Genomic DNA, 57,671 nt, shown 5'->3' with positions numbered 1-57,671 from the left:
CGGTGCACAACCCCGAGCGCCTCACCCTGGACGTCCTGCAGGACGGCGAGAAGGCGGGCGGCCGGGCCAGCAACTACCTGTCCCTGGTGTCCATCAGCTCTAACGCAGACGGTTCCAGCACGGCGGCTCTCCGTGACGAGCTGACCGGTGAGGAGTTCGCCTTCACCGCAGAAATCATCGTCAACACCACCGGCGCGTGGGTGGACCTCACCAACCAGGCCATGGGTACGCCCACCACGTTCATGGGCGGGACCAAGGGCTCGCACATCGTCCTTGACCACCCCGGCCTGCTCGCAGCCTGCGGCGGACGCGAGATCTTCTTCGAACACACCGACGGCCGGATAGTCCTGATCTATCCCATGGGTGACCGCGTGCTGGTGGGCACCACCGACGTCGACGCCGACATGTCGGAAGACGCCGTCTGTTCAGACGAGGAGATTGACTACTTCTTCGATCTCATTGGCCACGTCTTCCCTGACATCGCCGTGGACCGGGGACAGATCGTCTACACGTTCTCGGGCGTGCGTCCGTTGCCGCGGCACGACGCCACCCAGCCCGGGTTCGTGTCGCGGGACTACCGCATCGAACGGCATATTTCGGAAACAGGCGGCCCGGAAGCGGGGCACGAGGAGGGCGGCGCCGCCGTGCTTAGCCTGGTGGGCGGCAAATGGACCACCTTCCGCGCCCTGGCCGAACACCTCGCCGACGACGTCCTCGCAGAACTGGGAACGGAACGGAAGATTTCGACGGCGAAGCTCGCCATCGGCGGCGGCGCAGGGTTCCCCGACAGCGAAGCCGGGATCCAGAAGTGGATCAAGGCCCACATGACTGCCGCGCACGACGCCGACCGGACGGCCGGTCTCCTCACCAGGTACGGCACCCGCGCCGGTGAAGTCATCAGCTATCTCGACGCCGGCCACGACCGCCTGCTGCGCTCCACCCGGGAGCTGAGCGTCCGGGAACTGCAGTTCATGGCCGCTCACGAACAGATCGGCCACCTCGTGGACGTGCTGATCCGCCGCACTTCGCTCGCTTTCCGCGGCCTGGTTACCGGGGAGCTGCTCAACGAAGTGGCCGAGGCCTTGGCCGAGCCGCTCGGCTGGGATACGGCAAGGGTTGCCGCGGAGATCATCCACGCGCAGGCGGTGCTGAAGCGATACCACGGCGTCGAGGTCCACAGCCTCGTCGCTTAGCGGGAAACCGTCCTTCAAACACGCGAAGGACTGACAACAGAAAATAGAGGAGTCAAAGATGTCTCTTGGATTGGTTTTTCTTTCCGAAGTTTTCGGAACCGCCATGCTGACCCTGCTGGGTTGTGGTGTGGTGGCCAACGTTGCGCTCAAAGGCACGAAGGGCAACAACGGAGGATTCCTGATGGTCACGTGGGGGTGGGGAATTGCCGTCTTCGCCGGCGTGTACGTCGCCGCCCGATCGGGATCGCACCTGAACCCGGCCGTCACGCTGGGCCTTCTTGTCAACGGCAAACCGGAGTATGCGGCGGGCGTTCCAGTGGACTTTGCCTCCACGCTCACTTACTTCGGCGGAGAGCTTACCGGCGCATTCCTTGGCGCCGTGGTCACCTGGCTGGCGCATAAGCAGCATTTCGATGCCGAACCCGAGCCCGCGAACAAGCTCGGCGTCTTCTCCACCGGCCCGGCGATCCGCTCCACCCCCTGGAATCTGATCACGGAAATCATCGGCACCTTTGTGCTGGTCTTCGTGATCCTGACCTTTGGTGGAACGCCGTCCGGTCTTGGCCCGCTGGCGGTGGCCCTGCTCGTCGTCGGCATCGGTGTGTCCCTGGGCGGGCCCACCGGCTACGCCATCAACCCTGCCCGCGACCTCGGACCGCGCATCGCGCACGCCGTCCTTCCCATCAAGGGCAAGGGGTCCAGCGACTGGAGCTACTCGTGGATCCCGGTGGTCGGCCCGCTGATCGGCGGCACGCTGGCCGGCCTGGTGGGGCTGCTTCCCATCGTATTCACGGCAGCCACCTGAGCCCCGGCATCTGCGTTCGAAGACTTTCAAAACCAAGTCCATAACCACATCAGTTAACACACAAGCACAACGACAAGGACGTCATCATGAGCCAATACGTAATCGCCGTCGACCAGGGCACTACCAGCACCCGCGCCATCGTCTTCGACCAGAGCGGCAACATCGTGTCCTCGGGCCAGATGGAACACCAACAGATCTTCCCGCAGGCCGGCTGGGTGGAACACAATCCCACGGAGATCTGGGACAACACCCGCGAGGTCATCGGCTCTGCCCTGTCCAAGGCGAACCTGACGCGGCACGACATTGCCGCCGTCGGCATCACCAACCAGCGCGAAACAGCGGTGGTCTGGGACAAGACCACCGGCAAGCCGATCTATAACGCGATCGTGTGGCAGGACACCCGGACCCAGCCCATCGTGGATGAACTGGCGCGGGACGGGGGAGCGGACCGGTTCAAGCAGAAGGTCGGGCTGCCGCTGGCAACGTATTTCTCCGGGACCAAGATCAAGTGGATCCTGGACAACGTCGACGGCGCCAGGGAGAAGGCCGAGGCCGGGGACCTGGTGTTCGGCAACACCGACTGCTGGGTGCTGTGGAACCTCACGGGCGGCGTGGACGGCGGAGTGCACGTCACTGATGTCACCAACGCTTCCAGGACCATGTTCATGGACCTCGACACGCTGCAGTGGGACGAGGAGATCCTGCGCATTTTCGGTGTTCCGGCGTCCATGATGCCCGCCATCAAATCCTCCTCCGAGGTGTACGGCACGGTGCACACCTCGCAGCTGCTGCGGGAAGTCCCGGTGGCGGGCATCCTCGGAGACCAGCAGGCGGCCACCTTCGGCCAGGCGGCCTTCGAGACCGGTGAGGCGAAGAACACCTACGGCACCGGGTGCTTCCTGATCTTCAACACCGGGGAGGAGATCGTCCACTCGAAGAACGGGCTGCTGACCACGGTCGGCTACAAGCTGGGCGACGCCGCCCCGCACTACGCGCTGGAAGGGTCAATCGCTGTCACCGGTTCGCTCATCCAGTGGCTGCGCGACAACCTCAACATGATCAGCAGCGCCCCCGAGGTCGAGTCCCTCGCCGCTTCGGTGAAGGACAACGGTGGCGTGTACATTGTGCCGGCGTTCTCCGGACTCTTCGCGCCCTACTGGCGCTCGGATGCGCGCGGCGCCATCGTGGGCCTGACCCGGTTCGTCAACAAGAGCCACATTGCCCGGGCCGCGCTTGAGGCCACCGCCTTCCAGACCCGCGAGGTTCTGGATGCGGTCAACGCCGACTCGGGCGTTCCGCTCACCGAACTGAAGGTCGACGGCGGCATGGTCGCCAACGATGCCCTCATGCAGTTCCAGGCGGACATCCTCGGCGTTCCGGTTATCCGCCCGAAGGTGGTGGAAACGACGGCGCTTGGCGCGGCCTACGCGGCGGGCCTCGCCGTCGGCTTCTGGAAGGACCTCGGCGAGCTGTCCGCGAACTGGTCCGAGGACAAGCGCTGGGAGCCGAACCTGGACACGGAGGAGCGGGAACGCCAGCTGCGCCTCTGGAAGAAGGCCGTCACCAAGTCCATGGACTGGGTCGACGAGGACGTTCGGTAGCTTTCGCGTTCCGCTTCAGAGAGGAGGTCGCACCCGCCCGCCCGCTTCGCGGTGCCCACCACACCATGGCGGGGTGCGGCCTCCCCTCTTCCGCTGGGTCGGGCTACTCAGCCCCTCGTTGGGACTGGTAACGAGGGCGGGAAGGGGGTAGGGGTGCGCTAAACTGGCATCATGCGTGCGATCCTTCTGCTTAGCTAGCCGCTTGGTATCCCGAACAAATACGGATTATCGAGCGGCCGCCCCTCCATGTCGAGGGGCTTTTGTGTGTCCGGGGAGACCTTCCCGGCGGGCGGCGGGGATCAGACCGTTGTGACAGGACAGAGGTCATGACAGAACAGAAGAGGGCAGCAGTGAGCGTTCAGCCGGAGACCGAAACCGGAACAGCAGCAGGTGGAGCCGAGACACCCGAAGAGGGCGCGTACAGCTTCGCGGCAATGGAGGCCCGGTGGCCGCAGGTGTGGGAAGACCTGAAGGTCTTCACCCCCGCCGACGACGGTTCCAAGGAGCGCCGCTACGTCCTGGACATGTTCCCCTACCCGTCCGGCGATCTTCACATGGGCCACGCCGAAGCGTTCGCCATGGGTGACGTGGTGGCGCGGTACCTGCGCCAGCAGGGATACGACGTGCTGCACCCGATCGGCTGGGACTCGTTCGGGCTGCCCGCGGAAAACGCGGCGATCAAGCGCAACGCCCACCCGAGCGAGTGGACCTACGCCAACATCGAGACCCAAGCCGCATCCTTTAAGCGCTACGCCATCTCCGCCGACTGGTCCCGCCGCGTGCATACGTCGGATCCGGAGTACTACCGCTGGACGCAGTGGCTGTTCAAGCGCTTCTACGAACGCGGCCTGGCCTACCGCAAGGACCACCCGGTCAACTGGTGCCCTAAGGACCAGACGGTGCTGGCCAACGAACAGGTTGTTAACGGCGCCTGCGAACGCTGCGGTACCGCGGTGACCAAGAAGTCGCTGAACCAGTGGTACTTCAAGATCACCGAGTACGCCGACCGGCTGCTGGAGGACATGGAGCAGCTCCGCGGCCACTGGCCCGAGCGCGTGCTGGCCATGCAGAAGAACTGGATCGGCCGCTCCGAGGGCGCCCACGTCAACTTCGTCATCGAAGCCGACGGCAGCAAGCCCGCCAAGGACGTCACCGTCTTCACCACGCGCCCGGACACGCTGTACGGCGCCACGTTCTTCGTCGTCGCCGCCGACGCGCCGCTGGCCCTGGAACTGGTCACCGAGGAGCACGCCGCCGCCCTGGACGCCTACCTGGACAAGGTCAAGGCGCTGTCGGAGATCGAACGCCAGTCCACCGAGCGCGAAAAGACCGGCGTCTTCACCGGCCGGTACGCGGTGAACCCGCTCAACGGCGAGAAGCTGCCCGTCTGGGCTGCCGACTACGTCCTGGCCGATTACGGCACGGGTGCCATCATGGCTGTCCCCGCACACGACCAGCGCGACCTCGACTTCGCCAAGGAGTTCGGCCTCCCTGTGCGCGCGGTCCTGGACACCGGCGAGGAGGACCCGGCCGTATCCGGCACGGCGACGGCCGGTGAGGGCACGCTCATCAACTCGGGTTCGCTGAACGGCCTGCCCAAGGCCGAGGCCATCCCGGAAGCCATTCGGATCCTCGAAGGGCAGGGCACGGGCGAAAAGTTCGTCAACTTCCGTCTGCGCGACTGGCTGCTGAGCCGCCAGCGCTTCTGGGGCACTCCCATCCCGATCATCCACTGCCCCGCCTGTGGCGAGGTTCCGGTTCCGGACGAGCAGCTGCCCGTCGAACTGCCGGCAGACCTGCGCGGCGAGGACCTGGCGCCGAAGGGCACCTCGCCGCTGGCCGCGGCCGAAGCCTGGGTCAACGTCGAATGCCCGACCTGCCACGGACCGGCGCGCCGGGACACGGACACCATGGACACCTTCGTGGATTCGTCCTGGTACTTCCTGCGCTTCGTCTCGCCCCACTACACCGAAGGCCCGTTCGATCCCGAAAAGATCAACGACTGGATGCCGGTGGGACAGTACGTGGGTGGTGTGGAGCATGCCATCCTGCACCTGCTGTACGCCCGGTTCTTCACGAAGGTCATCAATGACCTGGGCCTGATCGAGGCGAACGAACCGTTCAGTGCGCTGCTTAACCAGGGCCAGGTGCTGAACGGCGGCAAGGCCATGAGCAAGTCGCTGGGCAACGGTGTTGACCTGGGTGAACAGCTGGACAAGTTCGGCGTCGACGCCGTCCGGCTCACCATGATTTTCGCTTCCCCGCCCGAGGACGACGTCGACTGGGCGGACGTTTCGCCGTCGGGTTCCGCGAAGTTCCTGGCCCGTGCCTGGCGGCTCGGCCAGGATGTGTCCAGCGAACCCGGTGTTGACTTCAGCACCGGCGACCGCGCGCTGCGCTCGGTCACCCACAGGACCATCGCGGACGCGGCGGAGCTGCTGGACAACAACAAGTTCAACGTCGTCGTGGCCAAGCTGATGGAGCTGGTCAACGCCACCCGCAAGACCATCGACTCGGGTGCCGGCGGTGCCGATCCGGCCGTTCGTGAAGCCGCCGAGGCGGTGGCCGTCATCCTCAGCCTCTTCGCGCCTTACACGGCGGAGGACCTGTGGAACGTCCTGGGACACCCGGCGTCGGTTGCCAACGCCGGCTGGCCTTCACACGACGAGGCCCTCCTGGTGCAGGAGACCATCACCGCGGTGGTCCAGGTCCAGGGCAAGGTCAGGGACCGGCTGGAGGTGTCACCGGCCATCTCCGAGGATGACCTGCGCGAGCTTGCGCTGGCCTCCGAGAACGTCCAGCGTGCGCTCGATGGCCGCGGCATCCGGACCGTGATCGTGCGGGCACCTAAACTGGTGAACATCGTCCCGGCCTAGCAGCGCTATTTGAGTAGCCCGGGAGCGACTGACCGGGCTCCGGCCGCCGGCATTGCCGGCGGCCGGAAACAACTGCAGGAGGGTGTGCCGTGATAGACCGCGAGCCGGCAGCCTGGCTGTGGTTAAAGGAGCATCTGGTCCGTCTCCGTCAGGCCACCAGGCCGGGCCATATCCCGCTCACGGGCGAGCCCGCCGTCGTCGTCCGTACCGCAGTGGTGACGGATTCCGCTGCCGCGCTGCCCGCCGACTGGGTGCGGGCCTTCTCCATCAACGGCCGGTTGGCCGTCATTCCAATGCCCGTCATGGTGGGCGAGGAGATCTATGGCGAGGGCGAGGACGACATCACCGGGACCATCGCCGTGGCCATGGCCGCCGCGACGCCGGTCAAGACCTCCCGCCCGTCGCCCGGACAATTTGAGCAGGCTTATCTGGCCGCCGAACGGCTGGGCTTCGAGTCCGTCGTCTCCATCCACATCTCCGGTGGCCTCTCCGGCACCGCTGATGCCGCCCGTCTCGCGGCGGGCAGGGTCAGGATCCCTGTTGAGGTGCTGGACACCCGCACGGTCGGAATGGCGCAGGGACTGGCCGTGCAGAGTGCCGTGGTGGCGGCCGCGGACGGCCGCGGTGCCGGCGAGGTGCGCCGCCTCGCTGAGGAGCGTGCGGCAAGGACCAAGGTCTACTTCTATGTGCCCAGCCTGGAGCAGCTGCGGCGAGGCGGACGCATCGGCGCAGCAGCTTCGCTGGTCGGAGCCATGCTGTCCATCAAGCCGATTCTCGCGGTCGAGGGCGGCAAGATCGTTCCGCTGGAAAAGGTCCGGTCCGCGGCGAGAGCCATTGCCCGGCTTGAGGAGATCGTGGTGGCGGAGGCCTTGGGCCGGCCGCTGGGGGAGGCCCGGCTGGCCATCCACCATTTCGGCAACCGGCCCGAGGCCGAGCTGCTTGCGGCCCGGCTCGCGGCAAAGCTCCCGGTCATTCCGCCTGCCCAGATCAGCTCACTGCCTGCCGTGCTGGCGGCCCACGCCGGGCTCGGCGTCCTTGCAGTGATCGTGGGGGAGAGCAGCTCTTCCGTTGCCGGTTGCCTCGCTCCCGGTGCAAAGGTGGCCGGCACCAGCGGTACCGAGGCCGCCACTTAGGCCTCGCAGGCAGCATTTGATGCGAGCCTGCTCGGCACTATGCCGCGTTTCTTTGCCTCGGCGATGCTCCTGTAGTCGTCAAATGCACCTGGCGCTTCAGGGCGCCTGTGACGGCTGTATCCAGGCCTGTGCTGAACGGTACGCGTCTACTCCGCTTTGGGCAGGTCGGCGGTAAACCCGTACTTCTTGTGCACCTTGAGAAGCAGCGCGGTCAGGTCTTGGATGACGAGCTGGCGCATGTCGCGCTCATCTGTTTCCAAGATCCGGTCCAGGTTCGGGGTGATGGTTCCTCTCACGGTTAGTCCCACTTTCCTTATCCGGGTCGTGGTCGGCGGATCGCCGGTGTGCATAGCGGCGGCCCCCGGAAACCAGCTGTGGCTTTCGGAGATGCTGAACTCCAGCGACCGTAGCGGACCGGTCAACCACCACTGCCGCCACGATGCCGAGGCATTGAGGTCCATCGTGACTTCCCGTGCCGTGGCCCGGTAGAGCTGTACCCGGTACGGCGCGTGCTCGAGTTGTTCGCCGTATTCGAGGAATCTTGGTTCGTCTTCACGGGGGGCCAAGGGCCACAGCGTGTCGGTGCTGCGTTCGTAGGCTTCCCGAAAGTCTGCATGCATACCGTTGCCGATCATGCCCATGAAGAAGTCGAACATCGCCGGCCTGTCCGGGTGTTCCAGGAAGTGCCCCTCGGGTGTCGGTACGTTGCCGACGAGAACCTGGTAAAGGCACCAGCCCCGGAGCCATTGCTCATAGCTGTACGGCTCACGTTCCTCCGGTTGCCTGCCCAGGAACGGTGGTGCTGTCGGATCAAATTTCTGAGGGTCAAAGGGGGCGCTTTCCGCTGCCGCTATCCTTGACGCGAAGAGGGCTTTGGGCTCGGGCCGGGACTCCCACTCTAGGAACACTTGCGATGCGCTTCGCAGGGCCTGCTCATAGAGATCAATGATCGTTTCGCCCGTCTCGGCGCGTAGTCTCCTGATCAGGGCGTCAGATTGGGGTCCGGGATCCCTGTTCCACAGCCGTGCCTCTTGCACGAAGACTTCGAGGTCCATAGCGTTCCTTCGCGAGAGCGGCCGCCGGCGGGCGGGATTGAACCCCTTGGCCGGGAGTGCCGGGCAGGACCGGAACTCAAGACGACAGTACTAGGTCGGGGCGGATCGAGGCCCCCTTGCAAATGCAGCCTTTGTCGGTAGTTACTGGCGAGCGTGTCATTGCGGACGAGTCCCCGTTCCAGAAGGGAAATTTTCGAGGGCCATTGGCCATGATCGCGAGCTGCGGTTGGGATGTTGCAACCGTCAGTTCTTTGCTGGGCCACGCCGGCTCAAGGACATTTCCAGTATGACCGTTTTTGGCTGTGGCGTTTTTGTCGTAGCCCCCTGTCATGCTGTGGGTATGGATAACGAGGCAGTTGCGAAGACGTTGGAGGCCATCAGTGCCTCCGCTCTTTCGCTGGCTGCTGAGCTCCGGAGGGCGGGCGATCCGGGCGCGGATGTGCTGCCGGATAGGGCGGAATCGCCTCAGGCGGAGGCGGATCCGTTGGGGGAGCAGGCGGATGCGTGTTGGACGGTCTGGCCGTGGTGGCGAGGATGGAGGCGCGGCTGGCGGCCGTGAAGGTGCAGCTTGCCGTCGGCTTTTCCGCGGCGGAGGAGGCCCTGACTCCGCCTGGTGCGTCCGTGCAGGACCGCACCGTCCGGCGGATGTCGGTGACCGCTGAGGTGGCCGGCGCCCTGACCGTTAGCGAGGGGTCGGCGGAGCGGTTGCTGGTTGAATCCGCCAAACTGACCAAGGATCTGCCGTTGGCGCTGGGCGCGCTGGGATCAGGAGCACTGTCGTGGCAGCACGCGCGGATCATGTGCGACGAAACCGACGGGCTGGATCCGGAAGCCGCCGCTGCTTTTGAGGCGCATTTCCTGGACCCTGATGCGCCGGGGTACGCGCGGGGTTGCCCGGCGGGGGAGCTGACCCCGGGCAGGTTTCGGGCGAAGGCCCGGTATTGGCGGGAACGACACCATCCGGTCAGCATCGAAAAACGGCACGCCAAGAGTGTGAAGGACCGGCGGCTGGAGTATGCCCCGGACCGGGACGGCATGGCCTGGTTCTCGGCGTATCTGCCCGCGGACCAGGCGGCGGGGATCTGGAACCGCACCACAGCAAAGGCCCGCGCCATGCAGGGCCCGACCGAAACCCGGACCCTGACCCAGCTCCGCGTCGACGCCTTCGCCACGTGGATGCTCACCGCGGGCCCGGGAGTTGATGGTGGGACTGAAGGTGCGGCCGCAGGATCCCTGCCCAAAGTTCCCCTGACAGCAGACTCCGTCCCGGCTGGTGAGGCGCCAGCCGGTGATGCCACGACCGGTGGGGTGCCAGCCAGTGATGTGCCAGCCGCTGGGGTGCCGTCCCCGCGGGCGCAGGTCCTGGTTACGGTTCCGGTGTTCTCGCTGCTCGGCCTGTCCGATGAGCCAGCCACACTCGACGGGTACGGGCCGATCCCCGCCAGCATGGCGCGCCGGCTCGTCGCCGACGGCGCTACGTCATTCCTGCGGGTCCTGACCGACCCGCGGGACGGGGCGCCCCTGGAGATCGGACGCACCAGCTACCGCCTCACCAAACCAATGCGGCAGTGGCTGCGGCTCCGCGACGCCAAGTGCACGTTCCCCAACTGCAACAACCACTCCCTGGACAACGACGCCGACCACATCCTGGCCTGGGCCGACGGCGGCGGCACCGGCGTCGCCAACCTTGGCCAGCCCTGCCCGAAACACCACCGCCTCAAACACGCCACAGCGTGGCAACCAGTCGGCGCCACCCGGGACGCCCCACCGGGCTGGATCTCACCCATGGGACGGTCCTACCCGGCCGAGTACCAGGACTGGGAACCACCCACCTGGCCAGAACCACCACCCGGCCAGAACTGGCCAGACCCATCACCCGGTGAGGACTGGCCAGAGCCACCACCCGCCCAGAACTTGCAAGACCTATCATCCGGGGAGGAGTGCCCGGAGCCACCCGACCGACCGGATCCACTGAACTGGCCAGACGAACCCGATAGCTTCGACGGGTTTGACGACTATTCAGGCCCCGGACCTTTGGATGCCCGTGAGGACCTCGACGGAGTCGGCAGCCGGATGTCCGTCGACGGCGCTGAATCACCACTGCCTCTGGATCCCTGGCCCTATTGGGCATCATCCACAGCAGCGTAGGAGCACGCCTGCCCTCACCCCGCGGTCGTCGGGCACAATCCCCGCTGCCCACTTGTCATGGCTAGCAGAGCCTGCCCGCCGGTAGTACAGTCTCCCCACCGAGCAAGGAGGCTCCCATGTCCATGCAAGTCCACCACGTCGCCCAGTTGGACCGGGATGTGGCCGAGGAAGTCACGAAATGGATGAAGTACCTGAAAGGGCAGGTGACCAGCGTCCAGTTCCTCACCACCACAATCCCTGATCCCAAGGAACCGGAGAAGTGGCGCGTGCAATACGAGGCCTACATCACCTACCAGCGGTAGTGGCGCCATCCGCAGGGCGAATCCACATAGGGAATGACGGGACTGTCGGGAAGGCTGACCGTTTCCTACCGTGGTTGATATGTCACGCCGGACCGCTGGAGCCTCAGCCAGCGCGCAGGCGCGCCTTGGTGAGGGGCGCCCGGGCGCGGGGCGAGCTGCGGGACGTGGCACCGTGGGGGAGAGGGCAACAGACGGGCGGGCGGCCAGACGGCTGGCAGCCACGCTCGGACCGCCTGCTAAGCCCGGCCTTGTCTGCAATGAAGAGTCGGATCCGTCGCCGGGCGATGGCCGCTCGGGGCTGCTGGAAACGGGAACGGGAGGCGGCTTCACCTACGGCCGGCAGGCCGGCTCCGGGTCTGCGGTGTCCAATGAAGTGGCCGAGCCGCGGTTCCGCTGGCGCTTGGGCATACGTGCCGCGGCATTGGTGGGTGTGCTGTCGCTGATTGCCGGAGCCTTCCTCTGGTGGCAGGTGGCTGCCAACGGTCCTGTTGTCCTTCCGCTCAGTTCAGTCACCCACGACTCCGCGGGAAAATCAGCGGCCGGTACAGAAGGCCACAACAGCAACGACCCGAACAGCAACAACCCGAACAGCAACAACCCGGACGGCAGCGGCCCGGACGATGACGGCACCGTTGACAGTGGGCCCGGCAGTGACCGGAAGGCCGCTGACGGCAATGACGGCACCGGGCCGGCGGCCGGGAAGGTCGTGGTGCACGTCGCCGGAGCGGTGAAGAAGGCCGGAGTGGTCCGGCTCCCGCGGGGAAGTAGAGTACATGAAGCCATCGTCGCCGCCGGGGGCGCCAGCCCGGAGAGCGATCTCGACCGACTCAACCTCGCCTCCCCGCTGGAAGACGGCCAGAAAATCTACGTACCGCGGCGCGGCGAGGCAGCACCGGATGGCACATCAGGTGCCGCGCCAGCGGACAAATCCGGTGCGGCCGGGGCGGCCGGCACGTCAGGAGCGGACGGCGCCGAAGCCGGTGGAACCGGTGGGCATGCATCCGACGGTGCCGGAGGCAAGATCAACCTCAACACCGCAACCATGGAAGAACTCGGCGAGCTGCCGAGGGTTGGCCCCGTGTTGGCCCAGCGCATCGTCGACTGGCGCACGCAGCAGGGCCCCTTCAAGTCACCCGAGGAACTGGACGCCGTCGACGGCGTCGGCCCCAAAATGCTGGAAACGTTGCTTCCGCTGGTGACCGTCTGACATGGATAGCAGGAACGAACGCGTGCCCAGCCGATGGCACCGCTATGTCCAGGCGGCAGTGGATTTCCCAAGGCCCGACTCCCCACAGGGTGAAAATTTGTCCGGAAATTCCGCCACGGCTGATTCCTTGCCGTCACAGCCTCCGGACAGGCCCGGCCCCGCGAGTGGCCTCAGCCGGAAGGTGCGCGCTGACATCCGCCGTCGTCTGCTGCCGGACGGACAGGACGTGACCACAACCGAACCGAATCGGCGCCGGACCGACCTTCGCCTTGCCCCGGCCGCACTGCTGGTGTGGGCAGCAACCGTCGCCGGGCCGTGGCTGACACCGGGCATCCTCCTGCTTGTGTGGGGCAGCCTCGCCGCGTGCGCCGGAGTGCTGCTCGGCATGCTTCTGCGGAGGAAGAAAGCCGAAGGACGCTGGCGGCGCAGTTTCCTGACCACCCTGACGGCAGCACTCATGCTTGCCGCGGCATCGACTGCCCATTCGGCAGTGTCATCCTCTCAGCGCCACGACGAGCAGGTGTCAGGAATTATCGCCGCGGGTGCATCAGCAGTGGCTGAAGCCGAGATCACCGGGGCGCCCCGTGCCCTCAAGACGCCCGGCCCCTCCGGACGTGCAGAACGCTGGGCAGTGGCCGCGGCGGTCCGGACCTTGACGTCGGGCGGCCAGGTGATGCACGCGCATCTGCCGGTGGTCATCATCGGCGGGCAGGAGTGGCAGCACGCGGGCACCGGCCAGTTGTTTCGGGTCACCGGAAAGCTCCGGCCTCCGGATCCGGGCCGGGTGGAGGCGGCGATCCTGACGGCGTCATCACCGCCTGTCCAGCTCGCAGCTGCACTAAATTGGCAGCAGGCGCCGGCCGCTCTGGGCAAGCGGTTCGCCTCAGCCGCCGCCTGGCTGGCCCCGGACGCGGCGGGCCTCCTCCCGGGCATGGTCACAGGCGATACCGGAGGCCTGAGCGAGGAGCTCGAGACAGCCATGAAAACCGTGGGCCTGACGCACCTGACGGCCGTGTCCGGGGCCAACTGCAGCCTGATACTCGGCGCGCTGCTGTTGGCGGCACGCTCGCTTCGCCTGGCCAGGATTCCGGCCGCAGCCGTCGCCCTCGCGGGCCTCGGCCTGTTCGTCCTCATGGTTGGTCCCGATGCGAGCGTGCTCAGGGCATCGCTGATGGGTGCTATTGCTTTGGTATCTCTGGCAGGTGGACGGGCCGGCCGCGGGCTGAGTTTCCTATGCCTGGCCGTGATGGCCCTGCTGCTCGTGGAGCCGGAACTGGCGGTCAGCTTTGGGTTCCTGCTCTCGGTCCTGGCCACCCTGGGGATCATTGTGCTGGGCCGTTGCATCATGGGCTGGTTCCCGCCGAGCGTACCGCGCTGGGCCGCGGCAGCTGTTGCTGTTCCCCTGTCGGCCCAGGTGCTGTGCGGCCCCGTCATTGTGGTGCTGCAGCCGCAGTTTGCCACCTACTCGCTGCTGGCCAACGTGCTTGTTGCCCCTCTCGTGGCACCCGTCACCATCCTGGGCACGGCGGCCGTGGCGCTCCTGCCCCTCGTGCCCTGGCTGGCGGCGGTACTGATCGGCGTCGCCGGGTTCTTTGCCGGTGGTGTGGCGGCTATCGCCCGGTTCACCGCTGGTCTTCCCGGCTCCGCGCCGCCTTGGCCTGAGGGCGTGTTCGGATTGCTGACCATGCTGCTGTTCTCCGTTGTGACATTGCTCGCCGTGTGGATGGCCGCCCATTCGGCCGGCACCATCAAACTGGTCCTGGCGGCGCACGCCGTTACTGTTCAGATCCTTGACCGACTGCCCGAGGCCACGTTCCGCCGCGGCGGCCCGGGCCGCCGTGGGAGACTTAGAGCCTGCAATCTGAACTCCGGGAGGAATCACCAGTGGCCGCTGCCCAGCAACGACCGAAGACGCCGGCAGCCAATTCGGCGACCTGGCGGGACGTGACGCCTGCGGCGGTCGTCCTGATCACGGGTCCCGAGGAGTACCTCGGCATCCGGGCGATGGACCGTGTCAGGACGCAGGTGCGGGCGGCCTCACCCGACGTGGAGGTCACCAGGCTCGGCGCCGGCGCGTACGAGGCCGGGGCGCTGGCCATGAATGTCAGCCCGTCACTGTTCGGCGAGAACAAGCTGATCGAGGTGGACGGCCTCGAAGCGATGAATGATGCCTTCCTGACGGACGCACTGACGTATCTCAAGCACGTTGAACAGGACGCTGTCCTCGTGCTCCGGCACGGCGGCGGAACCCGCGGCAAGAAGCTCCTCGATGCCGTGAAGGCCGGGGGCTGGCCGACTGTCGACTGCCAGCCGCTGAAAAAGGATGCGGAAAAAACTGCCTTTGTCACGGCCGAGTTCAAGGCCGCCGGCAGGCGGATCACACCGGAGGCAGTCCAGTCGCTGGTCAACGCGGTCGGCGCCAACCTGTCAGAGCTGGCGGCGGCGTGCAGCCAGCTCATAGCCGACGCCTCCACTGCCGTCGACGCTGACATGGTGGACCGCTACTACGGCGGAAGGGTGGAGGCCACGGCGTTCAAGGTGGCCGACGCCGCCATGGCAGGCAATGGTCCTTTGGCCCTGTCCACACTCCGGCACGCGCTGGCAACGGGCGCCGACCCGGTACCGCTGGTGGCGGCGTTGGCAGCCAAGCTGCGGACCGTGGCCAAGGTCGCCGGCGCCAAAGGATCGTCGGCGCAGATCGCCAGGCAGCTGGGCATGCAGCCGTGGCTGGTGGAGCAGGCGCAGCGGGACGTCCGGCGGTGGACGCCGGAGGGCCTGGCCCGGTCCATTCAGGTCACTGCCGAAGCCGATGCGCAGGTCAAAGGACTTTCCCGCGATCCGGTTTACGCCGTCGAACACGCCGTCACGGTCATTGCTTCCGCCGCCCGCGGCCGTTAGCGCTTCACTGGCTTGTTGGCCCGGGCTGGCTTGAAGACCGGGCCAGCTTGTAAACCGGGCTGAGCTTGTAGGCTCGGGGTCAAGGGGGTGCGGTTGTGACTGATGATCTGTTGAGCGGTCCGCGAGGGCGCCAGTTCTGCCTGGGCGTTCTCACGGCAACGCAACCGGAAATCTGGACCGTGGCTGCCAGATCGGCGTCATCTCCCCAGGATCATGGGCTTGCCGGCGAACTGGCCGAGGCGCTCCGCAGCCCGGCGGCCGTATCGGCTGCTGAATCAGCTGGTGGCCAGGCGCTGATGGCTGGCCTTACCGGGGCCGTCGACGCCGCGCGCTACTGGCAGCAGCCTGATGAAACCGACGCCCTCCTCGCGCAGCCCGCCATCCGGTTGGCTTTGGGCCCGGTCGCCCATGCCCTGGCTGATGCCCTTGCCGCGTGGTGGGGTCCCGGCTTCCTGGACGGGGACCACCAGAGTTTCGTGCAGTGGACAGACGAACGAAAAGGCCAGCCGCCGGTTCCAGGCGGGGCAGCCAGGACGCTGGCCGATTGGAAAGCGGCCGCCCTCGCCGATGAACGCCAGGCGGCTGAACGGCCCAAGAACCCGGCCGCCAACTGGGGCGGCTGGTGGTGGTCCACGCCGAGGCCATCCGAGCTGCTCACCACCACCAGAAGCCTGCCGGATCTCGGCGCCATTGGTCTCCTGCTGGTCGAGGACAGCATCGGATGGAAGCAGGCAACCGTCTGGCCGCTCGTCCCGCGGCCTGACGCCCGCGTCTACGAAATCGATGGCCCGGCGGCGTGGACCGGGCTGGCTGCGCGGTATCCAATGGACGTCAGCCTGGCCAAACGCCACGACTGGTGGCGGACCACAGGGATCGCCGGCCGTTGGCTGGTTCCTGACTGGTCTGCCGTTGCTGGCGACTACGACGGCGTTCATCTCACCCTCTGGGGATACCTTACGACAGCCGGGCGCGCGCTGGCCGCGCGGCCATTCGCCGGACCGTCAGTTGCAGTGCTTGAGCGGACGGTACTGGCGGGCTGGGATCCCGATGAGACCTACTGGCTCAACGACGTCCTCACGCCGGGCGCCGCGCCCTCGGACTGGCGCAGCGACGGGTCCGGTCGGTGGTCAAGACAGGGATGATCCAGACAGTCTTGATCCCGCAGAAGTGGTCCGGACAGGGTGGTCAGCCTCAGCAGCCGGGGCAGCCGGCCCCGGGGGCGGAAGCCCGGAGACCGCCGTCGGAAGCCTGGAGCGCGCCGTCGGGAGTCCCGCCGTCGGAATTAAAAGAGAAGTGGCCGGCACCAATGGTGCCGGCCACAAGCATCAGTTCAGTTGAACTGGAAAACCTTAGAGTGCGTTGACCTTCTTGGAGATCGCCGACTTGCGGTTTGCAGCGTTGTTCTTGTGCAGAACACCCTTGCTGACAGCCTTGTCCAGCTTACGGCTGGCAGAAACGAGCGCAGTAGTAGCAGCGTCCTTGTCGGAGGACTCAACAGCGGTGTTGACGGCGCGGATGGCCGTCTTCAGCTCGGACTTGACTGCGTTGTTGCGCAGGCGAGCCTTTTCGTTGGTCAGGATGCGCTTCTTCTGGGACTTGATATTTGCCACGTGTGAACTCTCTTTGTAATGCGGAAATGGTCTAGAGGGCTTTCAAGCTGGCCTTGACTGAGCGGCGTGGGGATACCTATGGCGGCCAGCCATCAGTGACCGTCGACCTGCACGGACACACAGCTATAAATATTAGCAGGCCCGGGCCACGTGTGGCCATTCCGGGTGCCGACGGCGCGCCGCAGTTATCTCCAGCCGTGCAGCCGACGCAACTCGTCCGCCACAAGCCTAAACGTCTTCCGGTCCAGCACCGACCCTTCGCGGCGGATGTCGGCCGGATGAATCTGCAGGACGCGGTCGAGCTTGGCCTCGCTGGGGCGGCCCTGCCTGTCCCAGCTCCCTGTGCCGATATCCACGTAGTCGCGGCGGCCGCGGGGGTGGCCGTCGTGGTCCTTGCTGGTCAGCATCAGACCCAGCAGATACCTCCCGTGGCTGCCGACCAGCAGGACAGGCCGGTCCTTGCCCCGCGAATGGTCCTCTTCGAAGGGAACCCACGTCCACACGATCTCGCCGGGGTCCGGCCGCCCGTCCGGGGAGGGGGAGTACTGCAGCGTCGCCGTACCGGTGAAGTCGCCAGGGTATGTACCTGTGACACCGGCCGCGAGCCCGGGCGCTTTTCCTGCCCTGGCCCGGGCGGGCACCGGAGTTCGGACCGCCGGTTGCCTCAGTACGCCGAGGAAGCGGAGCGATGCGCGGACGGCGCCGCCGATGGAGGAGAAGTTCAAAGCCATGCGGGCCACCCTACCGCGCGGCCTTCGGAGCGGCCGGACCTCCGGCGCGAAGGCCGCGCAAAATGTACTGCCCGCGCCCGGGACGTGGGAGACTAGAGGTTCAGATATGCGGCAGGCAGCAGGATGGCCAGAGTTCAGCCTGAGCAAAGCCGCTGAAATGCCAACAGTAAGGACCCTGCGTGTCTCCCATGGCCCGCACCGCCCCGGTGCCCGCCGCGACAGATCCGGCCATTATTCGGAATTTCTGCATCATCGCGCACATTGACCACGGTAAGTCCACCCTGGCCGACCGCATGCTGCAGTCCACCGGAGTGGTGCAGGCACGCGACATGAAGGCCCAGTACCTGGACCGCATGGACATCGAACGCGAGCGCGGCATCACCATCAAGTCGCAGGCTGTCCGGATGCCCTGGGAACTCGACGGGGTGAGCTACGCCCTGAACATGATCGACACGCCGGGCCACGTGGACTTCACCTACGAGGTGTCGCGTTCCCTCGCCGCCTGCGAAGGTGCCGTTCTGCTGGTGGACGCCGCGCAGGGCATCGAGGCCCAGACGCTGGCCAACCTGTATCTGGCGATGGAAAACGACCTCACCATCATCCCGGTCCTGAACAAGATCGACCTGCCCGCCGCCCAGCCGGAGAAGTACGCCGCCGAGCTGGCCAGCCTGATCGGTGGCGATCCCGAAGACGTGCTGCTGGTCTCCGGCAAGACTGGGGTCGGCGTAGAAGCGCTGCTGGACAAGATCGTGCGCGACCTGCCCGCACCCGTCGGTAACCCCGACGCGCCTGCCCGGGCCATGATCTTCGACTCCGTCTACGACACCTACCGGGGCGTGGTCACCTACGTCCGTGTGGTGGACGGCATGCTGCACCCGCGTGAACGAATCCAGATGATGTCCACCAAGGCCAGTCACGAGCTCCTGGAAATCGGCGTCAGCTCCCCGGAGCCGACACCCTCCAAGGGTCTCGGCGTCGGCGAGGTGGGCTACCTCATCACCGGCGTGAAGGACGTGCGCCAATCCAAGGTGGGCGACACCGTCACCAACCTCGCCAAGCCTGCGTCGGAATCACTGAGCGGTTACGCGGATCCCAAGCCGATGGTATTCTCAGGCCTCTACCCGCTGGACGGCACGGACTACCCGGTGCTGCGCGACGCCCTGGACAAGCTCAAGCTGAACGACGCAGCCCTGATCTACGAACCGGAAACCTCCGCGGCCCTCGGCTTCGGCTTCCGCGTGGGCTTCCTCGGCCTGCTGCACCTGGAGATCGTCCGGGAGCGCCTTGAACGCGAATTCAACCTGGACCTGATCTCCACCGCGCCCAACGTGGTCTACGAGGTCACGCTCGAGGACAAGAACGTGATCACGGTGACGAACCCGAGCGAGTTCCCCTCCGGGAAGATCAACGAGGTCCGCGAACCCATGGTGGCCGCGACCATCCTCGCCCCCAACGAGTTCGTCGGTGCCATCATGGAGCTCTGCCAGGGCCGCCGCGGCGTCATGCGCGGCATGGACTACCTGTCCGAGGACCGGGTGGAACTGCGGTACTGGATGCCGCTGGCCGAGATAGTCTTCGACTTCTTCGACCTGCTCAAGTCCAAAACACGCGGCTACGCCTCCCTGGACTGGAAGGCCGACGGCGAACAGGTCGCCGACCTGGTCAAGGTGGACATCCTGCTCCAGGGCGAGCAGGTGGACGCCTTCAGCGCCATCACCCACAAGGACAAGGCCTACGCGTACGGCGTGATGATGACCGGCAAGCTGCGCGAGCTCATTCCGCGCCAGCAGTTCGAAGTGCCGATCCAGGCAGCCATCGGGTCCAGAATCATCGCCCGTGAGTCCATCCGCGCCATCCGCAAGGACGTTCTCGCCAAGTGCTACGGCGGTGACATCTCCCGTAAGCGCAAATTGCTGGAAAAGCAGAAGGAAGGCAAGAAGCGCATGAAGATGGTGGGGCGCGTGGAAGTGCCGCAGGAAGCCTTCATCGCAGCCCTGACCACCGACGAATCCAAGGACAAGGCCAAGAAGTAGTGATGACCGTGGCCGGAACCTCCGGAGGCCGCACCCATGCCTAGCGTTCTTCCCCTGGGCGACCCCGCGCCGTCGGACGGCCTGCTGCCGCAACAGGCGGCGGACGGTGCGGCTGCCCGGGCCTTCGGGCTTTACGTGCACATCCCGTTTTGTGCGGTGCGCTGCGGTTACTGCGACTTCAACACCTACACCGCAACCGAGCTCGGAGGCGGCGCGTCCCAGGACGCGTACGCCTCCACCGCCATCTCGGAAGTGGAGTTTGCCGCGCGGGTCCTGAAGGAATCGGGGCTGCCCGCCCGCAAGCTCAGCACGGTGTTCTTTGGCGGCGGCACCCCCACGCTCCTGCCGGCCGAGGACCTGGCCAGAATCCTCCGTGCCGCAATAGAGACATGGGGGATCGAACCGGGAGCCGAGGTGACCACGGAGGCCAACCCGGACTCCGTCACGCCGGAATCCCTGCAGCTGCTTGCCGATGCGGGTTTCACACGGGTCTCCTTCGGCATGCAGTCCGCCGTGCCCCATGTGCTGAAGGTCCTCGACCGCACCCACACCCCGAGCCGTGTTCCGCTCGTGGTGCAGTGGGCGCGCGACGCCGGGCTGGCCGTCAGCCTGGACCTGATCTACGGAACACCGGGGGAGTCCCTCGAGGACTGGCGCTTTTCGCTCGAGACCGCCCTGTCGTACCGGCCGGACCACATCAGCGCCTACGCGCTGATCATTGAGGACGGCACCAAGCTCGCCGCCCAGATCCGCCGCGGCGAAGTTCCCGGAATTGACGACGACGACCATGCCGACAAGTACGAACTCGCCGACAGAATGATCTCCGACGCCGGCCTCAGCTGGTACGAGGTCAGCAACTGGTCCGCGACGCCGGAGCAGGCGTGCCGCCACAACCTCGCTTACTGGCGCGGGGACGACTGGTGGGGCATCGGCCCGGGCGCGCACTCGCACGTGGGCGGGGTGCGCTGGTGGAACGTCAAGCACCCCACCGCCTATGCCGGACGGCTCGGCTCAGGCGTCTCGCCGGCAGCAGGACGCGAAACGCTCGACGCCGAAACCCGGGGCGTCGAAAAGGTCATGCTGGAAGCCCGGCTTTCCGCGGGGCTCGAAACCGCTGCCCTCTCGCCGGGCGGCAGGAAGGCCGTGGCCGGGTTGATCGCCGACGGCCTCGTGGTGCCTGAGGAGGCGTTCCGAGGCCGCCTGGTCCTCACGCTGAAGGGCCGGCTGCTGGCGGATGCCGTGGTCCGCAGGATCCTGCCGGACTAGCCGCGACAACACATAAAGCAACGCGAGGTCACTTACAGCCCCATATCCCTAGCGGATTGGGCTGCAACTGACCTCGCGTTGCTATTTGGCTACGTGGTCCAGCCGGCTACTTGATCCAGCGGAGGTTGTACGGGTACCGGTGCGGCTGGCCTTTGTTGACATGGACACCGGCGGATACTGCAAAGCAGGTCAGCGCGATCCAGATGAGTGTGGCCAGGACGGCGAACAAATTGCCGACGACGGGAAGCAGCACCAGCAGGTTGGCCACGAAGGCCGCAATCGTCGGCGGCAGCGTGAAATTGAGGGCTTCCTTGGACTCCTGCGCGGTGAACGGGCCGCGGTCGCGGAAGATGAGGTAAATCAGCAGCGCCGGAACACAGCCGAGGATGCCGCCGAAGTGGGCCAGGGTGGCCCACTGCCGGTCCTCGCTGGCGGTGAGCGGAAGCGCATTCGCCGGAACGCCATGGTACTGGGGCAGGTCCTGGCCGGACTGTGTGTCCCTGCGGTCGCGAGCGTCTTGTGCCACGGTGTCTTCCTTAAGCTTGCGTTGGTGCGATAGTGCCTTGGCGCCGGGGCCGCCGTGCGGTGCCGCCGTACCAAGGATACCGGGCCATCGGGGCAAACGCGGGCTCAACGCCGAATCCGGGGAGCGTAGCGATGGGAATTAGGGAACTGTCAGGAAATCGATGACCTCTTCGACCCGGCCCAGCAGGGCGGGCTCAAGGTCGGCGTAGGTGCGTACGGCGCCGAGGAGTTTCTGCCAGCCGAGGCCGACGTCCTCCTTGGTCTCGTGCGGCCAGCCGAAGGCGGTGAGGATGCCGGTCTTCCAGTCCGTACCGCGCGGCACCACGGGCCACTGCGGAATGCCCAGCACCGACGGGCGGATCGCCTGCCAGACGTCGACGTACGGGTGGCCCACGATCAGCACGTTGCCGGCGGCGCCGGGTGACGCCATTACGGCGTCGGCAATCCTTGACTCCTTGGAATTGGGGACCAGATGGTCCACCAGGACGCCCAGCCTGCGGCCGGGGCCGGGGCGGAAGGAGGCAACGGCCGCCGTCAGGTCATCGATGCCGTGCAGGGGTTCGACGACGATGCCCTCCACCCGGAGGTCGTCGCCCCAGACTTTTTCCACGAGTTCGGCATCGTGCTTGCCTTCAACCCAGATCCGGCTGGCCTTGGCCACCTGCGCGCGCTGCCCTTCCACCCGCACCGAACCCGACGCCGTCCGCCCGGCTGTGCCCGATCCCGCGGGCTTCGCCTTGGGCGCGGGAGGCATCAGGCGGATTGGCTGGCCGTCCAGGAGAAAGCCGAAGCCAAGCTTGAAGGACCGGGATTTTCCCCGGCGGTCCTCGAGCGCCACCAGGTGCATGCCGCCGGACTTCTCCACCCGGATCACTGCGCCCACCCAGCCGGACTGGACGTCCTCGAGCACCATGCCGCGCTCCACCGGCACCTCGGGCAGGCTGTTCTTGGCAGGCACTGCGATCTCCTGCGGGCCCCAGGTCTGGTACTGCATTTGTTCACCGCTTTGCATTCGAAAGGAGCCGCTCCGGCCGCGGGCGTGCCGCCGGGGGAAAGGCGCCCGGAATTTCGCCCGGAGCGGTACCAATGCTAACAACGGGGCGACTCATATTAGACTTGTTAGCACTTGGGCATGTCGAGTGCTAACCACAGCGTTTGCAGGCGGGACTAACGCCCGGAGCGGTTACGGCCAAAAGGAGGTGGACGGTGAGCGAACCACGGAAGCTTGAGGTGCTGCGCGCCATCGTGGAGGACTATGTCCATTCCCGCGAACCGGTCGGCTCCAAGGCCCTCGTGGAACGGCACCATCTGGGCGTCTCCAGCGCCACCATCCGCAACGACATGGCGGCCCTGGAGGACGAGGGCCTCATCACTGCCCCCCACACCAGTGCGGGCAGGATTCCCACGGACAAGGGTTACCGCTTGTTCGTCGACCAGATCTCCGCGGTCAAGCCGCTCTCTCCGGCGGAGAAGCGCGCCATCCAGACCCTGCTTGAGGGGTCCGAGGACCTCGACGACGTCCTGGACCGGACGGCCCGGCTCCTGTCCCAGCTGACCAACCAGGTCGCCGTCGTGCAGTACCCGCACCTGAGCCGTGCCGTGGTCCGGCACATTGAATTCGTGCTGCTGGCGCCGCGGAAGGTGTTGATCGTGCTGATCGCCGACTCCGGCAAAGTTGACCAGCGCGTCGTCGACGCCGGACAGGACCTGTCAGACGACACCCTGGCCGCCCTGCGCACCCGGTTCCTGACCGGTGTGGCCGGAACGCCGGTGGCCATCCTGCCCCAGCACCTGGCCGCCGTCGTGGCCGGTTGCACGCCCGCCGAGCGCCCCGTAGCCATGGCTTTGGGCAAGGGACTGGAGGGCCTCTCCCACAACAGCCGGGAAGACCGCATGGTCCTGGCCGGAACGGCCAACCTGGCACGGTCCAACGTGGACTTCCCGCTCAGCATCGGACCTGTCCTTGAGGCCCTTGAGGAGCAGGTGGTCATGCTGCGGCTCCTAAGCGACATGGCGCAGGACCCGCGCGGCGTGGCCGTCAGCATCGGCCGGGAAAACCCCTACGACGGGCTGGCCGAGGCATCGGTGGTGGCCACGGGCTACGGCCCCGACGCCACCGCCAAGGTGGGCATACTGGGCCCTACCCGGATGGACTATCCCACCACCATGGCCGCCGTGCGCGCGGTGGCCCGCTATCTTTCGAGGATTCTGGGCCCGTGACCACACGCCCCGGACATCCCCTGACAACAGGCAGTACAACGAGGAAGAGATACGAACTTTGAGCAGCCACTACGACGTTCTTGGAGTCTCCGCGGAAGCCACCGGCGAGGAGATCAAAAAGGCCTACCGCAAGCTGGCCCGTTCGCTGCACCCGGACGTCAATCCCGGGGAAGACGCCGCGGAACGGTTCAAGGCCGTCACCCACGCCTACGAGGTGCTGTCCGATCCGCAGAAGCGCAGGGTCTACGACACCACCGGCAACGAGAACGGGACCGACAACGGCTTCGGCGGCGGCGGTTATGCCGGCCAGGGCTTCGCGTTCCAGGACATCTTCGACACCTTCTTCGGCGCCGGCGGCACCTCCGGCCCCGCGTCCCGCGTCCGCCGCGGCCAGGACGCGCTCATCAGCGTGCGGATCGACCTGCGCGACGCCGTGTTCGGCGTCAACAAGAAGCTCGAAGTGGACACGGCCGTCACCTGCCCCACCTGCGAAGGATCCTGCTGCCGGGAGGGCAGCCACCCGGAACGCTGCGACATCTGCGGCGGCAGTGGACAGGTGCAGCGGGCGGTCCGTTCCATCCTCGGCCAGGTCATGACCGCCGCCCCCTGTGGTTCGTGCGAGGGCTTCGGCACCGTCATCAAGGACCCCTGCAACGAATGCAGCGGCCAGGGCCGCATCCGCAGCCGCCGCTCCCTGACCATCAAGGTCCCGGCCGGTGTGGCCACCGGCACGCGGATCCAGCTCTCCGGCCAGGGCGAGGCCGGTCCGGCGGGCGGGCCGTCCGGTGACCTCTACGTGGAAATCCGCGTTAACAACGACCCCACGTATGTCCGCGAGGGCGACGATCTCCACGCGACCCTGAACATTCCCATGACCGCCGCTGCCCTCGGCACGGAAGTGAGCCTGGAAACCTTCGACGGCAAGCAGGAGATCGACGTCAAGGCGGGCACGCAGTCCGGTGAGATCATCACCCTCCGCGGCCTCGGCGTCACCCACCTGCGCGGCTACGGCCGTGGCGACCTCAAGGTCCACTTGCAGGTGGAGACGCCGTCCAAGCTCGACCCCGCCCAGGAGGACCTGCTCCGGCAGCTGGCCAAGCTCCGCGGCGAGCAGTTCTCCGAGGGCAAGCTCGCGGCCGGCGGCGGCGTCTTCGCCAAGCTGCGGGACCGCCTCGGTAACCTGTAGCGGTGAGCAACCCCGTATTCTTCACCCCGCCCGGCGCGCTGGACAACATTGTTCCCGGTTCGCTGTTCGTCCTGGACGGTGCCGAGGCCCGGCACGCGGTCACTGTGAAGCGCCTGGCTGTGGGGGAGCAGGTTGACATTGCCGACGGAGCCGGCAAACGCATCACCGGAACCGTGACGGAAGCTGCCCCAGCCGAGCTGACGGTCGAATGCGCCACCGTCAGTGCGGAACCGCGGCCGGACATCCGCCTCGTACTGGTGCAGGCCCTCGCCAAGGGTGACCGGGACGAACTGGCGATCGAAACCGCCACCGAGCTGGGCATCGACGCGGTAATTCCGTGGCAGTCCGAGCGCTCCATCGTCCGCTGGAAGGGTGACCGGGCGGCCAAGGCGCACGGCAAATGGCAATCCGCCGTCACGGCCGCCGCCAAGCAGGCGCGCCGCGCCTGGATCCCCGAGGTGAGGCCCGCCGTCGATACCCAGGCGCTGGCCAGGGAAGTGGCGGACGCCGGCCTTGCGGTGATTCTGCACGAAGACGCGGTGACGCCGCTGCGGCGGGTCCTGGGTAAGTGGTCGGATGAGCGCCGGGAGACGCCGGACCCCGGCGAGGTCCTCCTCATCGTTGGTCCAGAAGGGGGCATCAGCCCCCGTGAGGTCACCAGGCTGTGCAGCGCCGGGGCGGTCACGGCCCTATTGGGACCGCACGTCCTGCGGTCATCGACGGCGGGACCGGCCGGCGTCGTCGTGGCCAGCGACGTCCTGGGCCGCTGGTGAGTGCAGGCCGCTGGTAACTTCAGCCGGGGATCACTTCGCTGACGGGACAGCTAGCGAACCGTGAACCCCCGTGAGTCCACGTTAAGTTCGTCCTCGGGCTTACCCGGGCCGATCTGGGAGACGCGCACCTCATAGTTGCCGGGCCCAAGGTTCACTGTGATGCCGAAGACCCCGGACGCGGCGGGATCCGCTGCGGCCACGGCTTCCCCGGTCAGGTAGCTTTCCTTGTCGCCGTTGTCCTGGACTTTGAGGATGCGCCAGTGCAGTTTGCCGTTGGGGACAGTGCTTCGTCCTGAGATCTTGACCCGTCCGTCACCGACTTCGGTGCCCTGTTGCGGATCGATGATCCACACCGGCGCCACCATTCCGGCGCTGCGGGACGTCGGCGCACCCAGCTTCACGTGCTTGAACGCCAGGTAATCGGTGTGCCCGTCCACCAGGATCACCACCTCGATCTGCTGGCCGGAGTCGATCAGGCCCGAGCTGGCCCCGGCTGCCGTCGCGGTGTAGACCAGTTGCTGGATGGCCCGCTGGGCCATGTCTGCGTCGAGGTTGCTGTTGAAGGCGTCGGCGGAAACGTCCACCGTAATGACATTGGTGCCCGAGATCGACGTCGCGAGGTTCTTGGGGTTCTGCCACGGCGTGAAGAAGTCCGGATCCAGCGGCGTCTCCGACATCATGGCCCGCAGGGCGCGCGTGATCGGGTTTTCATCGTCAGGAACGTCGCGGAACTCCCGGTACAGGAAGACGTTGCTGTTGCTTCGCCCGATCCAGTAAACGGGCGCCTTGTTCGAGGACTGCGTTGTTTCCAGCGGCGCGCTGGTGGTGGGAACGCCGTCCGTGCCGGCGGCCCGGCGGGAAGAGGAGGTCGGAGAGTTGGCGGATGTCACGGCGGGATCGGGATCGGCAATGCATCCGGACAGCAGCAGGGCAGCCGGAAGCAGCGCGGACAGCAGCGCGGAGCGAATCCGCGTTACTTTCCGGCCCGGAGTTCCTGGCTGACTGATGCTGGCGATCCCTTCGAATGAGCAGTGCCTACGGGCACGCCGGACCGTTGCCGGCGGGCTCCTTTCCCAGCATTACACGAGTCTTTGGGGCACACCGTGCCTTTCGGGGCAGGCGGCCGAACTGCAACGGGAACGATATGAGGCCGATACAAAGTTGATATCTAATTGCGGGAACGCGTTACAAAATTGCGGTCCGCCGTAACCTGCTCCGACGGCAGGCCAAGGCGTCCGCTGGCGTAAGATGAAAAGACACAAACGAGTTATTTTTCCGAACTGGAGGGAACTTAAGGCCCCAGGCCGTCACCATGACTGAATCAGCAAACGGAAAGCGCCGCCTCAATACGGGGGACCGCACCACGGGCGAATTCCCCCATACTCTTCCCGGTGTCCGGACGGAGGTGGTCATCTTCGATAACTCTGATCAGATGGTGCAGTCGCTGGGCAGCCACGACGAGGCCCTCCGCTTCATCGAGGACCAGTTCCCGGCCGTCAGTTTCCACGTCCGCGGCAACGAACTCTCCATTAACGGACCCGCGGCCGATGTTCCGCGGATCATGCGCCTGCTCCACGAGGTCCGGGGGCTCGTGGCGCGCGGCACCGTGATCACACCGGCAGTCCTCCAGCAACTGGTCGCGCTGCTCCGCAGCCAGTCCCTGCAGAACCCGGTCGAGGTGCTGACCCACGACATCCTGTCCAGCCGCGGCAAGACCATCCGGCCCAAGACACTGAACCAGAAGAACTACGTGGACGCCATCGACGCTAACACGGTGATCTTCGGGATCGGTCCCGCCGGTACCGGCAAGACCTACCTGGCGGTGGCCAAAGCGGTGCAGGCCCTGCAGCAGAAGGAAGTCAGCCGCATCATCCTCACCCGTCCCGCCGTCGAAGCGGGCGAACGGCTGGGTTTCCTTCCCGGCACGCTCAGCGACAAGATCGACCCGTACCTGCGGCCGCTGTACGACGCGCTGCACGACATGATGGACCCCGAGTCCATTCCCCGGCTGATGGCGGCCGGAACCATCGAAGTCGCTCCGCTGGCCTATATGAGGGGCCGGACGCTGAACGACGCCTTCATCATCCTCGACGAGGCACAGAACACCACGCCGGAACAGATGAAGATGTTCCTGACCCGCCTCGGCTTCGGCTCCAAGATGGTGGTCACCGGCGACGTCACGCAGGTGGACCTTCCGTTCGGAACCCGCTCCGGCCTGCGCATCGTCGAGGAGATCCTCAGCGGAATCGACGACGTCAGCTTCTCCGTTCTGGACGCGGCCGATGTGGTCCGCCACCGCCTGGTGGGGGACATCGTCAACGCCTACGGCATCTGGGATGAAGCACAACGCAACCGGGTCAAGCATTCCGTTCCCCGGGAACGACGGGAGAGCACGCATGAGCATCGAAGTTAACAACGAATCCGGCATCCAGGTGGACGAACCCCGGCTGGTGGCATTGGCGCGCTTCATTTTCGAGCAGCTGTACATCCATCCGCAGGCGGAACTGTCCATCCTGCTCGTGGACGAGCCGGCCATGGAGAAGCTGCACATCGAGCTGATGGATGAGCCGGGAGCCACAGACGTGCTCTCGGTTCCCATGGATGAGCTGACCCCGGGAACCCCGGACAAGCCCACCCCGCAGGGGATGCTTGGCGACATCGCGATCTGCCCCCAGGTGGCCGAGGTCCAGGCCCGCAACGCCGGGCACTCCACGCAGGACGAGATGCTGCTGCTGACCACGCACGGAATCCTCCACCTGCTCGGCTATGACCATGCCGAGCCGGAGGAGAAGGCAGAAATGTTCGGCCTGCAGCGCGAACTGCTGACGGCATTCACCGGCAAAGAAGCACCGGCCGAGACCACCCAGTGACCTCCCTGCTCCTTGTCTGCATGGCGCTGGCGTTTCTCGGTGCCGCAGCGCTGCTGACTGCTGCCGAGGCGGCGTTCAGCTTTCTTCCGCGCCACGACGCCGAGCAGGCGTTGCAGGGGAGCCGGGGGCCGGCGTTCCGGAGGATCCTGGATCAGCCGATGACGCACATGCGTGCCCTGCGTTTCTGGCGGATCTGGTTCGAGACGGCCTCCGCGGTGGCTGTGGCTGTGCTCCTTTACAGCGTGCTGGACAACGTCTGGCTGGCCGGACTGGCCGCGACAGGCATCATGGCTGTCCTCGGGTTTGTGCTGGTGGGCGTCTCGCCGCGCCAGTTGGGCCGCTCGCATCCGGCCGCCGTGGCGCAGTATTCGGCGTCGCTGGTCCGGTTCCTGGCTTGGATACTCGGCCCGATCCCCGCGTGGCTGGTCCGGCTGGGCAGTGCCGTGGCTCCGGGTTCGCCCAACGGTGACGACTCCTACTTCAGCGAGGAGGAGTTCCGCGAACTGGTTGACCGGGCCACTGAGTCGGACATGATCGAGGACAACGAGGCGGAACTCATCCAGTCCGTATTTGAGTTCGGCGACACCCTGGTCCGCGCCGTCATGGTGCCCCGGACCGACATCCTGACCATCGACGCCGGTTCAAGCCTGCACAGCGCGATGGCTCTGTTCCTGCGTTCGGGGTATTCGAGGATCCCTGTCATCGGCGAGAGCACCGACCAGATCCTGGGCATCATCTACCTCAAGGATGTGGCCGCCGCGATCCACGGCATGGATCCGGAGGCCGAACCGCCCCTGGTTGACGTGCTGGCCCGCGAGGTCCGCTACGTGCCCGATTCCAAGCCGGTGAGCGACCTCCTGCGGGAACTCCAGAAGGAATCCACGCACGTGGCCATCGTCATCGACGAGTACGGCGGGACGGCCGGGCTGGTGACGCTGGAGGACCTCATCGAAGAGCTCGTCGGCGAAATCGTGGATGAATACGATTCGGAGGGCGCCGCCGTCGTCGACCTCGGCGACGGCACGTACAGGGTGAGCGCCCGGATGGGGATCGACGACCTCGGTGAGCTGTTCGGCATCGAACTGGACGACGACGAGGTGGACACCGTGGGCGGCCTGCTGGCCAAGGCCCTCGGCCGTGTCCCGATCGTGGGCAGCGCCGTGGATGTCGAAGGTGTTTCGCTGCGCGCCGAGCGGCTCGAGGGCCGCCGGAACCGCGTCAGCCACATCATTGCGGCCGCCGCGCCGAAAGGGGCCGTTCCAAACAGTACTGACCTTGAAGAACTTCTCGACGAGGCCGAATCAATGCAACAGGGAGTTCCACGTGAGCAAGCAGAATAAGGCCGACGGCGGCGAACCGTTCGGCGGGTACCATGCCGGATTCTCGGTGCTGGTGGGCCGGCCCAACGCCGGCAAGTCCACCCTCACCAACGCGCTGGTGGGCAAGAAGGTGGCCATTACGTCCGCCAAGCCGCAGACCACGCGGCACACCATCCGCGGAATCGTCCACCGCGAGGACGCCCAGCTGATCCTCGTGGACACCCCCGGCCTGCACCGGCCCCGCACACTGCTGGGCAAGCGTCTTAACGACCTCGTCGCCGACACGCTTTCAGAGGTGGACGCGATCGGGTTCTGCATCCCCGCCAACGAGAAGATCGGCCCCGGTGACAAGTTCATTGCCGCCCAGCTCGCCGCCGTGGGGCGCAAGCCGGTAATTGCCCTCGTCACCAAGGCCGACCTGGTGGACCGGCAGGCCCTGACGGAACAGCTGCTGGCCGTCGCCGAGCTCGGCAGGGAAGTGTTGGGCGAGGAAGGCTGGAAGGACATCGTTCCGGTCTCGGCCGCGGACGGGTTCCAAGTGGGTACGGTGGCGGACGTCCTGATCAGCCACATGCCGCCGTCGCCGCCGCTCTATCCCGATGGCGAGCTGACCGATGAGCCCGAGGCCGTCATGGTGGCCGAACTCATCCGCGAGGCTGCGCTGGAGGGCGTGCGCGACGAGCTGCCGCACTCACTGGCCGTGGTGGTGGAGGAGATCGTTCCCCGCGAGGGCCGGACCGAGGACAACCCGCTCCTCGACGTCCGCGTCAACCTCTACGTGGAGCGACCGTCCCAGAAGGCCATCATTATCGGCAAGGGCGGAAGCCGCTTGCGGGAGGTCGGCACCAACGCCCGGAAGGGCATCGAGGCGCTCCTGGGCACCCGCATCTACCTCGACCTCCACGTCAAGGTGGCCAAGGACTGGCAGCGTGACCCCAAGCAGCTGGTGAAGCTCGGGTTCTGAGCGGCGACGCCCGGACCCGCGACGCTCACGCGCGAAGGCCAAGGCCCAACGCCTGCGCGGGCACCGCCTGTGCGGTCACCGCCTGCGCGCCGGGCCGCGAACGCCGGATGTCCGGCGTTTTCCCAGAAACGGCAACTAAAATGGGCCGGATCCCATTTTTTCGAGGAAGGTACACCCTGTGGTGCGACGCCGCGACAACCGCGCCCAAGGACCGGGCACCCCCGCCCGTTCCGAGCCAGCTGCCCGGCATGCCGAGGACGCCCGGCTGGGCGCTGCCCGGCACCTGAACGTCCGCCACATGCCCACGTGGCTCAAGGTGACCACCGCCGTGGTCGCTGTGGTCCTGGCCGGCGGCCTCGCCTTTGCCGGCTACTGGTACTTCAGGCTGCAGTCCAACATCTCCACCGCCGCGCTCGGCGCCGGAAGCAGCCGCACCGACGCCACGGACGATGCCACCGGCAGGCTGCAGATCCTGATCCTGGGGTCCGACACCCGCGACGGCAAGAACTCGAATTACGGCAGTACCGAGGATTCCACCGGCTACGGCAATTCCGACGTCATGATGCTCATGGACATCTCGGAGGACAACAAGCGGGTCAACGTGATCAGCTTCCCCCGCGACCTGCTGGTGGACATCCCCAAGTGCACCGACCAGAAGACCGGCAAGCAGTACCCGGCCCGCAGCGGCATCATGATCAACGAAGCCATGAAGGAGGCCGGCATCGGCTGCGCCGTGGACACCGTCAACAAGCTGACCGGCATGGAGATCGACCACTTCATGATGGCCGACTTCAACGCCGTCAAGGAACTGTCAAACGCGGTGGGCGGCGTCGAGGTGTGCATCAGCGATGCCGTCTACGATCCCGATTCGAGGCTGAAGCTGCCCAAGGGCACCTCCCAGGTGCAGGGCGAACAGGCCCTCGCCTTCCTCCGCACCCGCCACGCGTTCGCCGACGGCGGCGACCTTGGCCGCATCAGGGCCCAGCAGGGCTTCCTTTCCTCCCTGACCCGCAAGATCAAGGATGACGGCACCCTCTCCAACCCGGCGAAGCTCCTGAACATCGCCGACGTCATCACCAAGAACCTCACCGTCGACGACGGGCTCGCCTCGGTACCGGCCATGGTGACCATCGGCAACCGGCTGAAGACGATCGACGTCGGCAAGGTCGCCTTTGTGGCGACACCGACTGTCCCTGCGGCCAGCGATCCCAACCGGCTGGAAGCGGCGCAGCCGGCCGCCTCGCAGCTGTTCGCCGCCCTGCGGAAGGACGTCGACCTGACCGACCCGGACGGGAAGGAAACGCCGCCAGCGACGCCCAAGCCTTCGGCGAGCTCAACGCCGTCGGCCACTCCCAAGCCCACAGCGACGGCGGCGCCGTATGACAAGACGCTGCAGCCCATCACGGTGGCAAACGGAACCGGTTCGCCCACCCGGACCCAGGAAATCGTTGAGGCCGTGGTGGCCGGCGGCTTCACCCAGGTGGGGCAGCTGGAGGCCGACACCACGGCAAAGACCATGGTGTACTACGGACCCGAGTTCGCGGACGTCGCCGCGGATGTTGCAGCCCTGTTCGGTATTCCGGCCGCCCAGGTTGCTCCCTCGTCCAGCGTCGCGGGCGTGCAGCTGTACCTTGGTACCGACTTTCCGTCCGGAACGAAGTTCGGCAAGACCACCGTTCCCAAGGACATCGTCAACCAGACAGCCGGCGACACCGTCTGCCAGCAGGCAAACCCCGAGCTGATCGTGCAGTAGCTCACCGTGCTCCGGCTGACTGCGCAGTAGCTGACGATGTAGTAGCTCGCGGTGCCGTAGTTGACGGTGCTCCAGCGGACTGAGCTGTAGCTGGCTGCGGTTCTGTTTAAAGAAAAATGCCGGGCCGCCCCGAACGGGGGCGGTCCGGCATTTCTGCGCTCACCAGATGCTGACGCGCTCCGCCGGAGGCATCCACATCCCGTCCTCCTCCGTGACGCCGAACGCGGCGTGGAAGGAGTCCAGGTTCTTGGCGATGGCGTTGGTGCGGAACTCGTTGGGGGAGTGCGGGTCAGTGGCCAGCCGCCTGACGGCCTCCTCGGTGCGGATCACCTGGCGCCAGCCGGCCGCCCAGGAAGCGAAGAAGCGCTGTTCACCCGTCAGCCCGTCGAGCACCTCGGGTTCCTGGCCGTCAAGGCTAAGGCGGTAGGCCTTGTGCGCAATGGTAAGCCCGCCCAGGTCGCCGATGTTTTCCCCCAGCGTGAGCTTGCCGTTGACGTTGTGGCCGGGCGCGGCGTACGGGGACAGTGCGTTGAACTGGTCCACGAGGCGGCCGGTCAGGGCTTCGAAGGCCTTGCGGTCGTCCTCGGTCCACCAGTTGCGCAGCTCGCCCTTGCCGTCGAACTGGGAGCCCTGGTCATCGAAGCCGTGGCCGATCTCGTGCCCGATCACGGCCCCGATGCCGCCGTAGTTCACCGCATCGTCGGCGTCGGCGGTGAAGAACGGCGGCTGGAGGATGGCCGCCGGGAAGACGACCTCATTCAGCATCGGGTGGTAGTAGGCATTGACGGTCTGTGGCGTCATGAGCCACTTGTTGAGGTCCACCGGCTTGCCCACCTCGTCAAGGTGCCGGTCGACGTCGGCGTTATGGGCCCGTTCGACGTTCCCCAGCAGATCGGCGGGGTCGATCACCACTGCCGTGTAGTCGATCCACTCGTCGGGGAACCCGATCTTCGCACGGAACGCCCCCAGCTTCCGGAGGGCCTCCGCCTTGGTGTCCTCGCCCATCCATTCCAGCGCGCTGATGCTCTGCCGGTAGGCCTCGATCAGGTTCGCCACGAGGGTCTGCATCCGGGCCTTGTGGCCCTCCGGGAAGTGCCGGGCCACGTAGATCTGGCCAACGGCCTCGCCCAGTGCCGCCTCGACGACGGCGACGCCGCGCTTCCAGCGGTCCTTGTTCCGGGGGGTGCCGCTGATGGTGGTGCCGTAGAACGCGAAGTTCGTGTCCACGAACGCGGACGACAGGTAGGGGGCCGCGGAGTTGATGACGCGCAGGGCAAGCCATTCCTGCCACACCGGCAGCGACTCCGAGGCCAGCAGCGCGGCGGCGCCGGCAAAGAAGTCAGGGGTGCTGACCACGATCTCCTGCCGCTTCTCCGCGGCGATGTCCGCAGCCTCGAACCACGTGTCCAGCAGGGGGAACAGCTCGCGTGCTTCATCCGCCGACTTCAGGTTGTAGGTCTTCTGCGGGTCACGCAGCGTGACATTGTCCCAGTGGTGCGAGGCGAGGGCCGTCTCCAGTGCCACCACCCGGGCCGCAGCCTCTTCGGGATCGGCCACGCCGGCCAGGCCAAACATGGTGCCCACGTACTCCCGGTAGGACTGCACTACGGGCGCGAATTTCTCCTCGCGGTAATAGGACTCGTCGGGGAGCCCGAGGCCGCCCTGGCCCGTGTACAGCAGGACGCGGTCGGGGTTGCCGGCATCCGGTGCAGGGTAGATGTAGAAAAGTCCGGACACATCGGCACGGAAGAGCCGGCCGGCCAGTGCCAGCAGCTCGGAGATGCTCGCCGTGGCGAAGACCTCGGCCAGGCGGCCGCGGATGGGATCCAGGCCCTTGGCCTCCACGGCTGCCTCGTCCATGAAGCTGCTGTAGAGGTCGCCGATCTTCCGCTCGATGCCGCTGGCTTCGGACCCCTTGGCCGCGGCTTCCTCGATGATTTCCCGGACTGCCAGCTCGGAGCCGTCGCGCAGGGCTGTGAATGTGCCTTCCAGCGCACGGTCATCAGGGATGGTGGTGTCCTTCAGCCAGGCGCCGTTCACATGCTGGTAGAGGTCGTCCTGTGGCCTCACGCTGCGGTCGATGTTTGACAGGGCGATCCCCGAAATTGGCACAGGAGCTCCTTTGGTGACGGGCTGCGGCCGGCACTTTCACCGGTGCAGCGTCTGCATGGTGGACGTTGCTGAGGTGTTGCTCCTTCATCTTACGCACCCGTGTTACTGTGAAATGGTGCGTGCAGAACTCCTTCTTCTTAGCTGCCGCGGCGAGGCCTCAGACGCTATCTAGCGCAAGGCCCACCCTCGTCGCGGAGTCTGTGTTGCCCGGCCACCCTTTCACTCAGGAACCACAGAAAAGGCCAGATTAATGCGAAACGCACAGAAGCCCTCGGGAATGCCGGTCCACCGCTATATCCCCTTCCAGGACCAGATCAAGGTCGACCTGCCGGACCGGACCTGGCCGGACAAGATCATCACCACGGCCCCGCGCTGGTGCGCAGTTGATCTGCGGGACGGCAACCAGGCACTGATCGACCCCATGAGCCCGGCCCGCAAAATGAAGATGTTCGACCTGCTGGTCCGGATGGGCTACAAGGAGATCGAGGTCGGCTTCCCCTCCGCGTCCCAGACGGACTTCGACTTCGTCCGCCAGCTGATCGAGGGCAACCACATCCCGGATGACGTCACCATCCAGGTGCTGACCCAGGCCCGCGAACACCTCATCGAGCGGACCTACGAGTCGCTGGTGGGCGCCAAGCAGGCCATCGTGCACCTGTACAACTCCACGTCCGTCCTGCAACGCCGCGTGGTGTTCAACCAGGACGAGGACGGCATCCTGGACATCGCCCTGCAGGGCGCCCGCCTCTGCAAGAAGTACGAAGAAACGCTGGGCGACACCCACATCACCTACGAGTACTCGCCGGAGTCCTTTACGGGCACCGAGCTGGAGTACGCGGTCCGCGTCTGCAACGCCGTCGCCGACGTCTTTGAGGCGTCCGCCGACCGCCAGGTGATCATCAACCTGCCCGCCACGGTGGAGATGGCCACCCCGAACGTCTACGCGGACTCCATCGAGTGGATGAGCCGCAACCTGCACCCGCGCGAGGGCATCATTCTCTCCCTGCACCCGCACAACGACCGCGGCACGGGTGTGGCCGCCGCCGAGCTGGGCTACCAGGCCGGCGCCGACCGCATCGAGGGCTGCCTGTTTGGCAACGGCGAGCGGACCGGCAACGTGGACCTGGTGACCCTCGGCCTGAACATGTTCGTGCAGGGCGTTGACCCGATGATCGACTTCTCCGACATCGACGACGTCCGGCGCACCGTGGAGTACTGCAACCAGCTGCCTGTGGCAGAGCGTGCACCCTACGGCGGCGACCTCGTCTTCACCGCCTTCTCCGGGTCCCACCAGGACGCCATCAAGAAGGGCCTCGAAGCCCTGGAGAAAGATGCGGCAGCCGAGGGCAAGGACGTCAGTGACGTCACCTGGCAGGTGCCCTACCTGCCGGTGGACCCGAAGGACCTCGGCCGCAGCTACGAGGCCGTGATCCGCGTCAACTCCCAGTCCGGCAAGGGCGGCGTGGCCTACCTGCTGAAGAGCGAGCACAGCCTGGATTTGCCGCGGCGGGCACAGATCGAGTTCTCCGGCGTCATCCAGAAGCGCACCGACACCGTGGGCGGCGAGGTCAGCGGTGCCCAGCTGTGGCAGCTGTTCCAGGACGAGTACCTGCCCTCCGCGAAGGCGGAAAGCCAGTGGGGCCGGTACTCCCTCGGCTCGGTGAAAACCGAAACCGATGAGGACGGCTCCATGACCCTGCACGCCTCGCTGGGTGTGGACGGCACCCACGTCAACCGCACCGGCACGGGCAACGGCCCCATCGCTGCGCTGCTGGACATCCTCGGGCAGGACGGCGTGGACGTGCGGGTGCTGGACTACAGCGAGCACGCCCTGTCTGAAGGCGGCAGCGCCCTTGCCGCGGCCTACGTCGAATGCGCCGTGGGGGAGCGTGTCCTGTGGGGCGTCGGCATCGACGCCAACACCAGCACGTCAGCGCTGAAGGCAGTTATCTCTGCCGTGAACCGGGCCATCCGGGACGCCCAGGCCTAAGCTTCCTGACAGCTGCGCCGCCGGTCCACACCGGCGGCTCAGCTGTTTCGGCGGCTCAGCTGTTTCATTGAGTCAATGGGAAGATTAGGCGTGGTCCAATCATTTGCAGCGCGCAGCTACCGCGACGACGCCGTGGTGCTCCGCACCCACAAGCTCGGCGAGGCGGACCGCATCATCACCCTGCTGACCAAGCACCACGGCCAGGTCAGGGCGGTGGCCAGGGGAATCCGGCGGACCACCAGCCGCTTCGGTGCCCGCCTGGAGCCCTTCATGGTGGCAGACCTGCAGCTCGTGTCCGGCAAGACCCTCGACATCGTGACGCAGGCCGTCGCGAAAGGGGCGTACGGGGGCAACATCGCCGCCGACTACGGCCGTTACACGGTGGCCGCGGCCATGACCGAAACCGCCGAGAAGCTGACCGACGTCGACGGCGAAGCCGGGACGGCCCAGTACAACCTGCTGGTCGGCGCCCTGGCCTCGCTGAGCCGCGGGGACCACGCGCCGGAGCTGATCCTGGATTCCTACCTGCTGCGGGCCCTGTCAACCGGCGGCTGGGCGCCCAGCTTCACGGACTGCGCGCGCTGCGGCGCGCCCGGGCCGCACACCGCCTTCTCCGCTCCGCTGGGCGGCATGGTCTGCGGCGACTGCCGCCCGCCCGGGTCACCGGCACCGGCGCCCGAGACGGTCTCCCTGCTGGGTGCGCTGCTCACCGGGAACTGGACGACGGCGGACGCCTCCCTTCCGGTCCACCGCCGGGAATCCGCGGGGCTGGTGGCAAGCTATTTGCAGTGGCACCTTGAGCGTGTCCTGAAATCCCTCAAACATGTGGAGCGTACCTAACAGTGTCCTTGGGAAAGAAGACCAGCCCTGCCCGGCGCCGCACCGCCCCGGTGGTGCCCCCGTACCCGCACCACTCGGGCGCGGTCCCGCCATCGATTCCGGCCGAGTTCGTGCCCCGGCACGTGGCCATCGTGATGGACGGCAACGGCAGGTGGGCCAACCAGCGCGGCCTGCCGCGCATCGAGGGCCACAAGGCGGGGGAGCCCGCACTGCTGGACGTCGTGGCCGGCGCCATTGAACTCGGCATCGAGTACGTCAGTGTGTACGCCTTCTCCACGGAGAACTGGCGCCGGTCTCCCGAGGAAGTCCGCTTCCTGATGGGGTTCAACAAGGAGGTGCTGCGCCGGCAGCGCAACCAGCTGGACGACTGGGGTGTGCGGATCCGCTGGTCCGGGCGGCGTCCCCGGCTCTGGGGTTCGGTGATCCGCGAACTGGAGGAGGCGGAGGAGTACACCGCCGGAAACAGCACCTGCACGCTGACCATGTGCGTGAACTACGGTGGCCGGGCGGAAATCGCGGACGCGGTGTCCGCCATTGCCCGTGACGTGGCCGACGGCAGGCTCAAGCCCGGGGCCATCACCGAGAAGACGATCCAAAAGTACCTCGACGAGCCGGACCTTCCCGACGTCGACCTCTTCCTCCGCAGTTCCGGTGAACAGCGGCTGTCCAACTTCATGCTGTGGCAGTCTGCGTACGCGGAGTTCGTCTTTCTGGACACCCTGTGGCCCGACGTCGACCGCCGGACCCTCTGGGACGCAGTGGAGATCTATGCCCAGCGGGACCGCCGGTACGGCGGCGCAGTGGACGCCGCCCAGGCCCTTTAGGCTGCGCGGCGTCGGGGTCGCGGTACCGGACACCCTGTACCTGAATCAGGCGGCGTAACCCCTGATCCATTTGGCCAAGCGCAGGTAGGCGTCGGCCCGCACCTCGGCGCGGGACAGGAACACGTCGTGAAGGGCGCCGTCGATGCGCTCCACGGTGACGCTCCGGCCCAGCGACATGGCACGGGCGGCAATCGTGTTGACGTCCAGCACCGCGTCCGTGCGCCGCATTGCCTCGTTCCACACCATGCCGTTCTCGCTCGCGGCCGACAGCAGCACCAGAACGGGAACGTCGATGCCCAGGCCGCGCGCCACCTTGGCCTGCCCTGCCAGGATGGCACTGAGCCAGGCTGCACGCACCGGAAAGGCCAGGGGCGGACGGTAGGCAGCGTCCAGGGTCCACTCGCCTTCAGCAGTACTGCTGATGCTCCGCCAGTAGAAGCCGCGCTCCGGCAGCCTGAGCACCGCCTCCGGCCGCAGGCGGGCGATCGGCTCCACCACGGTCCAGGCCGCCCGCCGGACCAGGGCGCTGCCGTGCATTTCGAGCCAGGGACTGTTCAGGACCAGCTGCGAGACGGCACCGGGGTTGCGGCTGGCCCACAGGGCCGCCACGAGGCCGCCCGTGGAGTGCCCCATGAGCGCGAGCTGAACCGGTCCTGCACCGCCGGACTCGGCAATCATGCCGGCCGCGGTGCCGATCTCGGCGTCGTAGTTTCCCAGATCTGCGACGTAGCCGCCATGGGTGCCCGGCTGCAGGCTGCGGCCGTGGTTGTGCATGTCCAGGGCAAAGAATTCGAAGCCCTGTGCGTCCCAGAACCGCGCCAGCTCAATGTTGAAGAAGTAGTCGCTCCAGCCGTGCAGGAAGAGTACCGCCCGGCGGGGCCCGGCGATGCGGACCTCCGGACCATCCGGTGGAGCGAAGCGAACCAGCGTGGCACGGCGGCGGACGCCGTCCACGCCCGCGGCTTCGAAGGCGCAGGACTCGAAGCCCGGCCCCAGAATGTCGCTCTGCCACTCCATGGCACCAGCGTAGGACTTTCCGGGCCCGCCCCGGGTGGTGTTGTGCCAGCCCGGTTTGGCTCGCACCCTGGAATTTGGTCTGCACCCGCGAATTTGGTCTGCACTGGGGAATTTGGTCTGCACCCGCGAAGACGGAAAACTAGAGGCATGCGCGTATATCCCACTTTTTTCAGGCTGGCTTTTTCATGGATGGACGCCGAACGCGCCCACAAAATCGGTTTCAAGGGAATCCGGCTGGTCCATACCGTGGGAGCGGGACGGCTGCTGGAAAGGTTCACGGCACCGCCGGCGTCCCTGCAGACGAATGCGCTCGGCCTGACCTTCCCATCCCCGTTCGGGCTGGCCGCCGGCTTTGACAAGGAGGGCCACGGAATCGAGGCCCTGATGGAGCTCGGATTCGGCCACGTCGAGGTGGGTACCATCACCGGCCAGGCCCAGCCCGGCAACGAAAAGCCCCGCCTGTTCCGGCTGATCGAGGACAGGGCCGTCATCAACCGGATGGGATTCAACAACGACGGCGCCTCTGCCGTGGCTCCGCGGCTGAAGTCCGCCCGGGCTGCGCTGCAGCGGCGCCATGCCAAGGTGCGGCCCGTGATCGGCGTCAACATCGGCAAGACCAAGGTGGTGGAGCTCGAGGACGCCGTGGAGGACTACCTTGTCAGTGCCCGCAGCCTGGCCCCGGCGGCCGACTATCTCGTGGTGAACGTCAGCTCGCCGAACACGCCGGGGCTCCGGCTCCTGCAGAACGTGGAGACGCTCCGGCCGCTGCTGAAGGCAGTGGGGGAGGAGGCGGACAAGTCCGCGGGCCGGCATGTCCCGCTCCTGGTCAAGATCGCCCCTGACCTCACCGATGAGGATATCGACGACGTCGCCCGGCTGGCGATGGACCTGGGCCTGGACGGCATCATAGCCACGAACACCACCATCGGCCGCGATGGGCTTGATTCTGCAGCTGACAAGGTGGAGGCCTGCGGTGCCGGGGGCCTGTCAGGTGCTCCGCTGAAAAGCCGTTCGCTGGAGGTCCTGCGCCGGCTGAAGTCGGTCACCCAGGACCGGCTGACGCTGATTTCCGTGGGTGGGGTGGAGAGCGCCGCGGACGTCCAGGACCGCTTGGACGCTGGCGCCACCCTGGTTCAGGGCTACACCGCCTTCCTGTACGAGGGGCCGTTCTGGGCAGCCCGGATCAACAAGGAACTGGCCAGGAACCGCTGATCCGTGCCTTAGGTGCTGACCCGTGCCTTAGGTGCTGATCCGAGGCTTAAACACCGCGGCCCGGCGGTTTTACCGCCGGGCTGCTGTGTTTTTAGGTCCGGGACCCTCGGGCGGCCTGTGCCGCGGGAGGAAAGCGAGGAATCAGGACGGGTACTGCCCGCGGCTGACCAAAGGCTTGGGCAGGCGAAGCTTCCGGAACTGCAGCGAACGCATGGTGCCGTACCAAACGGTGCCGCGCTCAACTTCCCCGAATTTTTCAGCCAGACGCTTGCGGAGTTTGCGGGACAGGATGAACGCGTCCGCGAAGACCGCCAGGAACATCACCCAGAAGCCCCCCAGCACGTAAATCATCATCTCACTGGTGGACGGCACGACGAGGGAGACCACAACGAACACCAGGGCACCGAACATCAGGTACTCGCCAAGATTGAAGCGGGCGTCCACGTAGTCCCGGGCAAACCGCTTCTGCGGGCCCTTGTCGCGGATCGGCAGGAACCTTTCGTCGCCGGTGTCCATTGCCCGGCGCATCTTCAGGCGCTGCTCCTGTGCGGCAGCACGCTCCGCTTCCTTGGAGGCCTTCCGGTCCTCCGGGACGAGGGGGCGCTTGCGGGCCGCTTCCTGTGCCTTGCGCTTGGGCGTGGGCGCGCCCTTGCCCGCTATCGCGGCTGCCTCGGCAGCCTGCTGGTCAACTACATCCTGCGCCGCTGGCGCTTCCTTTTTACGTCCGAACACCACAACAGAATACCTTGGCGGGCTGTGCCCCCGGTCATGCCCGGCCGCCCGCTGAACGCCACGGCGCGGAGTCCGGCGCCTGCTGGCGGCGATGTATGTTGTGTCGTGTGACACAGGTAGTGTTTGGCCATGACTACATTCTCCGCGGCGACCCCGCAACAGTACGACGCCCGGCATTATGAAGGGACAGTGGCCGGCATCGACACCGATGCCCTGCGGACCGCCGTTGAGGCGGACTTCGACGCCACAGTTGCACAGCTGAAGGAGCTGGTGGCCATACCCGGCATTGCCTGGCCCAGCTTTGATCCCGCACCGCTGGACGCCAGTGCCGAGGCCGTCGCCGGCCTGGTGCGCGCGGCGGGCATCGGGGATGTCCGGATCCTGCGGTGCGACAAGGAAGACGGCACCCCCGGCGGGCCCGCCGTCGTGGCACGCCGCGAGGCCGCGCCCGGCAAGCCGACCATTCTTCTCTACGCCCACCACGACGTCCAGCCGCCCGGTGATCCGGCACTGTGGGAGTCCGAGCCGTTTACCGCCGTCGAACGCAATGGCCGCCTCTACGGGCGCGGCGCGGCCGACGACAAGGCCGGCATCATGGCCCACATCGCCGCCTATGGCGCCGTCACCAAGGCGCTCGGCGACGAATTCGGGCTTGGCGTGACACTGTTCTTCGAAGGGGAGGAAGAGGCCGGCTCGCCGACCTTCAGGACGTTCCTGGAAGCCCACCGCGAACTGCTCCGCGCCGATGTCATTGTGGTGGCCGACTCCAGCAACTGGAAGGTGGGCGTGCCGGCGCTGACCACGAGCCTGCGCGGGCTGGTCGATGGAACCATTGAGGTGCAGGTCCTTGACCATGCCGTGCATTCGGGCATGTTCGGCGGTGCCGTGCTGGATGCCCCTACGGTGCTCTCGCGCCTGATCGCGACGCTGCACGACGACCAGGGCAGCGTCGCCATTGAGGGCCTGGTGAGCAGGGATGAAACCGGCGTGGACCTGACCGAAGAGGAGTACCGGGCAGACGCCTCAGTGCTCGACGGCGTCCAGCTGGCCGGCACGGGAACCATCGCGTCACGGCTGTGGACCAAGCCTGCCCTGTCAATCATCGGCTTCGACGCTCCATCCGTCAGCGTTGCCTCCAACACCCTGCTGCCCCGCGCCCGGGCCAAGTTCAGCCTGCGGCTGGCCCCCGGCCAGGACCCGGCCGAAGCCATGGAGGCCGTGCGCCGGCACGTGGAAACCCACGCACCGTTCGGCGCCAGGGTGACCTTCACGCCGGGGGAGAGCGGCAACGCCTTCCAAACGGACACGGCGTCCTCAGCTGCCGGCCTCGCTATGTGGGCACTCGGCGAAGCCTGGGGCGTTCCGGCGGTGGAAATGGGCATCGGGGGCTCCATTCCGTTCATCAGTGACCTGACCGAGCTGTACCCCGAAGTCCAGATCCTGGTGACGGGTGTGGAGGACCCTGATTCCCGTGCCCACTCAGCCAACGAGTCGCTGCACCTGGGGGACTTCCGCAACGCGGTGGTCGCCGAGGCCCTGCTGCTGGCGCGGCTGAACGCGGAAGGCCTTTAGTAGGCGGCTGGCAGGGAACAATGCGGGGCCTGTCAGGGTTACGCCTGAAGTTAGAGCTCCGCGCCGGATCGACGTAGCATGTAGCTATAGCCCGTACCGTTTCCGTAGGGGCAGGCACCGTGCAAGCGGGGCAGCCACAACCGTCGTTAGTAAGGTAGGCCAATGAGCACTACGACCAATGAAAACAGCACCGAACCCACCGGCACTGGCAGTGACGAACTGGCGAGCCACGAGGTTCAGCTGACGGACGTTGCAGCAGGCAAGGTCCGCAGCCTCCTGGAGCAGGAAGGCCGCACCGATCTTCGCCTCCGCGTAGCCGTGCAGCCGGGCGGCTGCTCCGGCCTCATTTACCAGCTGTACTTTGACGAGCGCCTCCTTGAAGGCGACGCCGTACGCGATTACGACGGTGTCGAGGTCGTCGTCGACAAGATGAGCGTCCCGTACCTCAGCGGTGCCAGCATCGACTTTGAGGACACCATCTCCAAGCAGGGCTTCACCATCGACAACCCGAATGCGGGCGGCTCATGCGCCTGCGGTGATTCGTTCCACTAAAGGGTCAGTGGCCCTTCCTGAACCTCTTGGCGGCGCCGGTGAAAACCGGCGCCGCCACACGGTGGGGACATGTGGGCGAAAACCTGCGGGGAGCGGTAAGCTCTACACCGAGTAGTAAAACTTTTAGTGTGCCCGGGAAGCTTTTCGCCGCCCTGGCAACAGCAACAAGTAGGAAGGGCCGTCTGTGAGTTCGCAGAACCGAACCGGCAGCCGACGCAAAACGATCTCTACGATCACTGGCTTGGCAACTGCCGGCGCGTTGGTTTTGACTGGATGTTCGCCAGAGGTAGAGAAGGGGTGGCTGCCCACCGAGCGTGGCACCACCAATCACACTGACCGCATCATGGACCTCTGGGTCAACTCATGGATTGCCGCCCTCGTGGTGGGCATCATCACGTGGGGCCTGATCGTCTGGTGCCTCGTGGCCTACCGCCGCCGCAAGGGCACCGTGGGTTTCCCACGGCAGACCAGCTTCAACCTGCCCCTTGAGGTCTTCTACCTGACGATCCCGCTCTTCATGGTCTTGGTGTTCTTCTACTTCACCGACCGTGACCAGCAGGCGATCGATGACCGCTCGCAGCCCGCCGACGTCGTAGTGGACGTCCGGGGCAAGCAGTGGGCTTGGGACTTCAACTACAAAAAGGGCGACGTCGTCACCGAGGACCTCCACGAGGCCGGCGTCCAGGCGCACCTGACAGGTGAAGCGATCGACAAGGAGAAGCTCCCGACGCTCTACCTGCCCGTCAACAAGTCTGTTGACCTGGAACTGAACTCGCGCGACGTCATCCACTCCTTCTGGGTTCCTGCATTCCTGCAGAAGAGGGACATGATCCCGGGTAAGACCAACTACATCCGGTTCACCCCCACCAAAGAGGGCACCTACGACGGCAAGTGCGCCGAGCTCTGCGGTGAGTACCACTCCGAAATGCTGTTCCGCGTCAAGGTTGTTTCCGAGTCGGAATTCCAGGCTCACATGAACCAGCTGCGCCAGGACGGCAACACGGGCCTGCTCGGCCAAGAGTATGACCGCAACCCGAACCTGAACGTTACGAAGTAAGGGAAGCGAAGTGGCTACTTACACCCAGACCCCCGGGATCCTTGAGGCTCCCGTAGTTCCCAAATCCAAGGGGCGCATCGTCGTCAACTGGATCACCTCCACGGACCACAAGACCATCGGGTACATGTACCTGATCGCGTCCTTCGTGTTCTTCTGCTTCGGCGGCGTGATGGCCCTGCTCATCCGCGCCGAGCTCTTCGAACCCGGCATGCAGATCCTGCAGACCAAGGAACAGTACAACCAGCTGTTCACCATGCACGGCACGGTCATGCTGCTCATGTTCGCCACCCCGCTCTTTGCCGGCTTTGCGAACGTGATCATGCCCCTGCAGATCGGTGCACCGGACGTCGCGTTCCCGCGACTGAACGCGCTGGCCTTCTGGTTCTTCCTGTTTGGCTCCACCATTGCCGTTTCCGGCTTCATCACCCCGCAGGGTGCTGCATCCTTCGGCTGGTTCGCCTACGCACCGCTCTCCAACACCACCTTCAGCCCCGGCGTTGGCGGTGACCTCTGGGTCTTCGGCCTGGCACTGTCCGGCTTCGGCACCATCCTCGGCGCGGTCAACTTCATCACCACCATCATCTGCATGCGCGCCCCCGGCATGACCATGTGGCGGATGCCGATCTTCACCTGGAACACCCTCGTGACGGCCATCCTGGTCCTGATGGCGTTCCCGCCGCTTGCCGCAGCACTCTTCGCCCTCGGCGCGGACCGCCGCTTCGGTGCCCACATCTTCGACCCGGAGAACGGCGGCGCCGTCCTGTGGCAGCACCTGTTCTGGTTCTTCGGGCACCCCGAGGTGTACATCATCGCGCTGCCGTTCTTCGGCATTGTGTCCGAGATCTTCCCGGTCTTCAGCCGCAAGCCGATCTTCGGCTACAAGGGCCTGGTTTACGCGACCATCGCGATTGCGGCCCTGTCCGTGACCGTGTGGGCGCACCACATGTACGTCACCGGCTCCGTGCTGCTGCCGTTCTTCTCCTTCATGACCATGCTCATCGCAGTCCCCACCGGTGTGAAGTTCTTCAACTGGATCGGCACCATGTGGCGCGGTTCCATCACCTTTGAGACCCCTATGCTGTGGAGCATCGGCTTCCTCATCACGTTCCTCTTCGGCGGCCTGACCGGCATCATCCTGGCCTCCCCGCCGCTGGACTTCCACGTCTCCGACTCCTACTTCGTGGTGGCACACTTCCACTACGTGGTCTTCGGCACCGTGGTGTTCGCGATGTTCGCCGGCTTCTACTTCTGGTGGCCGAAGTGGACGGGCAAGATGCTTAACGAGCGTCTCGGCAAGATCCACTTCTGGCTCCTGTTCCTGGGCTTCCACGGCACCTTCCTCATCCAGCACTGGCTCGGCGTCGAGGGCATGCCCCGCCGCTACGCCGACTACCTGGTGGAGGACAACTTCACCTGGATGAACCAGTTCTCCACCATTGCCTCGTTCGTCCTGGGTGCGTCCCTAATCCCGTTCTTCTGGAACGTGTACATCACCGCACGCAGCGCGGAAAAGGTTCAGGTTGACGATCCCTGGGGCTTCGGTGCCTCACTGGAGTGGGCCACGTCCTGCCCGCCGCCGCGGCACAACTTCACGTCCCTGCCGCGCATCCGCTCCGAGCGCCCGGCGCTGGACCTGCACCACCCTGAGCTCTCCCAGTCACACACCATTGAGTCGCCGGCACCTGCAGCAAGCGTGCTCGGTAACGCCGATCAGAAGGACACCGCGCAATGAGAATCGAGTCATGGATTTTTGGAGCAGGAGTTTTCTTCTTCGTTCCGATTTCCATCATCTACGGCTTCCTCACCAACTGGTCTGAGTGGGTCGGCATCCTGGGCATCCTCTTGGTGGGCGGCCTGGCGGGCATGATCGGTGCCTACCTGGGCTTCACCGGCAAGCGCGTGGGCATGCGTCCCGAGGACCGTGCTGACGCAGAAATCCACGAAGGTGCCGGCGAGCAGGGGCACTTCAGCCCCTGGAGCTGGTGGCCGCTGGTCCTGGGCCTGTCCTGCGCAGCTGGATTCCTCGGCCTGGCCATAGGCTTCTGGATCGTCTTCATCGCCGGCGGTATGGCGCTGATAGCCCTCGTGGGCTGGGTCTACGAGTACAGCCGCGGAGACCACGCACACTAAGCGTTTCAGTACCAAGAACGACGGCGGGCCCCACCTTTTCGGTGGGGCCCGCCGTCGTTCTTCTTGTGTTTAATCCCGCCCTAGCTGGCCTTCTGCGACGCCAGCAGCTCGACCAGACCCGACAGGGCCGCCTCCGCTTCACCCACGCTTTTGCCGGCTGGCAGGGCTGATTCCTTGACTGCAAGTTCGACTTCGCAGCCGTAGTCAAAGTCGGCCGTCATAACTTCAAGCAGGGAGCGGGCGTCAACGGCGTCAATGCCGGCCTTGCGGATGGTCACGGGTAAGCCTGTCTCCGTGACCGCGCGGACGAACACCGCTGCGGGCCTGGCATGCAGGCCGACGGCCGCAGAAACTATTGCCTTACGAACGGGCAACTGGACTCCTTCGTTTTGGACGGGATGGCACATTGGGGAAGACTCCGCCGTCTTTCCATTTGGTTCGCCTCTAAGAATATCGGCCCCTGCGCCGTCAATCTTCCGGGCGCCGGCCCTGGTCTAGACCTGTGGCCAGCTTGGCTTACCCTTGAACTGTGAGCATGCAATACAGGAGCGGCCGCCGTGGCTGCTAACGTGGCCGGCATTGCCGGTGAAATTGACAGGACCAGCGGGACGCCGATTTACGTCCAGCTCCGTGAGATCCTCAGGACCTACATCGCAACGTCCTGCCCGCCAGGCTCGGCACTGCCTTCCGAGCGTGACCTGGCCGAACGTTTCAGCCTGGCCAGAATGACCGTCCGCCAGGCCATCGACGCCCTGGTGGGGGAGGAAGTCATCGAGCGGGTGGTCGGCCTGGGCACGTTCGTCCGGAAACCGAAGCTCGACCTCCAGGTCAAGCTGACCTCCTACAGCGAGGAGATGCAGCGCCGAGGCATGGTGCCGGCCGCCAAGGTGCTGAGCTTTGAGCAGATCGCCGCCAGCGCCTTCCTGGCCCGCGAACTTCAGCTGGAGGAGGGAACACCCCTGGTGCGCTTCCGCCGCCTCCTGCTGGCCGATAACGAGCCAATGAGCGTGGATGAGAACTTTATCCCGGCCCACCGGGTTCCGGGGCTTCTTGACGGCGAGCCACCGACATCGCTGTACAACGTTCTGAGCGAACAGTTCGGGCTGGTCATGGAATGGGGCGAGGACATGATCGAGGCCACCGCCGCGTCGCCCTCCACCGCTCGGCTGCTTAACGTGGAAATCGGTGCGCCCTTGCTGAAGATCCAGCGGCACGCCTTCGTCGCCAGGTCGATGGTGGACTACTCGGTGTCCTACTACCGCGCCGACCGGTACAAGCTGTGGGTGCCGCTGCAGCGGCCCGGCGTCCGGCCCACCCGGAACTACGCGTCGGGTTACAGGCAGCAGTAGACCCGGCTGGCTGCCGCTGGCTTCAACGCACAGCAGCCCATTTGTCACAGCAGCCCGTCTGGCAAGCAGAACACGCATACAGAAAGGGCCCGGTCCTGATGGACCGGGCCCTTTCTGTCTGTTGCTTGGGTGAAGCGCTGTTGCTGAGGAGCCTTGCTACCTAGTGGCCTGGCTTCTTAGTGGCTGAGGGTCTTCTGTCCCTCGCCGGCTTCAACAGCTTCGTGGTGGCCGTGGCCTGCTTCCAGCTCTGCGGGGGTCGCCGGGGCAACCCTGTCCTCGAAGAACCAGCGGGACAGTTTGGCGCGGCGGTTTTCCTTGCGGGTGACCACACCGTGCTCGTTCGGCTGGGCCGGAAGCGGTGCGGGCGACTCGAAGCCAACAAGCTTGTAGCGCTTGTACTCGTCGAGCGGAGCGTGGACCTCAATGAACTCACCGTGCGGGAGGCGGACAATACGTCCGGTCTCGCGGCCGTGGAGGGCGATTTCGCGGTCCTTGCGCTGCAGGGCCAGAGCTACACGCTTGGTGACGACGAACGCGATGACCGGCCCGATAAAGAACAGTGCGCGCAGCCAATAGGTAACGTCGTTCAGCGCCACGTGGAAGTGCGTTGCAATGAGGTCGGAGCTGGCAGCTGCCCACATGACGCAGTAGAACGTGAAGCCGGCCATGCCGATCGCGGTCCGCGTGGGAGCGTTGCGCGGGCGGTCCAGGACGTGGTGCTCACGGTTGTCCTTGGTGATCCAGCGTTCGATCCACGGGTAGGTGAACAGCACGGTGAACACCAGGCCAGCCGGAACAAGTGCCGGGAGCAGGACGTTCAGCGTTAGGACGTGACCGAAGATGATGTATTCGAAGTGGAAGCCGCTGATCACACCGGGCATCAGGCGCAGGGCACCGTCAACCCAGCCGATGTACCAGTCAGGCTGGGTGCCTGCGGACACGGGGGAGGGATCGTACGGGCCGTAGTTCCAGATCGGGTTGATGGTGAAGAACGCGGCCATGAGGGCGATGACACCGAACACGATGAAGAAGAAGCCGCCGGCCTTCGCAGCGTAGACCGGGCCCAGCGGGTAGCCCACGACGTTGCGGTCGTTGCGGCCCGGGCCGGGGTACTGCGTGTGCTTGTGGACAACCACCATGAAGAGGTGCACGACGATCATCAGCAGGATCAGTGCCGGCACGAGCAGGATGTGCAGCGTGTAGAGGCGGCTGATGATGACCGTGCCGGGGAACTCGCCACCGAACAGGAAGAAGGAGATGTACGTGCCGATCACGGGAATCGACTTGATCACGCCGTCGATGATGCGCAGGCCGTTGCCGGACAGCAGGTCATCGGGAAGGGAGTAACCGGTGAAGCCGGCAGCCATGGCCAGGATCAGCAGGACACCGCCCACCACCCAGTTCATTTCACGGGGCTTGCGGAACGCGCCGGTGAAGAACACCCGGAGCATGTGCACGGCCACGGAGGCCACGAACAGCAGCGCTGCCCAGTGGTGGACCTGGCGCATGAACAGACCGCCGCGGACGTCGAAGGAGATGTCCAGCGAGGAGCTGTAGGCGACAGACATTTCGACGTTCTTCAGTGGCGTGTAGGAGCCGGCGTAGTGCGTCTCAGCCATGGACGGATCGAAGAAGAACGTCAGGAACGTTCCCGACATGAGCAGGATGACGAAGGAATACAGCGCCACCTCGCCAAACATGAAGGACCAGTGGTCCGGGAATACCTTGCGGCCGAATTCGCGGAGGATTCCCGATCCGCCGACGCGCTCGTCGACGAAGTCAGTAAAGCGTCCGACTTTGGTGTTGGCTACGTAGGCGGGGGCTTCAGCTGTTGATGCTGCGCTCATGCTCATCACGCTCCCAGTAACTTGGTCCTACAGGTTCTTTGAAGTCGCTGGTGGCGACCAGGTAGCCCTCATCGTCAACTGCGATGGGCAGCTGGGGGAGCGGGCGGCTGGCCGGGCCGAAGATAACCTTGCATTCCTGGGTCAGGTCGAAGGTTGACTGGTGGCACGGGCACAGCAGGTGGTGCGTCTGCTGCTCGTAGAGGGCAACAGGGCAACCAACGTGGGTGCAGATCTTGGAGTAGGCAACGATGCCGTTGTAGCCCCAGTTTTCGCGTCCCGCGGAGGGGTTCAGCGAAGCCGGGTCGAGGCGCATCAGCAGAACGACGGCCTTGGCCTTCTCGTTGAGCTTGCCTTCGTGGAGTTCGTTGAGGCCTTCCGGAATGACGTGGAAGGCGGAACCGATGGTGACGTCCGAGGCCTTGATGGGGGTTCCATCGGGGTCACGGGTGAGGCGCTTAAGCTTGCCCTCCTGCGGGGCCCACATGGTGTGTGCCAGCTTGTCGTCCGGGCGCGGTCCCAGGTCGCCGAAGACGGCCAGGGCAGGCAGTGGTGCCAGTGCCACGGCGCCCAGCAGGGTGTTCCGGATGAGGGGGCGGCGCTTAATGCCCGTTTCCTCGACGATGTCGTCAACGATGCGGACCGCAGCCTGGCGGTCATCCTCGGTGCGGATCGCGTGGCGTTCCTCGGAGACTTCGTGGTCCGGCATCAGGGCCTTGGCCCAGTGCACGATACCGGTGCCGATGCCGAGCATGGCGAACGCTGTGCCAATGCCAAGCAGCGCATTCTGCAGCCGGATGGTGGCAATGCTTGAGTCGTCTCCCAGATCGATGGCGAAGTACGCCACCAGGAAGATCACGGTGCCAACAACTGAGGTTGCGAAGAGAGCGGCAACCTGCCGTTCTGCCCGCTTGGCGGCCTTCGGGTCCGTGTCAGCCAGGCGCAAGCGGTGCGGGGGAAGTCCAGGATCCTGGAATTTCTCCACCTCATGCTGACCAGCCGTAGCTACGGTGCCCGAGTGGTTCGGACTGCCGTCACTATGGTTGCCCATGATTCGCCTCATCCTTCTCTCGTCTCGGCCTTTGCCGAGTTATGTTCAGTTCCAAACCTGCTGTGCAATCAGCAGGACGTTCTTGTTGTGCCTGGTTTGGCTACGACGTGCGGGACGTCAGCCAGATGGTGAAAGCGATGATGACGCCGAGGCCGGCGATCCATACGAACAGGCCTTCAGAAACAGGACCAAGTGCGCCCAGGTCTGCGCCGCCCGGCGAGCCGTTGGCTTCAATCTGCTTCAGGAAGGTGATGATGTCGCGCTTGCCTTCGGGGGAGATGTTCGAGTCGTTGAACACCGGCATGTTCTGCGGTCCGGTCGCCATTGCTTCGTAAATGTGCTTGCCCGTGACGTCGGCCAGGGCCGGAGCGAACTTGCCGCGGGTGAGTGCACCGCCGGCCGCCGCAGCGTTGTGGCACATGGCGCAGTTCACGCGGAACAGCTCGCCACCTTCGGCGGCGTTGCCCTTCTCATCCAGCAGTTCCTCGGCCGGGATGGCCGGACCCGCACCCAGCGACGCGACGTACGCGGACAGCTGGTGGGTCTGGGTGTCGTTGAACTGGGCAGGCTTCTTGTAGGCCTGGGGGCCGTTCATCTGCATGGGCATGCGGCCGGTGCCGACCTGGAAGTCAACAGCGGCGGCGCCGACGCCAACCAGTGAGGGACCGTCCTGCGTTCCGCTGGCACCCATGCCGTGACAGGTGGCGCAGTTGGCTTCGAAGAGCTTCTCGCCTTCCTGCGTATCGGTGGCGGTGAACTCTGCAGTGCTGGCTTTGGCCTCGTTGACGGTGGTGGCAACGGCGTACAGCCCACCAGTGAGGAGGAGGCCCATCAACAGCAGGGCTATTGCTGCCAGTGGGTGACGTCGCTTCTGCGAGAGTGCCTTCACGTGGTGGTTCCTTTATTCGATCGTGCGTCGGCTCCGTGAGCCGCTTCTTAGAATTCGTTCTCTTGGGAAAGAGGGAGAAAAGTCTGGGCTACTGGAGGACGTAGATGACCAGGAAGAGGCCAATCCACACGACGTCCACGAAGTGCCAGTAGTAGGAGGTGACAATCGCCGAGGTCGCCTCGAAGTGACCAAACTTCTTCGCGGCGAAGGAGCGGCCCATGATGAGCAGGAAGGCGACCAGACCGCCGATGACGTGCAGGCCGTGGAAGCCCGTGGTCATGTAGAAGGCAGAGCCGTAGGCGTTGGAGGACAGCGACACGTGCTCCGAGACCAGCATGGCGTATTCCGTGGTCTGGCCGGCAACGAAGAAGGCGCCCATGAGGAAGGTCAGGGTGAACCATTCGTTCATGCCCCAGCGGGTGAACTGGAGGGCCCCGCCGCTGCGTCGCGGCTGGAGCCTTTCGGCAGCGAATACGCCCATCTGGCAAGTGAAGGAACTTGCCACGAGGACGATGGTGTTAACGAGCGCAAAGGGGAAGTTGAGCTTGGCCGTCTCTTCCGCCCACATCTGGCCAGAGGTGGACCGGAGTGTGAAGTACATGGCGAAGAGACCGGCGAAGAACATCAACTCGCTGGAGAGCCAGACAACGGTCCCGACAGAGACCATATTCGGGCGGTTCAGCGTGGGGTGCGCAGGGGTACTGGGGGCATGGGTCGCAGATGTCACATAGACATTATGTCTGTAAAACTTCGGCTTGCCCAACGCAAACCGCCTTTTGCGGAGACTTTTTCTACAAAGACGCGAAATCGCGCGGAAAAGTTCCCGGACACGTTCATATTGGTCTTTGCGACGGGCACCTCGATAGCATCAGGAGGTGACTTCACAGGTATCGGCACCGGCGGCAGGCAACACCTGGCCGCGCCTCATCTCGGCACTGTTGAACGGCGAACACCTGAGCGCGGACAGTACGGCATGGGCCATGGACACCATCATGTCGGGGGCCGCCACGCCCGTCCAGATCGCCGGTTTCCTGGTGGCGCTGCGCGCCAAGGGCGAGACGGTTGAGGAGATCGCCGGCCTGGTCGACGCCATGGTGTCCCACGCCAATCCGATCTCCATCAGCGGCGAAAAGCTGGACATCGTGGGCACTGGTGGTGATCAACTCAACACTGTCAACATCTCCACCATGGCCGCGCTGGTCTGTGCCGGAGCGGGCGCCAAGGTGGTTAAGCACGGAAACCGTGCGGCGTCGTCGTCATCGGGGTCAGCGGACGTTTTGGAAGCGCTGGGGGTACGGCTCGACCTTCCCATAGCTGACGTCGCCCGGAACGCGGAGGAAGCGGGCATCACCTTCTGCTTCGCACAGGTCTTCCACCCGTCCTTCCGCCACACCGCGGTTCCCAGGCGCGAACTCGCGATCCCCACAGCCTTCAACTTCCTGGGCCCCCTTACCAACCCCGCCCGGGTGCAGGCCTCCGCAGTAGGCGTGGCGAACGCCCGCATGGCGCCGCTCGTGGCCGGCGTCCTGGCGCGGCGCGGCAGCCGGGGCCTGGTGTTCCGGGGCAGCGACGGCCTGGACGAACTGACCACCACCGGGCCGTCTACCGTGTGGGAGATCCGGGGCGGCGAAGTGACGGAGCAGACTTTCTCGCCCGGGGACCTGGGGATCCGTCAGGCCAGTGTCGATCAGCTGCGCGGCGGTGACGCACAGGCGAATGCCGCCGTCGTCCGCAATGTCCTGGCCGGGGAAACCGGGCCGGTCCGGGACGCTGTCCTGTTGAACGCGGCGGCGGGCCTGGTGGCGTACGACCTTCAGGCTAACGGTCCGCTCGCTGACCGCATGAAGCTTGCCCTTGACCGTGCCGCGGAATCCATCGGCTCCGGCGCAGCCGCTGCCGTGCTTGAGAAGTGGGTCAGCCTCTCCCGGGCCTAGAGCTCCGAACAGTCCAAATTCAGCAGCAGAGGGGCCAGGCACCTGCGGGTGCCTGGCCCCTCTGTTGTGTTCTGGCGTGCTGCTACTCCTCGAACCCCAGCGCGAAGGCGGCATCGAGGTCGTGCTGCGAGTAGGCCCGGAAGGCGATGTGGGTGGTGGTGTGCACGACGGCGGGGACCTTGGACAGCTTGTCGGCGATGACGTCCGCCAGATCTTCGTGCTGGGACACGCGTGCGACGGCGATCAGGTCCCATTCCCCGGTCACTGAGTAGACCTCGCTGATGCCGTCGATGGAGGATATCTCCTCGGCCGTTTCGGGGATACGCGAGGCGTCTGTCTTGATCAGGACGAATGCGGTGATCACTGTGAACCCTTCCGGATCTGATGAGCTGTGCTGCCAGCCTATTACATGGGCGGTCCAGTACATGGGCGGGCGCCGGTGGTGGTTCCCGTGGCGGCGCCGCCCCCAGGGGTCAAGCGCGGCGGCGTGCGCGCAGGCGGAGAACTATGGCAACGATGAGGCGGTAGCCGAGGAGGAACACCGCCAGGCTCAGCAGCGCCACGATCACAAACGGGAGGACAACCGTCTGTCCGGTGAGCGCCCGCAGCGCCATTCCGATGGCCACGGTGCCCAGCCACACGGCCACCCCGGCCGGCCACAGCGCGAGCGGCCGCCGCCAGAGCCGCAGCAGCAGCCAGGTGACGGCTGCGCCGGCCAGGAACGGCCAGGCGGTGGACAGGACTCCAATGACTGTTTCTCCTCGTGCGTGTGCGTCCCGGCCGATGGCAGCGAACGTCAGGATGAGGATGAAATCTGCCGCAGCTGCGGCGGCCGTGAGGGCCGGAACCGCCCGCGTTCCGGGGCGGTCTGTTGTGGAAGGCATGCTTCCGAGCCTATCCGTTTTTAGCAGGTCTTGCCCGTGCGGGAATATCCCGTGACGATGTCAGGCAGGAAGCATACGCACTCCTGAAGGAGGCCCAGTGAAGCTCACCCAGATCGCGCAGCACGCCGAGGATCTTGATCGGGCGGCAAAGTTCTACTCGAGGCTGCTGGGCACCGCGCCGGCAGCTGTCTTCGACCCGCCGGGACTGCTGTTCTTCGACCTCGACGGCGTCCGGCTGTTGCTGGAACGGGGAGCACCCTCGGCGGTGATTTACCTTGGCGTTCCGGACGTGAGGTTGCGCGCTGCTGAGCTTGAGGCTGGGGGAGTGGAGGTGGTTGGTGCCCCGCACGTGATCTTCCATCACGATGATGCACGGCTCGGCCCTGCGGGTGCGGACGAATGGATGGCTTTCATCAGGGACAGCGAGGGGAACACCGTGGGACTGGTGAGCCACGCGTTCGACGGCGGGGCGCCCGCCGGTTAGGGCGTCAGGATTTGCTGGTGGCGATCTTTGCCGCGAAACCCAGGAGGACAACGCCGGCGACGCGGTCGGTGGTTTTGGCCACGGCGGGCGACTGGAGCCAGCGGCGCGCATGGTGGGTTGCCAAAATGATGACCGCAAACCACGCCATGCCCTCGACGTTGTGGACCAGCGGCAACAGCACGCCCATCAGCAGCGGCGGCGCCTCCGGCGGAAGGAACTGCGGGATCATGGCCATGTAGAAAACCCCGACCTTGGGATTCAGCAGGCTGGTCGTGGTGCCCGAAAGCCACGCGGCGCGGGAGCTGGCCGGGCCCGCGGGGCCGGCCTCAGCAGCCGCCCCCGGCCGGAAGCTTCGGATAATCATGCTCACAGCCAGCCACGCCATATAGCAGGCGCCCGCAACCTTCAGGACGGTAAAGGCTGTTTCCGAGGCGGCCAGCAAGGCCGATGCCCCGATGGCGGCGGCCACTCCCCAGAAGACGGTACCTGTACAGATTCCCGCCGCCGTGGCGAAGGCGGACCCGCGGCCTCCGCTGATGGCCGCGCGCAGCACGAGCACGGTATCCATTCCCGGGATCACCGTAAGCAGGGCGGCCACGAGGGCGAACTGAAGGAGGGAATCGGAAATGCTCATGGTCGATGATAAGCAGTTCCCGGGCGCACAGGTGACTGTCGACAGGCAGCGCGTTTACAGGCAGCACCGGATCAGAAAGGGCCTCCGACGGACGACGGCGGGAGGACCCGCCGTCGTCCGTTTTCTGTCAGGGCGTGGAGTTGTAGGCCTTGACGCGCTGTTCCACCACGAGATGGATGAGGGCGAAGACTTGGGCATCATCGATGGCTGCCAGGGCCGCGTCCAAGGCGGCCGGAATGTCCTTGTCCTCGGTGACAGTGATGCCGAAACCGCCAAAGGCCGTGGCCATCATGCCGAAGTCCGGATTCTTCAGCTGGGTGCCGGATACGCGTTCGGGATAGTGCCGCTCCTGGTGGGTGCGGATGGTGCCGTACTCCTGGTTGTCCATGACGATAACCAGCGGGGTGGCGCCGTACTGGGCGGCGGTGGCTAGTTCCTGGCCGTTCATGAGGAACTCCCCGTCTCCGGCGATGGTGACCACCCGCCTCCGTGGCTCCGCCAGCGACGCCGCGATGGCCGAGGGGATGGAGTAGCCCATGGAGCCGTTCCTGGCGCTGACCATGGAAGCGTAGCGGCGGGTGGGGAAGTACCGGTGGGCCCAGTTGGTGTGCTCGCCCGCTCCGAACGTCACCAGGGCGTCCTCCGGCAGTCTGGGGACCAGGTTCGCCATCAAGGTGTCCATCCTTGCCGGTCCGGCAGTGGGAGTGGAAGCGGGCAGCGCGGCAAAGGACTCCTGTTCGGCCCTCATCCGGCCTGTCCACGCCTTCCATTCCTCCTTCACTTCCAGGTCGATGCCTGCCAGATCCCGGACAAAGGCCTCCGGTTTCGCCAGGATCTGCCGCGAGACAGGACCGGAACGGCCGCGCAGCGAGGGGTCGATGGTGACCAGAAAGTTCTTCTTGCTCCAGTCCTGGCGGCAGACAAATCCGTCCGTAATCACGTCTCCCGGGACAGTGCCCACAAACACCAGGAGGTCGGTCTCCTCGAGCAGGTCGAAGGTGGGGCGCGGGCGGCCGTACCCGATGGGGCCCACATAGGACGGGGAGTCAAAGGAGATGGTTCCCTGGGTGCGCCATTCCGCTGCTGCTGGAATCTGGTGACGTTCCAGCCACGCGGTCAGTTGGTCAGCTGCCGCCTGGGTCCAGTCGTTGCCGCCCGTTACGAAAAGCGGTTTGTCGGACGAGGCCAGCGCAGCCTTCAGGGCCGCGGCGTCGTTGCTGCTCATGCCGCCGGCCGCCACCGGGATCGCCGGGTGCAGCGCCGGATCGACCAATTGCCGGAGGATGTCCTCCGGCAGGCCCACCACCACCGGCCCGGGTCGGCCGCTCATCGCGGCAAACATCGCCTCGGCCACGATCTCGGATGCCCGTTCAGCGTGGTCAAGGACCATGACGCGCTTGGCGCCGGTATCGAACCAGGCTTTGATGTCGAACTCCTGGAACGCCTCGCGGTCCCGGTGCGCGAACGGAATCAGGCCCACGAACAGGAGCATCGGCGTCGAGTCCTGCCAGGCAGTATGCAGTCCCACGTGCGCGTTCGCTGCGCCGGGTCCCCGGGTAACCATCGCCACACCGGGCACCTGGTTCATTTTTCCGTCGGCCTCGGCCATGTACGTTGCCCCGCCCTCGTGCCGGCACACGACGGTTTCGATCTCCGAGGTGTGCAGGCCGTCCAATACGTCAAGGAAGCTTTCGCCGGGAACCACGTAGGTGCGTTTCACGCCATGGGCTGCGAGCGAATCAACAATCACATGCCCGGCGGATTTCAGGGCCGCGCGGGATGGTGCGGTGCTGCTCTCGCGGCCAGTCTGCTGCAGCGTATGGTCGTCGAACTGCCCAAGATCGGAAGGGACATCGTTTGCGGTCAAGGGGGACTGAGACTCTGTTGTCATGAGCTTTCTTTGGTTATTGGTGGGCGGGTGTCTGTGAAAGTGGGGATATCTATCTGAGGGGCATCGGGTTGGCGATGACGGGGGACATGCCGGTGAAGCCTTCGCGGGCTTCGGCGATCTCGTGGATCCGTTTGCGGCAGGCGTACCAGCCGGCGACCATGAGGGCGATGGCGATGAGGGTGACCAGGAGCGTGAGGGGTGAGTC

At 65.8% G+C, this 57,671-nt stretch carries 50 protein-coding genes and 1 pseudogene (1 of these 51 running past the window's edge); 33 read left to right on the top strand and 18 right to left on the bottom strand.

The features are described from left to right. From ACTHQX_RS04445 to ACTHQX_RS04425, 5 genes are all read left to right on the top strand, one after another. A protein-coding gene (locus tag ACTHQX_RS04445; RefSeq protein ID WP_236803456.1) for a glycerol-3-phosphate dehydrogenase/oxidase crosses the window boundary here: on the top strand, positions 1–1,193 show its 3' portion. It extends 595 nt beyond the left edge of the window; only the last 1,193 of its 1,788 coding nucleotides appear in the window; its start codon lies beyond the left edge, outside the window; its stop codon occupies positions 1,191–1,193. A gap of 58 nt (positions 1,194–1,251) precedes the next feature. Next, complete coding sequence (locus ACTHQX_RS04440; RefSeq protein ID WP_236803455.1) at positions 1,252–1,998, top strand: MIP/aquaporin family protein; 747 nt, start codon at positions 1,252–1,254, stop codon at positions 1,996–1,998. A gap of 86 nt (positions 1,999–2,084) precedes the next feature. Beyond that, positions 2,085–3,599, top strand: a complete 1,515-nt coding sequence (glpK, locus tag ACTHQX_RS04435; protein ID WP_236803454.1) for a glycerol kinase GlpK — start codon at positions 2,085–2,087, stop codon at positions 3,597–3,599. Between the two features lie 350 nt (positions 3,600–3,949). Next, positions 3,950–6,475, top strand: coding sequence for a leucine--tRNA ligase (gene leuS, locus ACTHQX_RS04430; RefSeq protein ID WP_440156197.1), 2,526 nt, complete (start codon positions 3,950–3,952; stop codon positions 6,473–6,475). A gap of 89 nt (positions 6,476–6,564) precedes the next feature. Then, complete coding sequence (locus ACTHQX_RS04425) at positions 6,565–7,608, top strand: DegV family protein (RefSeq protein ID WP_440156148.1); 1,044 nt, start codon at positions 6,565–6,567, stop codon at positions 7,606–7,608. 146 nt (positions 7,609–7,754) lie between these two features. On the opposite strand, the gene ACTHQX_RS04420 is transcribed toward ACTHQX_RS04425, so the two are convergent. Next, entirely contained in the window at positions 7,755–8,663 is a 909-nt protein-coding gene (locus ACTHQX_RS04420) for a hypothetical protein (RefSeq protein ID WP_440156149.1), read from the bottom strand. A 340-nt stretch (positions 8,664–9,003) separates the two neighbouring features. Here ACTHQX_RS04420 and ACTHQX_RS04415 point away from each other — a divergent pair. The 6 genes and pseudogenes from ACTHQX_RS04415 (at position 9,004) to ACTHQX_RS04390 (ending at position 16,360) form a co-directional block, all read left to right on the top strand. Next, positions 9,004–10,811 (top strand): annotated as a pseudogene (locus ACTHQX_RS04415) (DUF222 domain-containing protein). A gap of 116 nt (positions 10,812–10,927) precedes the next feature. After that, on the top strand, positions 10,928–11,113 hold the full coding sequence (locus tag ACTHQX_RS04410; RefSeq protein ID WP_102972397.1) for a hypothetical protein: 186 nt from the start codon (positions 10,928–10,930) through the stop codon (positions 11,111–11,113). Between the two features lie 79 nt (positions 11,114–11,192). Then, a complete protein-coding gene (locus ACTHQX_RS04405) occupies positions 11,193–12,320 on the top strand; it encodes a helix-hairpin-helix domain-containing protein (protein ID WP_440156151.1) in 1,128 nt (375 codons plus the stop codon). Positions 12,321–12,546: 226 nt separating this feature from the next. Beyond that, positions 12,547–14,268, top strand: a complete 1,722-nt coding sequence (locus ACTHQX_RS04400; protein ID WP_440156153.1) for a ComEC/Rec2 family competence protein — start codon at positions 12,547–12,549, stop codon at positions 14,266–14,268. Next, positions 14,205–15,218 (top strand): DNA polymerase III subunit delta, encoded by a 1,014-nt coding sequence (gene holA, locus ACTHQX_RS04395; protein WP_440156154.1) that lies wholly within the window; start codon positions 14,205–14,207, stop codon positions 15,216–15,218. Before ACTHQX_RS04400 ends, holA begins: the two co-directional genes overlap by 64 nt. 179 nt (positions 15,219–15,397) lie before the next feature. Further along, positions 15,398–16,360, top strand: a complete 963-nt coding sequence (locus ACTHQX_RS04390) for a hypothetical protein (RefSeq protein WP_440156155.1) — start codon at positions 15,398–15,400, stop codon at positions 16,358–16,360. 207 nt (positions 16,361–16,567) lie between these two features. Here ACTHQX_RS04390 and rpsT read toward each other — a convergent pair whose 3' ends face one another. Both rpsT and ACTHQX_RS04380 read right to left on the bottom strand, forming a co-directional pair. Next, a complete protein-coding gene (rpsT, locus tag ACTHQX_RS04385) occupies positions 16,568–16,828 on the bottom strand; it encodes a 30S ribosomal protein S20 (RefSeq protein ID WP_111903413.1) in 261 nt (86 codons plus the stop codon). 185 nt (positions 16,829–17,013) lie between these two features. Continuing rightward, the gene (locus ACTHQX_RS04380) at positions 17,014–17,559 is read right to left on the bottom strand and encodes a type II toxin-antitoxin system PemK/MazF family toxin (protein ID WP_236803448.1); all 546 of its coding nucleotides are present in this window, start codon (positions 17,557–17,559) and stop codon (positions 17,014–17,016) included. A gap of 179 nt (positions 17,560–17,738) precedes the next feature. On the opposite strand from ACTHQX_RS04380, the gene lepA reads away from it, so the two are divergent. Together lepA and hemW are read left to right on the top strand one after the other, a co-directional pair. Continuing rightward, entirely contained in the window at positions 17,739–19,592 is a 1,854-nt protein-coding gene (gene lepA, locus ACTHQX_RS04375) for a translation elongation factor 4 (protein ID WP_236803447.1), read from the top strand. 36 nt (positions 19,593–19,628) lie between these two features. Next, entirely contained in the window at positions 19,629–20,858 is a 1,230-nt protein-coding gene (gene hemW / locus ACTHQX_RS04370) for a radical SAM family heme chaperone HemW (RefSeq protein WP_440156156.1), read from the top strand. A gap of 106 nt (positions 20,859–20,964) precedes the next feature. Here the strand turns inward: hemW and ACTHQX_RS04365 are convergent, their stop codons facing one another. Together ACTHQX_RS04365 and ACTHQX_RS04360 are read right to left on the bottom strand one after the other, a co-directional pair. Continuing rightward, entirely contained in the window at positions 20,965–21,384 is a 420-nt protein-coding gene (locus ACTHQX_RS04365; RefSeq protein WP_111903417.1) for a DUF4870 domain-containing protein, read from the bottom strand. 138 nt (positions 21,385–21,522) lie between these two features. Further along, positions 21,523–22,377, bottom strand: a complete 855-nt coding sequence (locus tag ACTHQX_RS04360; protein ID WP_440156157.1) for a DUF3097 domain-containing protein — start codon at positions 22,375–22,377, stop codon at positions 21,523–21,525. A gap of 212 nt (positions 22,378–22,589) precedes the next feature. On the opposite strand from ACTHQX_RS04360, the gene hrcA reads away from it, so the two are divergent. From hrcA to ACTHQX_RS04345, 3 genes are read left to right on the top strand one after another with little or no spacing between them, the layout of a single operon-like run. Further along, positions 22,590–23,603, top strand: a complete 1,014-nt coding sequence (gene hrcA / locus ACTHQX_RS04355) for a heat-inducible transcriptional repressor HrcA (protein ID WP_190602763.1) — start codon at positions 22,590–22,592, stop codon at positions 23,601–23,603. A gap of 58 nt (positions 23,604–23,661) precedes the next feature. Next, on the top strand, positions 23,662–24,789 hold the full coding sequence (dnaJ, locus tag ACTHQX_RS04350; RefSeq protein ID WP_111903419.1) for a molecular chaperone DnaJ: 1,128 nt from the start codon (positions 23,662–23,664) through the stop codon (positions 24,787–24,789). Between the two features lie 2 nt (positions 24,790–24,791). After that, positions 24,792–25,562, top strand: coding sequence for a 16S rRNA (uracil(1498)-N(3))-methyltransferase (locus ACTHQX_RS04345; RefSeq protein ID WP_440156158.1), 771 nt, complete (start codon positions 24,792–24,794; stop codon positions 25,560–25,562). A gap of 50 nt (positions 25,563–25,612) precedes the next feature. On the opposite strand, the gene ACTHQX_RS04340 is transcribed toward ACTHQX_RS04345, so the two are convergent. Beyond that, positions 25,613–26,530 (bottom strand): GerMN domain-containing protein, encoded by a 918-nt coding sequence (locus ACTHQX_RS04340; protein ID WP_440156199.1) that lies wholly within the window; start codon positions 26,528–26,530, stop codon positions 25,613–25,615. A gap of 344 nt (positions 26,531–26,874) precedes the next feature. Here ACTHQX_RS04340 and ACTHQX_RS04335 point away from each other — a divergent pair, with 344 nt between their 5' ends. From ACTHQX_RS04335 to ACTHQX_RS04315, 5 genes are all read left to right on the top strand, one after another. Then, positions 26,875–27,975 (top strand): PhoH family protein, encoded by a 1,101-nt coding sequence (locus ACTHQX_RS04335; protein ID WP_111903422.1) that lies wholly within the window; start codon positions 26,875–26,877, stop codon positions 27,973–27,975. Continuing rightward, a complete protein-coding gene (gene ybeY, locus ACTHQX_RS04330) occupies positions 27,959–28,432 on the top strand; it encodes an rRNA maturation RNase YbeY (protein WP_102974527.1) in 474 nt (157 codons plus the stop codon). Before ACTHQX_RS04335 ends, ybeY begins: the two co-directional genes overlap by 17 nt. Further along, on the top strand, positions 28,429–29,772 hold the full coding sequence (locus tag ACTHQX_RS04325; RefSeq protein ID WP_440156160.1) for a hemolysin family protein: 1,344 nt from the start codon (positions 28,429–28,431) through the stop codon (positions 29,770–29,772). Before ybeY ends, ACTHQX_RS04325 begins: the two co-directional genes overlap by 4 nt. Beyond that, positions 29,756–30,715, top strand: coding sequence for a GTPase Era (gene era / locus ACTHQX_RS04320; protein WP_395404011.1), 960 nt, complete (start codon positions 29,756–29,758; stop codon positions 30,713–30,715). The genes ACTHQX_RS04325 and era overlap by 17 nt, the downstream gene beginning before the upstream one ends. Positions 30,716–30,893: 178 nt before the next feature. Beyond that, positions 30,894–32,468, top strand: coding sequence for an LCP family protein (locus ACTHQX_RS04315; protein ID WP_440156162.1), 1,575 nt, complete (start codon positions 30,894–30,896; stop codon positions 32,466–32,468). A gap of 159 nt (positions 32,469–32,627) precedes the next feature. Here the strand turns inward: ACTHQX_RS04315 and ACTHQX_RS04310 are convergent, their stop codons facing one another. Continuing rightward, positions 32,628–34,580, bottom strand: a complete 1,953-nt coding sequence (locus tag ACTHQX_RS04310; protein WP_440156164.1) for a M13 family metallopeptidase — start codon at positions 34,578–34,580, stop codon at positions 32,628–32,630. A 250-nt stretch (positions 34,581–34,830) separates the two neighbouring features. Between ACTHQX_RS04310 and leuA the strand changes: the two genes are divergently transcribed. The 3 genes from leuA to ACTHQX_RS04295 all read left to right on the top strand — a co-directional run bounded on the left by leuA (position 34,831) and on the right by ACTHQX_RS04295 (position 38,234). Beyond that, positions 34,831–36,570 (top strand): 2-isopropylmalate synthase, encoded by a 1,740-nt coding sequence (gene leuA / locus ACTHQX_RS04305; protein ID WP_440156166.1) that lies wholly within the window; start codon positions 34,831–34,833, stop codon positions 36,568–36,570. A 75-nt stretch (positions 36,571–36,645) separates the two neighbouring features. Then, a complete protein-coding gene (gene recO, locus ACTHQX_RS04300; RefSeq protein ID WP_440156167.1) occupies positions 36,646–37,410 on the top strand; it encodes a DNA repair protein RecO in 765 nt (254 codons plus the stop codon). 2 nt (positions 37,411–37,412) lie between these two features. Next, a complete protein-coding gene (locus ACTHQX_RS04295) occupies positions 37,413–38,234 on the top strand; it encodes an isoprenyl transferase (protein ID WP_440156169.1) in 822 nt (273 codons plus the stop codon). Positions 38,235–38,279: 45 nt separating this feature from the next. Here the strand turns inward: ACTHQX_RS04295 and ACTHQX_RS04290 are convergent, their stop codons facing one another. Further along, positions 38,280–39,251, bottom strand: coding sequence for an alpha/beta hydrolase (locus ACTHQX_RS04290; protein ID WP_440156170.1), 972 nt, complete (start codon positions 39,249–39,251; stop codon positions 38,280–38,282). A gap of 147 nt (positions 39,252–39,398) precedes the next feature. Between ACTHQX_RS04290 and ACTHQX_RS04285 the strand changes: the two genes are divergently transcribed. Further along, entirely contained in the window at positions 39,399–40,463 is a 1,065-nt protein-coding gene (locus ACTHQX_RS04285) for a quinone-dependent dihydroorotate dehydrogenase (protein WP_440156171.1), read from the top strand. Positions 40,464–40,604: 141 nt separating this feature from the next. Here the strand turns inward: ACTHQX_RS04285 and ACTHQX_RS04280 are convergent, their stop codons facing one another. Next, positions 40,605–41,195 carry a DUF3043 domain-containing protein gene (locus ACTHQX_RS04280; protein WP_440156173.1) on the bottom strand — a complete coding sequence of 197 codons (591 nt, stop codon included), beginning with the start codon at positions 41,193–41,195 and terminating at the stop codon, positions 40,605–40,607. A gap of 129 nt (positions 41,196–41,324) precedes the next feature. Between ACTHQX_RS04280 and ACTHQX_RS04275 the strand changes: the two genes are divergently transcribed. The 5 genes from ACTHQX_RS04275 (at position 41,325) to ACTHQX_RS04255 (ending at position 46,506) form a co-directional block, all read left to right on the top strand. Continuing rightward, positions 41,325–42,767 carry a dipeptidase gene (locus tag ACTHQX_RS04275; protein WP_440156174.1) on the top strand — a complete coding sequence of 481 codons (1,443 nt, stop codon included), beginning with the start codon at positions 41,325–41,327 and terminating at the stop codon, positions 42,765–42,767. A gap of 162 nt (positions 42,768–42,929) precedes the next feature. Then, positions 42,930–43,319, top strand: a complete 390-nt coding sequence (locus ACTHQX_RS04270) for a HesB/IscA family protein (RefSeq protein ID WP_440156176.1) — start codon at positions 42,930–42,932, stop codon at positions 43,317–43,319. Between the two features lie 184 nt (positions 43,320–43,503). Next, positions 43,504–44,376 carry an aa3-type cytochrome oxidase subunit II gene (gene ctaC / locus ACTHQX_RS04265; protein ID WP_236803429.1) on the top strand — a complete coding sequence of 291 codons (873 nt, stop codon included), beginning with the start codon at positions 43,504–43,506 and terminating at the stop codon, positions 44,374–44,376. A 10-nt stretch (positions 44,377–44,386) separates the two neighbouring features. Beyond that, entirely contained in the window at positions 44,387–46,108 is a 1,722-nt protein-coding gene (gene ctaD / locus ACTHQX_RS04260; protein ID WP_111903434.1) for an aa3-type cytochrome oxidase subunit I, read from the top strand. Then, the gene (locus ACTHQX_RS04255; RefSeq protein ID WP_111903435.1) at positions 46,105–46,506 is read left to right on the top strand and encodes a cytochrome c oxidase subunit 4; all 402 of its coding nucleotides are present in this window, start codon (positions 46,105–46,107) and stop codon (positions 46,504–46,506) included. The genes ctaD and ACTHQX_RS04255 overlap by 4 nt, the downstream gene beginning before the upstream one ends. An 80-nt stretch (positions 46,507–46,586) precedes the next feature. On the opposite strand, the gene ACTHQX_RS04250 is transcribed toward ACTHQX_RS04255, so the two are convergent. After that, a complete protein-coding gene (locus tag ACTHQX_RS04250; RefSeq protein WP_236803427.1) occupies positions 46,587–46,880 on the bottom strand; it encodes an HPr family phosphocarrier protein in 294 nt (97 codons plus the stop codon). A gap of 183 nt (positions 46,881–47,063) precedes the next feature. On the opposite strand from ACTHQX_RS04250, the gene ACTHQX_RS04245 reads away from it, so the two are divergent. Then, positions 47,064–47,855: a GntR family transcriptional regulator gene (locus ACTHQX_RS04245; RefSeq protein WP_102974542.1), complete on the top strand. Its 792-nt coding sequence runs from the start codon at positions 47,064–47,066 to the stop codon at positions 47,853–47,855. A gap of 176 nt (positions 47,856–48,031) precedes the next feature. On the opposite strand, the gene qcrB is transcribed toward ACTHQX_RS04245, so the two are convergent. From qcrB to ctaE, 4 genes are all read right to left on the bottom strand, one after another. Beyond that, the gene (qcrB, locus tag ACTHQX_RS04240; protein ID WP_440156179.1) at positions 48,032–49,702 is read right to left on the bottom strand and encodes a cytochrome bc1 complex cytochrome b subunit; all 1,671 of its coding nucleotides are present in this window, start codon (positions 49,700–49,702) and stop codon (positions 48,032–48,034) included. After that, positions 49,680–50,750 (bottom strand): cytochrome bc1 complex Rieske iron-sulfur subunit, encoded by a 1,071-nt coding sequence (gene qcrA, locus ACTHQX_RS04235; protein WP_236803425.1) that lies wholly within the window; start codon positions 50,748–50,750, stop codon positions 49,680–49,682. Before qcrA ends, qcrB begins: the two co-directional genes overlap by 23 nt. Positions 50,751–50,850: 100 nt before the next feature. Then, on the bottom strand, positions 50,851–51,639 hold the full coding sequence (gene qcrC, locus ACTHQX_RS04230) for a cytochrome bc1 complex diheme cytochrome c subunit (protein WP_236803424.1): 789 nt from the start codon (positions 51,637–51,639) through the stop codon (positions 50,851–50,853). An 88-nt stretch (positions 51,640–51,727) separates the two neighbouring features. Continuing rightward, entirely contained in the window at positions 51,728–52,366 is a 639-nt protein-coding gene (ctaE, locus tag ACTHQX_RS04225) for an aa3-type cytochrome oxidase subunit III (protein WP_440174542.1), read from the bottom strand. Between the two features lie 148 nt (positions 52,367–52,514). Here ctaE and trpD point away from each other — a divergent pair, with 148 nt between their 5' ends. Beyond that, positions 52,515–53,573 carry an anthranilate phosphoribosyltransferase gene (gene trpD, locus ACTHQX_RS04220; RefSeq protein ID WP_440156181.1) on the top strand — a complete coding sequence of 353 codons (1,059 nt, stop codon included), beginning with the start codon at positions 52,515–52,517 and terminating at the stop codon, positions 53,571–53,573. 82 nt (positions 53,574–53,655) lie between these two features. Here trpD and ACTHQX_RS04215 read toward each other — a convergent pair whose 3' ends face one another. After that, a complete protein-coding gene (locus tag ACTHQX_RS04215; protein ID WP_111903442.1) occupies positions 53,656–53,937 on the bottom strand; it encodes an Lrp/AsnC family transcriptional regulator in 282 nt (93 codons plus the stop codon). A gap of 109 nt (positions 53,938–54,046) precedes the next feature. After that, positions 54,047–54,457: a DUF3054 domain-containing protein gene (locus ACTHQX_RS04210; RefSeq protein WP_236803421.1), complete on the bottom strand. Its 411-nt coding sequence runs from the start codon at positions 54,455–54,457 to the stop codon at positions 54,047–54,049. Positions 54,458–54,554: 97 nt separating this feature from the next. On the opposite strand from ACTHQX_RS04210, the gene ACTHQX_RS04205 reads away from it, so the two are divergent. Beyond that, on the top strand, positions 54,555–54,941 hold the full coding sequence (locus ACTHQX_RS04205; protein WP_236803420.1) for a VOC family protein: 387 nt from the start codon (positions 54,555–54,557) through the stop codon (positions 54,939–54,941). Positions 54,942–54,945: 4 nt separating this feature from the next. Here the strand turns inward: ACTHQX_RS04205 and ACTHQX_RS04200 are convergent, their stop codons facing one another. Together ACTHQX_RS04200 and ACTHQX_RS04195 are read right to left on the bottom strand one after the other, a co-directional pair. Beyond that, positions 54,946–55,575, bottom strand: a complete 630-nt coding sequence (locus ACTHQX_RS04200; RefSeq protein ID WP_440156183.1) for a LysE family translocator — start codon at positions 55,573–55,575, stop codon at positions 54,946–54,948. A 127-nt stretch (positions 55,576–55,702) separates the two neighbouring features. Further along, complete coding sequence (locus ACTHQX_RS04195) at positions 55,703–57,466, bottom strand: thiamine pyrophosphate-dependent enzyme (protein ID WP_440156184.1); 1,764 nt, start codon at positions 57,464–57,466, stop codon at positions 55,703–55,705. Positions 57,467–57,671 lie beyond the last annotated feature (205 nt).

This window comes from Arthrobacter sp. SAFR-023 (genome assembly GCF_051965295.1).
In the GTDB taxonomy this organism is placed as follows: Bacteria; Actinomycetota; Actinomycetes; order Actinomycetales; family Micrococcaceae; genus Arthrobacter.
The sequence above is the reverse complement of the archived record's forward strand: the minus strand, read 5'-3'. Positions and strand labels throughout refer to the sequence as shown.

Bases quoted from the DNA above. Each gene is read 5' to 3' on its own strand.
- leuA (WP_440156166.1), top strand. From the start codon at position 34,831: ATGCGAAACGCACAGAAGCCCTCGGGAATGCCGGTCCACCGCTATATC.
- ybeY (WP_102974527.1), top strand. From the start codon at position 27,959: ATGAGCATCGAAGTTAACAACGAATCCGGCATCCAGGTGGACGAACCC.
- ACTHQX_RS04290 (WP_440156170.1), bottom strand. From the start codon at position 39,251: ATGGAGTGGCAGAGCGACATTCTGGGGCCGGGCTTCGAGTCCTGCGCC.
- ACTHQX_RS04210 (WP_236803421.1), bottom strand. From the start codon at position 54,457: ATGCCTTCCACAACAGACCGCCCCGGAACGCGGGCGGTTCCGGCCCTC.
- ACTHQX_RS04275 (WP_440156174.1), top strand. From the start codon at position 41,325: ATGACTACATTCTCCGCGGCGACCCCGCAACAGTACGACGCCCGGCAT.
- ACTHQX_RS04380 (WP_236803448.1), bottom strand. From the start codon at position 17,559: ATGGCTTTGAACTTCTCCTCCATCGGCGGCGCCGTCCGCGCATCGCTC.
- ACTHQX_RS04405 (WP_440156151.1), top strand. From the start codon at position 11,193: ATGTCACGCCGGACCGCTGGAGCCTCAGCCAGCGCGCAGGCGCGCCTT.
- ACTHQX_RS04285 (WP_440156171.1), top strand. From the start codon at position 39,399: ATGCGCGTATATCCCACTTTTTTCAGGCTGGCTTTTTCATGGATGGAC.
- ACTHQX_RS04270 (WP_440156176.1), top strand. From the start codon at position 42,930: ATGAGCACTACGACCAATGAAAACAGCACCGAACCCACCGGCACTGGC.
- recO (WP_440156167.1), top strand. From the start codon at position 36,646: ATGGGAAGATTAGGCGTGGTCCAATCATTTGCAGCGCGCAGCTACCGC.
- ACTHQX_RS04420 (WP_440156149.1), bottom strand. From the start codon at position 8,663: ATGGACCTCGAAGTCTTCGTGCAAGAGGCACGGCTGTGGAACAGGGAT.
- ACTHQX_RS04255 (WP_111903435.1), top strand. From the start codon at position 46,105: ATGAGAATCGAGTCATGGATTTTTGGAGCAGGAGTTTTCTTCTTCGTT.
- qcrB (WP_440156179.1), bottom strand. From the start codon at position 49,702: ATGAGCGCAGCATCAACAGCTGAAGCCCCCGCCTACGTAGCCAACACC.
- ACTHQX_RS04335 (WP_111903422.1), top strand. From the start codon at position 26,875: ATGACTGAATCAGCAAACGGAAAGCGCCGCCTCAATACGGGGGACCGC.
- ACTHQX_RS04195 (WP_440156184.1), bottom strand. From the start codon at position 57,466: ATGACAACAGAGTCTCAGTCCCCCTTGACCGCAAACGATGTCCCTTCC.
- qcrA (WP_236803425.1), bottom strand. From the start codon at position 50,750: ATGGGCAACCATAGTGACGGCAGTCCGAACCACTCGGGCACCGTAGCT.
- ACTHQX_RS04410 (WP_102972397.1), top strand. From the start codon at position 10,928: ATGTCCATGCAAGTCCACCACGTCGCCCAGTTGGACCGGGATGTGGCC.
- glpK (WP_236803454.1), top strand. From the start codon at position 2,085: ATGAGCCAATACGTAATCGCCGTCGACCAGGGCACTACCAGCACCCGC.
- ACTHQX_RS04440 (WP_236803455.1), top strand. From the start codon at position 1,252: ATGTCTCTTGGATTGGTTTTTCTTTCCGAAGTTTTCGGAACCGCCATG.
- hemW (WP_440156156.1), top strand. From the start codon at position 19,629: ATGCCTAGCGTTCTTCCCCTGGGCGACCCCGCGCCGTCGGACGGCCTG.
- ACTHQX_RS04200 (WP_440156183.1), bottom strand. From the start codon at position 55,575: ATGAGCATTTCCGATTCCCTCCTTCAGTTCGCCCTCGTGGCCGCCCTG.
- ACTHQX_RS04360 (WP_440156157.1), bottom strand. From the start codon at position 22,377: ATGCAGTACCAGACCTGGGGCCCGCAGGAGATCGCAGTGCCTGCCAAG.